The organism is Telluria sp. ZB4P36 (assembly GCF_059685865.1).
This window is the reverse complement of the sequence record NZ_JCASIE010000008.1, coordinates 114,914-170,318: the sequence shown is the minus strand read 5'-3', so window position 1 is coordinate 170,318 and position 55,405 is coordinate 114,914. Positions and strand designations below refer to the sequence as shown.

The 55,405-nt window shown below is 65.9% G+C and carries 55 protein-coding genes, 1 tRNA gene and 1 pseudogene (1 of these 57 only partly in view); 30 read left to right on the top strand and 27 right to left on the bottom strand.

Features of this window, described 5'->3' with window-relative positions:
- Positions 1–561 precede the first annotated feature (561 nt).
- Both AC56LK_RS13270 and AC56LK_RS13265 read left to right on the top strand, forming a co-directional pair.
- Positions 562–1,653 (top strand): NAD/NADP octopine/nopaline dehydrogenase family protein, encoded by a 1,092-nt coding sequence (locus tag AC56LK_RS13270; protein ID WP_497184972.1) that lies wholly within the window; start codon positions 562–564, stop codon positions 1,651–1,653.
- Between the two features lie 4 nt (positions 1,654–1,657).
- A complete protein-coding gene (locus AC56LK_RS13265; RefSeq protein WP_497184971.1) occupies positions 1,658–2,965 on the top strand; it encodes a hypothetical protein in 1,308 nt (435 codons plus the stop codon).
- Between the two features lie 10 nt (positions 2,966–2,975).
- Here the strand turns inward: AC56LK_RS13265 and AC56LK_RS13260 are convergent, their stop codons facing one another.
- Genes AC56LK_RS13260 through tssK form a run of 6 tightly spaced genes read right to left on the bottom strand, consistent with a single transcriptional unit; the run spans position 2,976 to position 11,234 of the window.
- Complete coding sequence (locus AC56LK_RS13260; protein WP_497184970.1) at positions 2,976–4,379, bottom strand: hypothetical protein; 1,404 nt, start codon at positions 4,377–4,379, stop codon at positions 2,976–2,978.
- A gap of 6 nt (positions 4,380–4,385) precedes the next feature.
- Positions 4,386–4,649, bottom strand: a complete 264-nt coding sequence (locus AC56LK_RS13255; protein WP_497184969.1) for a PAAR domain-containing protein — start codon at positions 4,647–4,649, stop codon at positions 4,386–4,388.
- A gap of 54 nt (positions 4,650–4,703) precedes the next feature.
- Positions 4,704–5,651, bottom strand: a complete 948-nt coding sequence (locus AC56LK_RS13250; RefSeq protein WP_497184968.1) for a hypothetical protein — start codon at positions 5,649–5,651, stop codon at positions 4,704–4,706.
- A gap of 13 nt (positions 5,652–5,664) precedes the next feature.
- Positions 5,665–7,047: a hypothetical protein gene (locus AC56LK_RS13245; protein ID WP_497184967.1), complete on the bottom strand. Its 1,383-nt coding sequence runs from the start codon at positions 7,045–7,047 to the stop codon at positions 5,665–5,667.
- A 21-nt stretch (positions 7,048–7,068) separates the two neighbouring features.
- A complete protein-coding gene (locus tag AC56LK_RS13240) occupies positions 7,069–9,897 on the bottom strand; it encodes a type VI secretion system Vgr family protein (RefSeq protein ID WP_497184966.1) in 2,829 nt (942 codons plus the stop codon).
- Positions 9,894–11,234: a type VI secretion system baseplate subunit TssK gene (gene tssK, locus AC56LK_RS13235; RefSeq protein ID WP_497184965.1), complete on the bottom strand. Its 1,341-nt coding sequence runs from the start codon at positions 11,232–11,234 to the stop codon at positions 9,894–9,896. Before tssK ends, AC56LK_RS13240 begins: the two co-directional genes overlap by 4 nt.
- 137 nt (positions 11,235–11,371) lie before the next feature.
- Here tssK and tssE point away from each other — a divergent pair, with 137 nt between their 5' ends.
- Genes tssE through tssG form a run of 3 tightly spaced genes read left to right on the top strand, consistent with a single transcriptional unit; the run spans position 11,372 to position 14,777 of the window.
- Positions 11,372–11,878 (top strand): type VI secretion system baseplate subunit TssE, encoded by a 507-nt coding sequence (gene tssE, locus AC56LK_RS13230; protein WP_497184964.1) that lies wholly within the window; start codon positions 11,372–11,374, stop codon positions 11,876–11,878.
- A 2-nt stretch (positions 11,879–11,880) separates the two neighbouring features.
- Positions 11,881–13,716: a type VI secretion system baseplate subunit TssF gene (gene tssF, locus AC56LK_RS13225; protein ID WP_497184963.1), complete on the top strand. Its 1,836-nt coding sequence runs from the start codon at positions 11,881–11,883 to the stop codon at positions 13,714–13,716.
- The gene (gene tssG, locus AC56LK_RS13220) at positions 13,680–14,777 is read left to right on the top strand and encodes a type VI secretion system baseplate subunit TssG (protein ID WP_497184962.1); all 1,098 of its coding nucleotides are present in this window, start codon (positions 13,680–13,682) and stop codon (positions 14,775–14,777) included. Before tssF ends, tssG begins: the two co-directional genes overlap by 37 nt.
- 3 nt (positions 14,778–14,780) lie before the next feature.
- Here the strand turns inward: tssG and AC56LK_RS13215 are convergent, their stop codons facing one another.
- Positions 14,781–15,188, bottom strand: a complete 408-nt coding sequence (locus AC56LK_RS13215) for a DUF2750 domain-containing protein (protein ID WP_497184961.1) — start codon at positions 15,186–15,188, stop codon at positions 14,781–14,783.
- 144 nt (positions 15,189–15,332) lie between these two features.
- On the opposite strand from AC56LK_RS13215, the gene AC56LK_RS13210 reads away from it, so the two are divergent.
- Both AC56LK_RS13210 and AC56LK_RS13205 read left to right on the top strand, forming a co-directional pair.
- Positions 15,333–16,175, top strand: coding sequence for a helix-turn-helix domain-containing protein (locus AC56LK_RS13210; RefSeq protein ID WP_497184960.1), 843 nt, complete (start codon positions 15,333–15,335; stop codon positions 16,173–16,175).
- Positions 16,176–16,211: 36 nt separating this feature from the next.
- A complete protein-coding gene (locus tag AC56LK_RS13205) occupies positions 16,212–16,559 on the top strand; it encodes a YnfA family protein (protein ID WP_497184959.1) in 348 nt (115 codons plus the stop codon).
- 7 nt (positions 16,560–16,566) lie between these two features.
- Here the strand turns inward: AC56LK_RS13205 and AC56LK_RS13200 are convergent, their stop codons facing one another.
- On the bottom strand, positions 16,567–19,269 hold the full coding sequence (locus AC56LK_RS13200) for a PAS domain-containing hybrid sensor histidine kinase/response regulator (RefSeq protein WP_497184958.1): 2,703 nt from the start codon (positions 19,267–19,269) through the stop codon (positions 16,567–16,569).
- 156 nt (positions 19,270–19,425) lie between these two features.
- Between AC56LK_RS13200 and AC56LK_RS13195 the strand changes: the two genes are divergently transcribed.
- Positions 19,426–21,672 carry a PhoX family protein gene (locus AC56LK_RS13195; RefSeq protein ID WP_497184957.1) on the top strand — a complete coding sequence of 749 codons (2,247 nt, stop codon included), beginning with the start codon at positions 19,426–19,428 and terminating at the stop codon, positions 21,670–21,672.
- Between the two features lie 131 nt (positions 21,673–21,803).
- Positions 21,804–22,256, top strand: a complete 453-nt coding sequence (locus AC56LK_RS13190) for a hypothetical protein (protein ID WP_497184956.1) — start codon at positions 21,804–21,806, stop codon at positions 22,254–22,256.
- Here AC56LK_RS13190 and AC56LK_RS13185 read toward each other — a convergent pair.
- Positions 22,253–23,149 carry a LysR family transcriptional regulator ArgP gene (locus AC56LK_RS13185; protein ID WP_497184955.1) on the bottom strand — a complete coding sequence of 299 codons (897 nt, stop codon included), beginning with the start codon at positions 23,147–23,149 and terminating at the stop codon, positions 22,253–22,255. The two genes, AC56LK_RS13190 and AC56LK_RS13185, sit on opposite strands and share 4 nt — an antisense overlap.
- A gap of 95 nt (positions 23,150–23,244) precedes the next feature.
- Between AC56LK_RS13185 and AC56LK_RS13180 the strand changes: the two genes are divergently transcribed.
- Entirely contained in the window at positions 23,245–23,862 is a 618-nt protein-coding gene (locus tag AC56LK_RS13180; RefSeq protein ID WP_497184954.1) for a LysE/ArgO family amino acid transporter, read from the top strand.
- A 54-nt stretch (positions 23,863–23,916) separates the two neighbouring features.
- Complete coding sequence (locus tag AC56LK_RS13175) at positions 23,917–24,978, top strand: NAD(P)H-dependent flavin oxidoreductase (protein ID WP_497184953.1); 1,062 nt, start codon at positions 23,917–23,919, stop codon at positions 24,976–24,978.
- Here AC56LK_RS13175 and AC56LK_RS13170 read toward each other — a convergent pair.
- Positions 24,975–25,880 (bottom strand): annotated as a pseudogene (locus tag AC56LK_RS13170) (LysR family transcriptional regulator). The gene AC56LK_RS13175 and the pseudogene AC56LK_RS13170 overlap by 4 nt on opposite strands.
- A 100-nt stretch (positions 25,881–25,980) precedes the next feature.
- On the opposite strand from AC56LK_RS13170, the gene AC56LK_RS13165 reads away from it, so the two are divergent.
- Positions 25,981–26,988 (top strand): zinc-binding alcohol dehydrogenase family protein, encoded by a 1,008-nt coding sequence (locus AC56LK_RS13165; RefSeq protein ID WP_497184952.1) that lies wholly within the window; start codon positions 25,981–25,983, stop codon positions 26,986–26,988.
- Between the two features lie 25 nt (positions 26,989–27,013).
- Positions 27,014–27,667 carry an oxygen-insensitive NAD(P)H nitroreductase gene (gene nfsB, locus AC56LK_RS13160; RefSeq protein ID WP_497184951.1) on the top strand — a complete coding sequence of 218 codons (654 nt, stop codon included), beginning with the start codon at positions 27,014–27,016 and terminating at the stop codon, positions 27,665–27,667.
- Positions 27,668–27,679: 12 nt separating this feature from the next.
- Here the strand turns inward: nfsB and AC56LK_RS13155 are convergent, their stop codons facing one another.
- Positions 27,680–28,150, bottom strand: coding sequence for a GNAT family N-acetyltransferase (locus AC56LK_RS13155; protein ID WP_497184950.1), 471 nt, complete (start codon positions 28,148–28,150; stop codon positions 27,680–27,682).
- Between the two features lie 86 nt (positions 28,151–28,236).
- On the opposite strand from AC56LK_RS13155, the gene AC56LK_RS13150 reads away from it, so the two are divergent.
- The 4 genes from AC56LK_RS13150 to AC56LK_RS13135 are packed head-to-tail and all read left to right on the top strand — an operon-like array spanning position 28,237 to position 30,570.
- Positions 28,237–28,575 (top strand): DUF6152 family protein, encoded by a 339-nt coding sequence (locus AC56LK_RS13150; RefSeq protein ID WP_497184949.1) that lies wholly within the window; start codon positions 28,237–28,239, stop codon positions 28,573–28,575.
- On the top strand, positions 28,575–29,054 hold the full coding sequence (locus tag AC56LK_RS13145) for a DUF6644 family protein (RefSeq protein ID WP_497184948.1): 480 nt from the start codon (positions 28,575–28,577) through the stop codon (positions 29,052–29,054). Before AC56LK_RS13150 ends, AC56LK_RS13145 begins: the two co-directional genes overlap by 1 nt.
- A gap of 24 nt (positions 29,055–29,078) precedes the next feature.
- The gene (locus tag AC56LK_RS13140) at positions 29,079–29,762 is read left to right on the top strand and encodes an SOS response-associated peptidase (RefSeq protein ID WP_497184947.1); all 684 of its coding nucleotides are present in this window, start codon (positions 29,079–29,081) and stop codon (positions 29,760–29,762) included.
- A gap of 25 nt (positions 29,763–29,787) precedes the next feature.
- Positions 29,788–30,570: a glutaminyl-peptide cyclotransferase gene (locus AC56LK_RS13135; protein WP_497184946.1), complete on the top strand. Its 783-nt coding sequence runs from the start codon at positions 29,788–29,790 to the stop codon at positions 30,568–30,570.
- On the opposite strand, the gene AC56LK_RS13130 is transcribed toward AC56LK_RS13135, so the two are convergent.
- The gene (locus tag AC56LK_RS13130; protein ID WP_497184945.1) at positions 30,571–31,596 is read right to left on the bottom strand and encodes a zinc-dependent alcohol dehydrogenase family protein; all 1,026 of its coding nucleotides are present in this window, start codon (positions 31,594–31,596) and stop codon (positions 30,571–30,573) included. It abuts the gene before it with no gap.
- Positions 31,597–31,777: 181 nt separating this feature from the next.
- On the opposite strand from AC56LK_RS13130, the gene AC56LK_RS13125 reads away from it, so the two are divergent.
- Positions 31,778–32,245 (top strand): hypothetical protein, encoded by a 468-nt coding sequence (locus tag AC56LK_RS13125; protein ID WP_497184944.1) that lies wholly within the window; start codon positions 31,778–31,780, stop codon positions 32,243–32,245.
- Between the two features lie 86 nt (positions 32,246–32,331).
- Here the strand turns inward: AC56LK_RS13125 and AC56LK_RS13120 are convergent, their stop codons facing one another.
- Positions 32,332–33,264 (bottom strand): DUF808 domain-containing protein, encoded by a 933-nt coding sequence (locus AC56LK_RS13120; protein ID WP_497184943.1) that lies wholly within the window; start codon positions 33,262–33,264, stop codon positions 32,332–32,334.
- 196 nt (positions 33,265–33,460) lie between these two features.
- On the opposite strand from AC56LK_RS13120, the gene AC56LK_RS13115 reads away from it, so the two are divergent.
- The 7 genes from AC56LK_RS13115 to lipA all read left to right on the top strand — a co-directional run bounded on the left by AC56LK_RS13115 (position 33,461) and on the right by lipA (position 39,195).
- A complete protein-coding gene (locus AC56LK_RS13115; protein WP_497184942.1) occupies positions 33,461–33,682 on the top strand; it encodes a BrnA antitoxin family protein in 222 nt (73 codons plus the stop codon).
- A gap of 77 nt (positions 33,683–33,759) precedes the next feature.
- Positions 33,760–34,044, top strand: a complete 285-nt coding sequence (locus tag AC56LK_RS13110) for an HU family DNA-binding protein (protein WP_027864703.1) — start codon at positions 33,760–33,762, stop codon at positions 34,042–34,044.
- Positions 34,045–34,125: 81 nt separating this feature from the next.
- The gene (locus AC56LK_RS13105) at positions 34,126–34,776 is read left to right on the top strand and encodes a LysE family transporter (protein ID WP_497184941.1); all 651 of its coding nucleotides are present in this window, start codon (positions 34,126–34,128) and stop codon (positions 34,774–34,776) included.
- A 119-nt stretch (positions 34,777–34,895) separates the two neighbouring features.
- Positions 34,896–36,800: a DUF6600 domain-containing protein gene (locus AC56LK_RS13100; protein ID WP_497184940.1), complete on the top strand. Its 1,905-nt coding sequence runs from the start codon at positions 34,896–34,898 to the stop codon at positions 36,798–36,800.
- Between the two features lie 312 nt (positions 36,801–37,112).
- Positions 37,113–37,379 (top strand): DUF493 family protein, encoded by a 267-nt coding sequence (locus AC56LK_RS13095; protein WP_436103718.1) that lies wholly within the window; start codon positions 37,113–37,115, stop codon positions 37,377–37,379.
- Between the two features lie 91 nt (positions 37,380–37,470).
- A complete protein-coding gene (gene lipB, locus AC56LK_RS13090) occupies positions 37,471–38,181 on the top strand; it encodes a lipoyl(octanoyl) transferase LipB (protein ID WP_497184939.1) in 711 nt (236 codons plus the stop codon).
- Positions 38,182–38,208: 27 nt separating this feature from the next.
- A complete protein-coding gene (lipA, locus tag AC56LK_RS13085; protein ID WP_497184938.1) occupies positions 38,209–39,195 on the top strand; it encodes a lipoyl synthase in 987 nt (328 codons plus the stop codon).
- 40 nt (positions 39,196–39,235) lie between these two features.
- On the opposite strand, the gene ftrA is transcribed toward lipA, so the two are convergent.
- Positions 39,236–40,198: a transcriptional regulator FtrA gene (gene ftrA / locus AC56LK_RS13080; RefSeq protein ID WP_497184937.1), complete on the bottom strand. Its 963-nt coding sequence runs from the start codon at positions 40,196–40,198 to the stop codon at positions 39,236–39,238.
- Positions 40,199–40,291: 93 nt separating this feature from the next.
- Here ftrA and AC56LK_RS13075 point away from each other — a divergent pair, with 93 nt between their 5' ends.
- From AC56LK_RS13075 to AC56LK_RS13065, 3 genes are all read left to right on the top strand, one after another.
- Entirely contained in the window at positions 40,292–40,696 is a 405-nt protein-coding gene (locus AC56LK_RS13075; protein WP_497184936.1) for a rhodanese-like domain-containing protein, read from the top strand.
- Positions 40,697–40,761: 65 nt separating this feature from the next.
- A complete protein-coding gene (locus AC56LK_RS13070; protein ID WP_497184935.1) occupies positions 40,762–42,741 on the top strand; it encodes a helicase-related protein in 1,980 nt (659 codons plus the stop codon).
- Between the two features lie 62 nt (positions 42,742–42,803).
- A complete protein-coding gene (locus AC56LK_RS13065) occupies positions 42,804–43,223 on the top strand; it encodes a PaaI family thioesterase (RefSeq protein WP_497184934.1) in 420 nt (139 codons plus the stop codon).
- A 3-nt stretch (positions 43,224–43,226) separates the two neighbouring features.
- On the opposite strand, the gene AC56LK_RS13060 is transcribed toward AC56LK_RS13065, so the two are convergent.
- The 5 genes from AC56LK_RS13060 to AC56LK_RS13040 all read right to left on the bottom strand — a co-directional run bounded on the left by AC56LK_RS13060 (position 43,227) and on the right by AC56LK_RS13040 (position 46,706).
- Complete coding sequence (locus tag AC56LK_RS13060) at positions 43,227–43,745, bottom strand: TlpA disulfide reductase family protein (RefSeq protein WP_497184933.1); 519 nt, start codon at positions 43,743–43,745, stop codon at positions 43,227–43,229.
- Positions 43,746–43,795: 50 nt separating this feature from the next.
- Positions 43,796–44,428, bottom strand: coding sequence for a BON domain-containing protein (locus AC56LK_RS13055; RefSeq protein WP_497184932.1), 633 nt, complete (start codon positions 44,426–44,428; stop codon positions 43,796–43,798).
- Positions 44,425–45,018 carry a phosphoheptose isomerase gene (locus tag AC56LK_RS13050; RefSeq protein WP_497184931.1) on the bottom strand — a complete coding sequence of 198 codons (594 nt, stop codon included), beginning with the start codon at positions 45,016–45,018 and terminating at the stop codon, positions 44,425–44,427. Before AC56LK_RS13050 ends, AC56LK_RS13055 begins: the two co-directional genes overlap by 4 nt.
- Before the next feature lie 72 nt (positions 45,019–45,090).
- Entirely contained in the window at positions 45,091–45,444 is a 354-nt protein-coding gene (locus tag AC56LK_RS13045; protein WP_497184930.1) for a YraN family protein, read from the bottom strand.
- Between the two features lie 2 nt (positions 45,445–45,446).
- The gene (locus AC56LK_RS13040; RefSeq protein WP_497184929.1) at positions 45,447–46,706 is read right to left on the bottom strand and encodes a penicillin-binding protein activator; all 1,260 of its coding nucleotides are present in this window, start codon (positions 46,704–46,706) and stop codon (positions 45,447–45,449) included.
- Between the two features lie 11 nt (positions 46,707–46,717).
- On the opposite strand from AC56LK_RS13040, the gene rsmI reads away from it, so the two are divergent.
- Positions 46,718–47,623 carry a 16S rRNA (cytidine(1402)-2'-O)-methyltransferase gene (rsmI, locus tag AC56LK_RS13035; RefSeq protein WP_497184928.1) on the top strand — a complete coding sequence of 302 codons (906 nt, stop codon included), beginning with the start codon at positions 46,718–46,720 and terminating at the stop codon, positions 47,621–47,623.
- Here the strand turns inward: rsmI and AC56LK_RS13030 are convergent.
- Together AC56LK_RS13030 and AC56LK_RS13025 are read right to left on the bottom strand one after the other, a co-directional pair.
- Complete coding sequence (locus AC56LK_RS13030; protein WP_497184927.1) at positions 47,610–48,101, bottom strand: hypothetical protein; 492 nt, start codon at positions 48,099–48,101, stop codon at positions 47,610–47,612. The two genes, rsmI and AC56LK_RS13030, sit on opposite strands and share 14 nt — an antisense overlap.
- Positions 48,102–48,180: 79 nt before the next feature.
- Positions 48,181–48,786 (bottom strand): hypothetical protein, encoded by a 606-nt coding sequence (locus tag AC56LK_RS13025; RefSeq protein WP_497184926.1) that lies wholly within the window; start codon positions 48,784–48,786, stop codon positions 48,181–48,183.
- A gap of 113 nt (positions 48,787–48,899) precedes the next feature.
- On the opposite strand from AC56LK_RS13025, the gene AC56LK_RS13020 reads away from it, so the two are divergent.
- Positions 48,900–48,976: transfer RNA gene (locus AC56LK_RS13020), tRNA-Pro, on the top strand.
- A 59-nt stretch (positions 48,977–49,035) separates the two neighbouring features.
- Here AC56LK_RS13020 and AC56LK_RS13015 read toward each other — a convergent pair.
- From AC56LK_RS13015 to bioF, 6 genes are all read right to left on the bottom strand, one after another.
- Positions 49,036–49,956, bottom strand: a complete 921-nt coding sequence (locus tag AC56LK_RS13015) for a hydroxymethylglutaryl-CoA lyase (RefSeq protein ID WP_497184925.1) — start codon at positions 49,954–49,956, stop codon at positions 49,036–49,038.
- Positions 49,957–49,961: 5 nt separating this feature from the next.
- Positions 49,962–50,891 (bottom strand): 2-hydroxyacid dehydrogenase, encoded by a 930-nt coding sequence (locus AC56LK_RS13010; RefSeq protein WP_497184924.1) that lies wholly within the window; start codon positions 50,889–50,891, stop codon positions 49,962–49,964.
- Between the two features lie 30 nt (positions 50,892–50,921).
- Positions 50,922–52,943 carry an acetyl/propionyl/methylcrotonyl-CoA carboxylase subunit alpha gene (locus AC56LK_RS13005; protein ID WP_497184923.1) on the bottom strand — a complete coding sequence of 674 codons (2,022 nt, stop codon included), beginning with the start codon at positions 52,941–52,943 and terminating at the stop codon, positions 50,922–50,924.
- 68 nt (positions 52,944–53,011) lie between these two features.
- Positions 53,012–54,043 (bottom strand): biotin synthase BioB, encoded by a 1,032-nt coding sequence (gene bioB / locus AC56LK_RS13000; RefSeq protein WP_497184922.1) that lies wholly within the window; start codon positions 54,041–54,043, stop codon positions 53,012–53,014.
- 12 nt (positions 54,044–54,055) lie between these two features.
- Complete coding sequence (bioD, locus tag AC56LK_RS12995) at positions 54,056–54,889, bottom strand: dethiobiotin synthase (RefSeq protein ID WP_497184921.1); 834 nt, start codon at positions 54,887–54,889, stop codon at positions 54,056–54,058.
- Positions 54,886–55,405 carry the final stretch of an 8-amino-7-oxononanoate synthase gene (bioF, locus tag AC56LK_RS12990; RefSeq protein WP_497184999.1) on the bottom strand. 668 nt of this gene lie beyond the right edge of the window, so the window shows 520 of its 1,188 coding nt (coding positions 669–1,188); its start codon lies off the right edge, out of view; its stop codon occupies positions 54,886–54,888. The genes bioD and bioF overlap by 4 nt, the downstream gene beginning before the upstream one ends.

Here is a 55,405-nt window from a genome sequence, read left to right as displayed (position 1 = left end):
GCGCAGGGAAGCATGCCACCAGCCAGAGTAGTGTGGGGCTGGGGTCAGGGTACTGATGCAATCCTCTTGCATCGAGGCCCTTGGCTTCGCTCAAGGGTTTGATCTTGCGCAAGCCAAGAATGACAAATTGTTATAGTTGTAACAATATGTATATCGGCTAAAGGGCGCCATGCTGGTTTTCCGGAGCGATTGTCACGGCACAATCGGCTCATTTTTGCTTCGTATAACGTGCCGGCATCGGCAAGCAAAACCGTGGTTTCTCCGCCTTGTCTAGTCAGCTTCCACCCTCCAGCATCGGGCGGAATTCGGTTGACTTCCCAATTGAACAAACTTATCTTAATTTCATCGATGAGTGGCCTAACTCGCTGCTTCTTTGATAATTTTCAATTCGTGCGGTGACGTGGAGAGGCACTGTTGCTCCTCCCGGGAAGCGTTTGCGCGACGTTCAATAACACCCTGTTGCCGCCTTTGATGAACCTACTGACCGGGCCGCCGCCTTCTGGCGGAACCTGGCACTGACGCTCGCCGCGTCGTGCCCTTCGCCGGTCCAATGGAGGACGCATGAATGTGTTAATGGTAGGTGCAGGCAATGCGGGATGCGCGCTCGGCGCCATCCTCGCACAGGACGGGCACCGGGTCGCCTTGCTGAAAACCTCGCACTCGCTGCACGACCAGAACTTCGATACCGTGCGCGAGACCCGCACGATCAAGCTCATCAGCAATCCCAAAGGCGGCGAGACCAGCACGGCGTCGATTGCCCTGGCCACCCGTGACGTCGGCGAAGCATTCGCCGAGACGCCGGACGCCATCATCATCACCACCCAGACCCAGTGCCATGCCGAGATCGCCGAGCTGATCGGTCCCTACCTGAAGGCCCACCAGCTGGTGCTGCTGGCGCCCGGCTACATGGGCTCCTGCTATTTCCTGCCCTACCAGCAGAAGGAAGGCTTCCTGCTGGCGGAAGGCGAAAGCCTCCCCTACGACGCCCGCATCCTCGAGCCGGGCGTGATCAATGTCCTGTTCCGCAACACGCGCAACGCGCTGGCCTTCCTGCCGCGCGAGCGCGCCGACGAAGGGCTGGAGCGTGCCGCGCGCCTGTTCCCGACCTATGTCGCGACGCGCAGCAATGTGGTCGAGTCCGCGATGCACAATCCGAACCTGATCGTGCACACCATCGGCACCCTGCTGTCGGCCAGCCGCATCGAACATTCGGAAGGCGAATTCTGGATGTACCGCGAAGCCTTTACCCCGTCGGTGCTGAACCTGCTGTACAAGCTCGACGCGGAGAAGAATGCCGTCATCGCGGCCACCGGCGGCAAGCCATCGCCTTATTTTGACGAATGCAAATTCCGTAACGAAGAAGACCTGTCGCAGCCCTCGATCTCCGTGTTCCGCCGCTACGCCCGCGAAGGCGGGCCGAAGGGGCCGGCCACGCTGCAAACGCGCTTCATCACCGAAGACGTGCCGATGGGCCTGGCGCTGCTGTCCTCGATCGGCCGCCTGATGGGCGTGCCGACCCCGACGGCCGACGCGCTGATCGTGATCGCCAGCGGCCTGCTCGACCGCGACTTCGCGGCCGAGGCGCGCACGCTGGACAGGCTGGGGCTGGGCGACAAGTCGCCGGCGGAGTTCAACCGCGTACTGAACGGGTGACGCAGTGACCATCCACGACCTGCTGGCCAAACCCTATTACGCCTGGCGCCGTTACATCCCGAGCCGCGTTCTCTACCACCCCGACTTCTTCAGCGTGCTCGACATGCTGGCGCAGGACAAGGCCAGCGTCGCCGAACAGGCCCAGGCGCGCCTGCGCAAGATCCTCGTCCATGCCCTGCAACACGTGCCCTACTACCAGCGCAGCGTCAAACTGAGTGTCGACGAAGCGCGGAACGAACCCGTGCACGAGGTGCTGGCCGCCTTCCCTTACCTGGCCAAGGAAGAAGTCATGTCGCAGCAGCGCGACTTCCTCGACCGCCGGCTCGATCCCGAAAAGCTGATGTACGCGACCAGTGGCGGCTCGTCCGGGCAGGGCATCGGCCTGTGGCGCACCAAGCGCCTGGCCGATATCGAGAAAGCCTTTTTCACGCACGAATGGGGCAAGCTCGGCTTTTCCTTCGACAAGTCGCGCATCCTGCGCATCGGCGCCGACGCACGCCGCCTGGCGCACGAAGAACCGGCGCGCGTGGTGGGCAACCGCCTGATGCTGTCGCCCTATCACATCCACGGGCAGCACAAGGCGGCCATCGTCGACGCGATCAGGCGCTTCCGCCCCGAGTATGTGCACGGTTACCCGAGTTCGGTGACGGCGCTGGCCGAGCTGGTCGAGTCGCGCGAGCTCGACGTGCAGGTCAAGGCGGTGCTGCTGGCCTCCGAACCGGCAACACCGGCGCAGCTTGCGGCGATCCGCCGGCTGTTCGGTTCGCCCATATCCTTGAATTACGGCCTGTCGGAACGCACCAACCTGGCCTTCCTCAAGGTCGATGATCGCGGCACCTCGGATTACCAGTTCCAGCCGCTCTACGGCTGGAACGAAAACCGCATGGACGGCGACCGACCCGAGATCGTCGGCACCTCCCTGTGGAACGATGTGATGCCGCTGATCCGCTACCGGACCAATGATTACGGGCTGATCGATGCGGATGGCCGCTGCCAGGGCATCGACGGCCGCGGCCATGAATTCCTGGTCGACCGCAGCGGCAAGCGCATTCCGGGACTGTCGATCGTCATCGATGAAGTCACCTGGGACTTCGTGCGCCTGTACCAGGTGCGGCAGAAGAAGGCGGGCGAGATCACGCTGGCGGTGGTGCCGCGCCATGGCAGCCTGAACGACGAACAGCGCGCCTTCGTGCTGGACGCCCAGCAGCGCCGCTGGGGCGGTTTCTTCGACATCTCGCTGCAGGAAGAGAAGGACATCCCGCTGGCGCCGAACGGCAAGCGCAAGCTGGTGGTGAATTCGCTGAACGTCTGACTCCGGCGGCTTATGCCGGCGGACGCACCAGCGCCGCACTGCGCAGAATCGGGTCCTCGTTGCCGATACAGAGGACCGGAGCATTACGCTCGAGCGCGTAGTGCCGCGCCAGCGCGAGCACCGTCACGAAGGGCACGGCCCCGCAGCTTCCACTGCCGGGGCCGATGCGGATGATGTCGTCGCCGGCATCGACCTGCGCTAGCGCGGGCGCGCTCATGCCCATCAGCTCGAGCACACGGTTGGCGCGGTGCGCGGTGTCGGCCACGACCATCGCGATCTGCGACAGCTCGACGGCGCAGGCCTTGCCGATCTGCGTCGCCATCTCCAGCAGCAGTGTCGAATCGGCGCGGCGGGCGTCATCGGCGGAGCTGTCGCGGCGCTGCTCGTCGATGGGGCCCAGCAAGGCGAACTCTGCGCCGCATGCCTGCGCCTGCCGCAGGTCGGTCAACAGCAGGCCCGCAGCACCCTCCCCGGGAATCTGGCCCCGCGCTTGTGATGATGAGGTGAACAGCTGGGAGCTTGCTGCGAGGCGGTCGACGCTTTCCTGTCCGATCTGGGAGGCGCAGGCGATGACCATCGTGACCAGGGGCGTGTCCTGTGACGGTGTTGGCAGCAGTCCAGCGAGTATGGCGGTGGGCGAGATTGCAGGGTCTTGCTCCAGGGGTTCTGGCATGGCGATCCGGGCTTCCGGCCAGCCGAACTGGCAGACAGTGTGCTTGAGCCACATCGTTGCCGCACGCCGGATGTCGGCTGCCCAGTCATCGGGTAGCATCAGCCTGAGCTGAAGTGTCGGCGGCTTTCCTTCGGTGGGCATCAAGTCGCCGGCAGCGAGGCTGGCCAGTTCGCCTGTCACGCCGGTTGCCAGCGTTAGTGCACGCCATTGTTCTTCGCTAAAGGTGGTTTGTATCCCCTGGCTGGTCAGCCATTCCGCTATCTCGTCCTGCAGCGCTTCATCCAGCGCATCCTCACTGCGCGCGGCCATGACGGGAAACCCATTGTCATCGACCAGTTCCTTGTCGAGGTCGGCACGGGCCTCGTTATCGGCGATGGCGCCGGCGAGCTCTTCTGCCGACGCGCCGTGCGGGGAACGCAGTGCGGTTCCGACGATGGCCAGCACAGGTGTGGTCGTTACCGCATCAATCCTTGATGAGGAGGAAGCGGGTCTCGAGGTACTGACGGGAATGGACGCGGCACGGGCCGTGATCGCTTTCTGCCCGCCCCAGAAGGCGAACAGAACACCCATGGGCATAAAGAGCAGCCCCAGTGCCAGGTCGCCCGTCCCAGGGTTATGGTCGGTGACATGCCAGTAGCCTACTGCGAGCGTCCAGCAGACGAAAAAGGTAATCACGACGATCGCGCCGATCTTGAGCCATTCGGCAGTCAGGCGCGCTGGTGCTGTTGTAGTGGTTGTCATGGTCGCTTAGAGGTTGTCGATGCTTGCCTGTTGTCCTGCAATGAGGGTGGCGCCGCATGCCGTTTTGTCTCCATGCCGCGCTGCCGGCTTGCCGTCGATGATGAGTGTCGAATCGCCGCTGACGATGGGGTTGGATCCGTGTTTAGGGCAAATGGTCTTGTCGCCTACTCGGGCAATTCCTTTGCCGCCGGTGTCGCTGTGGGGAGAGGCTTCAATGACTGAACCTCCGTGAGACGTCTTGTCGCCGAGCGTGATGAATGGACCAGCCATGGTGTACCTCGCAGTGATCGCTACATTTTTACCGCATACTAGAATCGATATGCCTTACTGGACTTCATCCCATTGCCAAATTGTTTGGCCATACGTTGAGTCCAAAGATGGCATTACTTGACCTTCAATGAAGCGTTTGCGTGAGTCTGGAAGTGCAGGAGTGAAATAGAAGCCCGTTTGTGGACATGTTTTACCTGCTGCGACCCTGAGCGATTCGTTGGTTTGGGCAGGAACCGCTTCCGATATTTGATGCTCGTCGCAGCGTTCTATCAAATACCAAGTGCATTCCACCTCTTTATAGATGTTCTGCTCGTCATATTTTTCTCCTGTTCGTGGATCGAGGAGATCTTCCGTTCCGATACAGACGCTAGTTAAGGGCGCGCTCTTGCGATGAGTACTCAAAAACTGTGGGCACGTGTGCTCCACGTCTGAAGCATATACTCCATTGACAATCGTTTTTTCGCCAGAACGAACAAATACGCTGCTGTTGATCCGATAGCTATGAAATAATAATGATGCCGAATATCGTGCTAACTCTTCCTGAAGCCGTGGTGAGTCAAGCGATTGCCATTCAGCTTCATCTGTCAGCAAAATGTTATGCGCTATTTCCACAGCAGAATAAATGTTATCTTCATAGGTTTTCCTGTCATTCTCACTCATCCAATCAGCAAGGTAATCCAGTTGACCTTTGAAGTCGTTCCTTACACTATTTGCATATCCAAGTGCGCTCATTTCACCATGCGTTAGCATAATATATGCTCCGTTGAGCTTTTCTAGTGTATGGCGAAAGTTAGGCAGCACACGGTGACCCCACGCAATATCCGGCTGATCAGGATGGGGCTTGGACCGGTAGTGCAGTGGTAGCCTAGTCATATATTCTTCTAGGCAGCATTCCGCATGTATGATCATTTCTTCCCATTTATCTCGCATAATTGCGAAGTAGAGGGTAGACGAGAACAGTTCTAGCAGTCTTACCTGTTGATCTTGAAATTTGATCAGCATATTATTTCCATTCTTATACAAAATTGTTTTTTAAAACAGGAACACCAATCATATTGTTCTGCGTGCCAAGTTCATCATATTTCCATTTTGTAAGCTGGCGCTCCCCAATGTAGGCCTTATCCAGATGGGAAGGATCGATTACAAGCTGTGTCGCTCCGCCATTCGCGATATAGTCAGTCGTGTCAAGTCTTTGAGACGCAGTAATTCCTTCCCAAACATTCAGCCCCGGCCCATCAGGTACAGTGTATGTTACATATTCTCCATTAGCGTTCCAGTGCGCCCAGACACCAAATTTCTCTCTCCATTCTGACTTGGATTTTAGTTGCTTGAATTCTTCTTCGCGCATCCAGCAGATACTGTTATCCTTTGATGTGGGGTCAACGATTCGATATAGTTTGGTTCCAGGCGGGATAGTCGCCGCTTTCATCGAATGAAAGGTTTTGAATGACTCTGTACTCGGCCATCCCTTCTTGGCAGTCGGCGGCGCACCCAAAGGTCGATAAGGTTTAATTCCCGTGTCGTTCACCCAATCAGGTTTGCCATGTTTTTTGAAGGCTTCTATTTCATCCGTTGGAGAAGATAGTTTTTTGAACGCGTGCGGATTAACATTGTTGAGGTACGCACGATGCGCCATGTCAGCATCGACTTCCAATTTCCTTGCCGTGCAAAGCAAATATTCTTTGATGGGTTTAAGCGCATTCGCAAGATGGCGATCTGCCCCACGTCTTACCGAATCTACACTGTCAATCAACTCCTGAGCTTTCTTCGCAATCCCCGCGCTACCCCATCTTTGCACGAGGCCCAGCATGCTTTGCGCTGCATCCACAGCTTCGTTCAGCGCAGATTTGAGGGCCGTGACATTGAGCTTTCCTGCGATCCGCTCGATCTCCTTTGCCAAGGTGCGATACGGGTTGTCCCACTTGAGCGCGACGAGTACCTTTGCCACTTCTGGCCGTGCGAGAAATTTGTTCAGTTGCGATATCGATGTGCCGACATAGATGTCCAGGCGAGGTGCCACGCCACTTGCCGACGCTCCCTTCCTCAATGCCGCAAACATCACTTTCAGACATCCTTTTACGAGCGAGCCGATCGCTGGAAACAGTCCAATAAGGGTAAGGACGAGAGATATCCAGGGCCAGGAACTGTTCGGCTCATCGTTGATCTTCCTGCAGTTCGCGACCAGGTCCCGTATGTCGCAGATCTGATCTACGAACGGAATCATCGAAATGATCGTTCCCGTAGCGACTTGCGCGGTGCTCGCGTTCTCGTTGAAGTCGCCCTGAAGCACCTCCCAGATCCACTGAGCCGCGGCCTCGAGGTTTTTTCTACCGCTTTCGAGCCATCCGCTTGGAGCGGACGCAAACCAGGCGAGCGCATTTTCGAAGTCGTCGTTCATTTATCGCTAGTCCTTGATTGACTACGAACGGTTGAAGAACTCTTCTGCTTTTCCGACCATCTCTGTCAGCGTTTGCCAGGGCTTGTCTTTCAAGGACTGACGTTCTTCGTACTCCACGCTGACCGGTTTGGGCGGCACATTCTCGTGCCGTGCGTTGCCGTCCTGATCAAGCTTCCCGCTGATGACCACGCCGTCTTCGAACTTGATTTTGTAACCGACATCGGCCATTGGATTGCCGCTGGCATCACGGTAGTTCAGCGCGATGAAATTGGTGATGCTGGTGACGGAGTCAGGAAGATGTGGCAGTTCAGCCGGCTTGCTCTCACCCTTGTCGAAGATGTGCTGCCCACCCTTCACCGAGAACGTCCCCGGACACGCAAACGTGATATCCCCCCCTTCCAGCGTGATCGACGACTCCCCCGCCTGCAGCACGATCTTTTCCTTCGCCTTGATCTCGATGCAGTCATTCACCGAGATCACGGTGATCTCCTTGTCCGCCAAGATCTCCAGCCCATCCATATGCGCCTGCAGCGACACCGGCCCATTCGCCGCAATCGCCTGAATACCGCCCGAATGGGTAAACAAGCTGGTCGCCCCGCCCGACACCGACGAAAACGTATGCCCCGCCGTCATATGCATGTCCGACTGCGTCGTCCAGTGCAAATGCTTCCCCGCGTACAGCACCGTCGACGCCGGCGTCGCCCAGTTGATGCTGGCCGCCGAATCCATCAGCACGATCGGCGAAGCGAACTTCTCCACGGGCTGCGACGAATCCAGCTCGCGTGACCCCGGCTTGGCCTTGAACGCCGCCTGCCCGTTCACCGGCCCCTCGTACTTTCCCTTGGCCTGAGGATCGATCTGCTCGATGAACTCCGCCTGTGCCTTCAGGGCATCCTTGCTGAACAGCGCCTGCTGCGCTGCCGCCGCATCCCCCAGCGTGGTCGACAGCTCCTGCGCACTCTTGAACTGCGCCACCGCCTCCGCCACATCCATCTGCGTCGACGACACGCTGCTCCCCAGCGCAGGCCGGGCACGCGTCGACAGCAGTACACCTTCGCCGCCGCGAATCACCGCCCAGGCATCGGTACGCAATTCAAAGCCGCTGCCGCGGTAAGCGCCCCGCTGCGCCGTACCCGGCTCCTGGTGGATCAGGTACCCGAGATTGAGCTGCGTCGCCCCGACACTGGTCGCCAGCCGCATGCGCAGCTGTCCGGTCGTGTCGTCGATCTGCCACTGGTTGTAGCCGCTTCCATCTATATTCCGGGTATGGATCCCGGACAGGACTCCCGCATGGTTGACGCCCGAGTCCACGCCGGCCGAAAATGGCGGCAGGTCCGCCCCGTTGTACAGCTGCGCCACGATTACCGGCCGATCGATATCGCTTTCGATGAAATCGACCAGCACTTCCGTCCCGATACGCGGCGTGAACACCGTCCCCCAGTTGGGACCTGCAAGCGCCTCGGCCACCCGCACCCAGGTCCCAGAGGTCTCGTTTCCCGGCGCGCAGCCTTTCTCGTCCGTGCTATGCGCCATGCCTCCCGCATTCGGACGCGCGCCCCGCTGCCACGCGAACTGCACGCGCACCTGGTGATCGCGGTTGGTGGTCGACACGGCATCCGCTGGCCCGACAACCAGGGCGCACTGAGGACCCGGCGCCGTGACCTGGTGCGGCGACGCGCCCAAGCGCGGCACGAGTGGCACCACTTCGCGCACGCAGCCGAATACATTGCGATAGGTCCCATTCTCGACACCCGACGAGGAAGCGCCCGCAATCCCGGTCTCGAAGTTGTTACGCGCCTCGTGCCGCACCCACAGCAGCTTGAAGGCATTGGCACCCTCGGGATACCGGTCGTGCTGGGTCAGCTGGAAGGCATGGCCGGCCGCCAGCCTGCGCACCGCCCCGGTCCCCTCGAATACCTTGTTCTCCAGCTCGAGCGCCTGCAGCATCAACTCGCTGTGCGCATCCGCCGCACCACGCTCGGCAACGATGCGTTCCCCGCTGCCGTCGTACAGCGGCAGCAGGGACAGCTCGCCCGCATCCAGCACGGACTCGTGCTCGTAACCCGGTGCCAGCAACTGCGCAGGATCCCAGCTGCTGATCGTCACCGCATTGGCCTGCACGCGCCGGCGTGCCCGGAAGCCGTCGATCGCATCGTCATGCTCCGTAGCGCGCACGCCGTGAAAGCGGATCACGTCTCCGCCCGGCATGGAAGGCGCCAGCGCCCTGCTGTCGAACACGACCAGCCTGTGCTTCGCCTGTCCATGCGCGCCGCCTTCCGCATCCTCCCCCTGCTCATGTTCGAAGCGCCAGTTCAAGCCCTCCGACGCCAGCAGCCGGGTGAAGAAGGCCAGGTCGCTCTCGCGGTACTGGGTGCAGACCGCGCGCGGTAGCAGCTCCTGCGTGATGTCGAAATCAAGACGGATCTGTGGATAATCCGCGAGTAATTCACAGACGATCTCGCGAACGTTCTTGTCCTGGAAGAGGTAGCTGTCGCGGCGCAGCGCCAGCATGGCCAGGGCAGGTTCCAGCCGCAGCCGGTAGCGCGCCACCCCGCCGTCCGCTCCCAGCCACGACGCTGCCGTGCACAGGCCGTGCCACATACGCCGCGAACCATCCGGCTGCAGCAGCCCGACGGTGAGTTCTTCGCCAATGAACAGCGCCAGGTCGAGATCCGTCGAGGTGCTGAGCGCATCGACGTCGAAGGCGAACAGTTCGTTGACGGCTTCACGGCCGCTGAAGCTTTCCGCCACCAGCGATTCGGGCAGGGAGCTAGCCTGGGCGCTGGCAAGGGTAATGAGGCGCGCGTGCTGGCTCAGCCCCGTGCCGAAGATGCTCGGGGGCCCCTTCATGCGGCGACGGCCAGCAGCTCCAGCCGCAATTCCTTCATGCCGGCCGGGACGTAGATCGAGATCGATTGCGCCTTGAGCATGCGCTCGTACATCGGCCCTTTGGCTTCAAGGACGAAATAGCAGGTCTCGGGACGCACCGGCACCGCCGCCGGCAGTTGCGGCGCGTACTGCAGCCGCACACCCGGCAGCGCCGACAGCACGAACTTCTCGACGTCGTCCGGCGCGCCGACCTTGAAGCGCAGCGGCACCACGTCCACCAGTTCCACCGCCGGGATGGCCGCCGATACCGCGATGTAGAAGGTGGTCCGCTCGTCGATCTTGCCCGAGTCGAGCGCGCCGATGTGGTAGGAGGGCCGCACTTCGCTGAGCGCGATCGCGAAGTACTTCGAGGAGATCACCGTATCGAGCAGCTCGCGGATGATGGCGTGCAGTTTGGTGAACGACGGTCCCGGGTCATTGTGCTGGTAGGGCGGCAGGTCGCCCAGGGTCCAGCTCTTGGAGAAGGTCATCAGGCCCCCCGCCACGTCGAGCAGCTGCTCGTACAGGCGCTCCGGGTGCAGCGCCGGATGGTTGAAATGGTGGGTCAGCGTCGCATAGGCGGAACTGGCCGTGTGCAGGAGCCAGAACGAGGACATGTCGCCCGAGCGGAACTCCACCACGTTGCGGCTCGGCTCGCGCTGGTGCCCGTACAGCGCGGCGGTCTTGGCCTGCAGCGCATCGAGCAGGCGGCGCAACTGCTGGAACAGCAGTGGTGCCGCGCCCACCGACAGCGTCGGCGGCACGAAGCTCTCGTCCATCTCGAAGCCGCCGGTGGAGGCGCGCCGCAGCCGCAGCAGCGGGAAGTGGATGTAAGAGTCGCGCGGCTCCGCTTCCGACACCAGCCGCACCAGCTTTTTCAGGTAGGCCAGCTGCACCGGCGCGGCCTTGGTGTACAGGTCGGGTGTGTCCTGGTTCGCCTGCACGAAGCGCGCCGTGTTGTTCGTCTGCCCGGGCGGCGTGAAGTTGCCGCTGAAGGGCTTCATGCCGGGCAGGGCGACGTAATAGGTGATGGTCTGCGTGGATGGCGGCAGCAGGCTCAGGTCCACCGCCTCGGGCAGCGCGTCGATCTCGGGTGCGTCGACCAGTTCCCCATCCTGGAAGCGCACCGAGAGCGCCAGCAGCCGCAGCACGCTGTTGGCCAGTGCCTCGCGGTCGACCTGCAAGGCCTCGACACCCCAGGCATAGGGATGCACGGCCTTGATGCTCTTGTAGAGGCATTGCTCGTGGTAGTGGTCTTGCCGCTGGAAGTGTTGTGGACGCAATAACAGGCCCTCACCCCATAAGACTTTGCTGGTCATCTTTGCCTTCCCTCAAGATTTGGTGGAACGACGCACCGGAAACCATAACAACTGGAAAGGGTTACCCATGTGAAGTTGATCAAACGTTGGCACTGCGCGGCATGGCAACATCGAATTTCGTTTTTCAGGGGAAGCCCATGAAGGGATACACGCCAGGCTTGTTCGACCGCCTGCTGGGTGTGCAGGAACGCGGCAGGCCCGCAGCGCAGCGCATGACGATCGAGGAGCTGAAGGACACGGTGGCGCGCGACCTCGAGGCCCTGCTCAACACGCGCGCCAGCATCCCGGAAGGCGCGCTCAAGGCCTACCCCGAGTGCAGCCGCTCGATGGTCACCTATGGCCTGAGCGATTTCGCCGAGCTGTGCCTCTCGAGCCCCACCGACCGCGCGGCCATCTGCGCCAGCATCGAGAAGACCATCGGCTGCCACGAGCCGCGCCTGCGCAATGTGCGCGCCAGCCTGGATGTGCAGGGTGATTCGGTGAACCGCCTGAATTTTTCGATCACAGCCGTGCTGGTGGCGAGCGTGTCACAGGAAGCGGTCAACTTCGACGCCGTCCTGACCCCGTCGACCCTGCAGTACAGCATCAGCAAGGCCGGCAAGGCAGCACGTGCCGCGCCGCTGGTGCAGGCAGGTGGAGCCTAAACATGGAACAGATGCTCCCCTATTACGAAAGCGAACTCGCTTACCTGCGCCGCAACCTGCGCGAGTTCGCCGAGCGCTATCCGCGCATCGCCGGACGCCTCTTGATCAGCGGCGAGGTCTGCGAAGATCCGCACACCGAGCGCATGATCGAATCCTTCGCGCTGCTCAATGCACGCATCGCCAAGCGCCTCGACGACGACTACCCGGAATTCACCGAAGCGCTGTTCGAGGTGCTGTATCCGCACTACCTGCGCCCCTTCCCCTCGTGCTCGATCGCGCGCATGGATGTCGGCGGCGCGGCCACGCAGGCCAGCGTGATCGCGCGCGGCACCCAGCTGAACACGCGCCCGGTGCGCGGCGCGGCCTGCACCTTTCGCACCGTGTATCCGGTCACCGTGGCGCCGCTGGCGCTCACCAGGGCGGCCTTCTCGGCCATCATCGACGCCCCCGAGGCGGTGCGGCTGCCGGGCACCGCCTCCTCCAGCATCGGCCTGACGATCGCCTGCACCGCCGAACAGGGTTCGATCGCCCAGCTCGCGCCGCCGCTGCTGCGCGTCTTCCTCGACGGCGAACCCTCGTTCTGCGCCGCCCTGCGCGACGCGCTGTTCATGCGCGGCGTCGCGTCCTGGGTGGAGGCCGACGGCAGCGGCGTTTGGCGCGCGCTGCCGGCAATCCCGGTGCGGCCGGCCGGCTTCGACGACGACGAATCCCTGATCGACTTCCCGGCGCGTTCGCATGCCGCCTACCGCCTGCTGACCGAATACTTCTGCTTCCCCGAGAAGTTCAATTTCGTCGACATCGATGTGCAGGCGCTGGCTGCCCACGCGCCGCCCGGCGCGCGCACCCTGACCCTGCACCTGGCCCTGTCCGGAGTGCGCTCCGACTCGAACCTGGCGCGCATGCTCGGCACCCTGTCGACCAACAACGTGCTGCTGGGCTGCACCCCGGTGATCAACCTGTTCCGCCAGCGCGGCGAACCGATCCGCGTCACCCACACCACGGCCAGCTATCCGGTGCTGGCCGACGCGCGTCGCGCCTACGCCTACGAGGTCTATGCGATCGAATCGCTGAGCCTCATCCGCCAGACCCCGCAGGGCGAAACCCTGGTGCAGTTCCGCCCCTTCTATGCGCTCAAGCATGCGCAGACGCCGGAAGACGCCGGCCACTACTACGCGGTGCGGCGCGACGAGGCGCTGGCCGACCGGAGCCCCGGCTTCGAAACCCAGGTATCGATCGTCGACATCGACTTCGATCCGGCCGAGGTGGAAACCGACACCCTGAACATCGAACTCACCTGCACCAACCGCGACCTGCCGGCGCTGCTTCCGTATGGCCAACAGGGCGGCGACCTGTTCCTCGAAGGCGGATCGAGCGTGCGTGCGATCGCCTTCCTGCGCAAGCCGAGCGCCTCCTGCCGCTTTGCCAGCGGGCGCGGGGCGCACTGGCGCCTGATCTCGCACCTGGCGCTGAACCACCTGTCGCTGGCCGACGGCGGCGTCGATGCCTTCCGCGAAATACTGGCGCTGTACGACCTGCCGCGTTCTCCATCCACGCAGCGCCAGATCGGCGGCATCAAGGCGATCGTCCAGCGTGCCACCACCGCCTGGCTGTCCGGTAACCCGTTTACCTGCCTGGTGCGCGGCGTCGAGGTGCGCCTCAGCATCGACGAAGAGGCCTTCGTCGGCAGCGGCATCCATGCCTTCGCCCAGATCGTCGAGCGTTTCCTGGCCCTGTACGTGCATGCCAACAGCTTCATCCAGCTGGTGATCGTATCGAGCAAAACCGGAGAGGACTTATTGACATGCCAGCCACGCAGCGGCGATGTGAGCCTGCTGTAATCGACCGCCTGTTTCGCGAGCCTTACCGCTTCGACTATGTGCAGGCGGTACGCATGCTCGAGCTATGGCTGCGCCGCCGCGGCGAGCCTTCGCGCGACCTGGTGGCGCAGTTCCTGCGCTTCCAGAATTCGGTGTCGCTCGGTTTCCCGCCCAGCCAGCTCGAAGCCATCCAGGCCGAACCGCGCGACATCGGCACCCAGCCGGCGGCGCTCGCCGCCGCGCTGCATGCGGGGACGCTCAAGCACGTGCGCCTGACGCCTTCCTTCATGGGCCTGCTGGGCAGCCACGGCGTGCTGCCCCTGCACTACACCGAGCGCATTGCCGAGCACCAGTCGCAGGCCAAGGGAGAAGACGAAGCGGAAGGCGCCCGCGCCTTCCTCGACACCTTCTCGAACCGCTCGCTGGCCTTGTTCTACGCGGCCTGGCGCAAGTACCGGCTGGCCTTGCAATACCAGCTGGACGGCCACGACGCCTTCCTGCCCCTGCTCCTGAGCCTTGCCGGCCTGGGCAATGGCGCGCTGCGGCGGCGCCTGGCCGGCAGCGAGGATGGCGCGGTGCTGGACGAGTCGATCGCCTATTTCGCCGGCTCGATGCGCCAGCGCCCGGCCTCGAGCGTGCAGCTGGCGCGGGTGCTGTCGGAATACTTCGGACAGCAGGTCGTCGCCGAGCAGTTCGTCGGCTGCTGGTATGCGGTGCCCCCCGGCCAGCAGACCATGCTGGGCAGCGACAAGGCGGTGCTCGGCGCGAGCGCCATCGCCGGTGCACGGGTCTGGCAGCGCGACCTGCGGCTGCGGCTGGTGGTGGGGCCGCTGGACCGGGCCGGCTTCAACGACTTCCTGCCGGGCGGACTGGCCGCACGGGCGCTGCGCAGCATGCTGGCGATGTTTACCGGCCTGTCGCTCGAATACGAAGTGGAGCTGGTGCTGCTGGCCGCGGACGTGCGCAACGTGCGGCTGGAGGGCAAGGAGGTCGAGGGGGGCCGCCTGGGCTGGGATGCCTACCTGGTCGAGGGCCTGCAGACGGAAGACCGGCGCGACGTGCGCTACGAGCTGAATGTGTAAGGATCAGCGCTTGTCCAGCTCGCGCTCCAGGTCGACCCGCAGCATATACGCGGTCGGGGTCAGCCCGCGGTCGCCCGGCGTATAAAAAATGCCCGGCAGCACGCTGTCTTCTTCGAGCTGGGGCAGCAAGTCGCTCATCAGGTCGTCCAGCGGGAAGGCTTGCGGCTCGTAGCCGTCCCATTCGTATTCCGCGCACAGGTCGGCGAATTCGCTGGCCGGCCACATGGCGAACACCAGGGTGCCGTCGTCGGTCTTGGCCAGCGCCCAGCCGTCGCGGTACAGCCCCCACACCTCGCCCGTTTGTGCTACCTGCTGCACGAAGCGCGCATAGCGCTGCTGCGCGGGCAGGGTGACCACGTCCGCCAGCTGCTGCGCGCCGAGCTTGATTGCTGAAAGTGTCTGCTCGCTCAAGATGTCCACCGCCGAAAATTGCTCTCCTTGTGAGGATACGCCGGATCGCGAATCGGTGGCGCAGGCACGCATGATGCGCAGAACAAGGCTTGAGTTCACGGACAGCTTGGGCCACAATCGGCCGCAAACTGACAGGGAGGCTGCATGGACACCGTCGCAGGCGGGGTGGAACACCGGTACTTCAGCGATTTCGCCGCCGCGCTGCGCTACTGGCGCGGCAAGCGCGGGCTCAGCCAGCTGAAACTGTCGGCCGACGCCGGCATCTCGCAGCGCCACCTGAGTTTTCTCGAAACGGGCAGGGCGGCCCCCAGCCGCGACCTGATCCTCAAGCTGGGCCTGGTGCTCGACATCCCGCTGCGCCAGCGTAACGCCATGCTGCTGGCGGCCGGCTTCGCACCGGCCTACCGCGAACGCAGCCTGCAGGATCCGGAACTGGCCGCCGTGATGCAGGCGCTCGACTTCATGCTGGCCCAGCAGGCGCCCTATCCGGCCCTCGTGGTCGACCGGCTATGGAACCTGGTGATGGCGAACGAGCCGGCGGCGCGCATGATGCGCTGGTTCCTCGGCATGCCGGCCCACGCGCCGATCCCGCGCGACGGCTCGGTCAACGTCATCAAGCTGACCCTCGACCCGAACGGTCTGCGGCGCCACCTGGTGAACTGGGAAGACGTCTGCACCGACCTGCTGCAGTGGGTGCAGCGCGAAGCCATGGGCGACGGTCCCGGCAGCGAAGCGACCCGCTTGCTGGACGAGCTGATGGCGCTGCCCGGCATCGCGCAGGCGGCCAGCCAGCCCAACCTCGACCGCCGCGCCCTGCCCTTCCTGCCGGTCCAGCTGCGCAAGGACGCCGTCACGCTGAACCTGTTCACCACCATCACCACCCTGGGTACGCCGCACGACGTCACCGTGCATGAACTGCGGCTGGAATCCTTCTTCCCGGCGGACGTGGCGAGCCGCCAGTGGTTCGAGGCGCAGGCGGCGGGCTGAGGATAACATTGGCGTTTTCCACAAGCGCGTCCACCGATGTCCTTCGATTTCCTGCCCTTCGGCCGCATGGCCGGCCTGTTCTTCGTCACCGCCATCGCCGAGCTGCTCGGCTGCTACCTGCCGCTGCTGTGGCTGACCGGGAAGGGTTCCGCATGGCTGCTGCTGCCGGCAGCCCTCAGCCTGGCGGCCTTCGTATGGCTGCTGACCCTGCACCCGGCCGCCAGCGGCCGCGTCTACGCCAGTTACGGCGCGGTCTACATCGCCACCGCGCTGGCCTGGCTGTGGGTGGTGGACGGCATCAAGCCGGTGTGGAGCGACTATGCCGGCGTGGCGCTGGCGCTGGCCGGGGCGGCCTGCATCGCGCTGGGCCACCGCCAGGCCTGATGCGGCATCAGGCAGCCAGTTTCGCCAATAGGTCCTGCACCACGTCCAGCTGCACCGGCTTGGTCAGGTGCTGGTCGAAGCCGGCCTCGCTCGACTTCTGGCGGTCGCTGTCCGCGCCCCATCCGGTCAGGGCGATCAGCGTCATGTGTTCCAGCCCGGCGATCCGCCGCATCGCGCGGGCGGTGTCGTAGCCGTCCATGCCGGGCATGCCGATGTCGAGGAAGGCGACCTGCGGCCGGAACGCCTTGGCTGTCTCCAGTGCCTCCACGCCGCCGTGGGCCACGCGGGTGAGGTAACCGCAGGCCTCGAGGATCATCGACAGGGTCAGCGCGGCATCGACGTTGTCGTCCACCACCAGGATCTTCATGCCTTCCGCGGCGCCGCCTTCGCTGTCTTCCGGGGAGACTTCGGGAGCCGGCGCCGGCCTTGCCTGCGCCAGCGGCAGGCGCACGGTGAACACGCTGCCGCTTCCCGGTCCCGCGCTGGATGCCGATACCGTCCCGCCATGCATGTCCACCAGCCGGCGTACCAGCGACAGGCCGATCCCGAGGCCGCCCTGGGCGCGCGCGAGGTGGTGCCCGACCTGGCTGAACATATCGAACACCGAGGACAGCGCCTCCGGCGGAATGCCGATGCCGTTGTCCGATACTGCAATGATCGCTTCCCCGTTTTCGACCCGCATCGACAGGCCGATGCGTCCGCCGGCCGGGGTGTACTTGGCCGCATTGTTCAGCAGGTTGGCCACCACCTGGGCGATGCGGGTGACGTCGACCTCGGCGACGACCTCGCCTTCCGGCACGTCGATCGACAGCTCGTGGTGCGCCGCTTCGACCAGCGGCAGGCTGGTTTCGACGGCGCTCGACAGCACCGTGCGCAGGTCGGCGTGCTCCTTCTTGAGTTCCAGCTTGCCGCCGCTGATGCGGGCGATGTCGAGCAGGTCGTCGATCAAGTGCACCATGTGGCTCACTTGGCGTTCCATCATCTCGCGCACCCGCGCCACCGAGGCGGCGTTGTCGCCGTTCAGGCGCATCACGGACAGGCCGCTGCGGATCGGCGCCAGCGGATTGCGCAGTTCATGCGCCAGCGTGGCCAGGAATTCGGTCTTGCGCTGGTCCGCTTCGGCCAGGTCCCTGGCCAGCTTGACCAGGGTATCCTCGGAGCGCTTGCGGTCCGTGATGTCGCTGAACAGCAGCGCCACCCGCTTGCTGCCCGGCCCGCCGAGGCGGGTGGCATACACGTCGAACCAGCGTTCCATGGCCGGCGCCTCGCTCTCGAAGCGCACCGGCTCGCCGGTCTGCGCGACCCGCCCGTAGGTCTCGAACCATAGGCCGTCGAGGTCCGGGACCAGCTCTTTCGCGGTCCGGCCCACCGCGTTGTGCAGGCCGGTGTGGGCTTCGAACATCTGGTTCATCTCGAGGAAGCGGTAGTCCACCGGCCGGTCCTGCTCGTCGAAGATCATCTCGAAGATGCAGAAGCCCTGGTCGACCGATTCGAACAGGGTGCGGTAGCGCTCCTCGCTGGCGCGCAGCTTCTCGGCGGCGCGCCGGCTTTCGGTGGTGTCGACCACGATCGCCACCAGTCCCTGGAACGCGCCGCCCGGTCCGCGCAGCGCATTGACGCTGCTGGTGGCCGGCATGCAGCTGCCGTCGGGGCGCAGGTTTTCCTTGTCGACGATGACGCCGGCCTCGCCCTCGCGCAGCCGGCGTACCGCTTCCAGCGTCACCGGCACCGAGTCCGGGGCAGTTACGTCGAGCACGCTGGTGCCCAGCAATTCGGCTTCGCTGCGCTGGACCATGTCGCAGTACTTCTGGTTGACCAGGGTGATGCGGCCATCGGTGTCCATCTGGACCACGCCGGTGGCGGCCTGGCTGACGATCTTCTGAAAGCGTTCGCGGCTCTCGTACAGCTCGATCTCGGCAAGCTTGCGGTCGGTGACGTCGATGCCGTGCACCAGGATGCCCGTCACCCGGCCGTCGGGTTCGCGCAGCGGCATGTAGACCTGGTCGACGAAGCGCCGCTCCAGCGGAGCGCCCGGAGAGCGCTGCAGCATCACCGGCACGTCGGTGCCGAATACCGGTTCACCGCTGCGGTACACCCCGTCCAGCAGTTCGATGAAACCCTGCCCGGCGAGCTCCGGCAGCGCTTTCAGCAGCGGTACGCCGATCGACTCGCGTCCGCCGACCAGCTGCAGGTAGCGCGCATTCACCATCTCGAACACATGGTCCGGCCCCGTGAATACGCACATGAAGGCCGGCGCCTGCCGGAACACGTCGTCCATGCGCTGCTTGGCGCTGCGCAGCTGGGCCAGCAGGCCTTCGCGTTCGGCGTCGGCGCGCACCTGGTCGGTGACCTCGCGCGAGGTCGCCAGCAGGCCTTCCTGCCCGACCCGGCTGATGGTGACGTCCCACCATTTGAGGGTGCCGCGCGCGGTCGGGCAGGGTGCGCGCAGGCGTGCGATGCCGGTCTCGCGTGCCGCGGCCATGGCGGCCCGGAGATCGGCCTGGTTTGCCTCCGGCCAGAATGCCAGCCAGGGCTGCCCGCGCACGGCGTCCTTACCGTCGAGTTCCATGGCGCACACGCCATTCTGGTTGATCGCGACGATATGACCCGCCGCGTCGAGCAGCTTGACGCAGTCGGGGCTGGCTTCGAAAAGCTGGTAGCCGAGGGTGGCCGGGTCGAGCGCCATGATGGTGCTGCTGCTGTCCTGCATGGGAGGTCCTTGTTGGATGCCGGCAGTATATCTGCATACATTACTGCCCGTCGCCGGGTTTGCGAATGTCACACAACTGTTATCGAATGGTCACAAAGCCGTCATGTTCGCTGCCTACCATGCACGGACTTTTCCTAACAACCAACAGGATTACCCGTGAACAAGCCGACCGACCTCGCCCGCATCCCTGTCGACCATGACGACATCGATACGAACGTTTCGTCGAACGAACACTTCAGCACCGTCCTCGAAGCCCGCCTGAGCCGCCGCAGCCTGCTGCGCGGCGGCGCAGCGACCGCTGCCTCAGCGCTGCTGGGCGCGATCGGCTTGAGCGGTTGCGGCGGCTCGGACAACGACACCGTCACCACCCCGCCGGTGACCACCAACCCGCCGGAGAAGCTGCTCGGTTTCAGTGCCGTCTCCAAGAGCCTGGCCGATGCTGTCGTCGTCCCGGCCGGCTACACCGCCAGCGTGCTGTACGCGCTGGGCGATCCGCTGACCGCCAATACCGCCGCGTTCAAGAACGACGGCACCGACACCGACATGGAAAACCGCGCCGGCGACCATCACGACGGCATGGAATTCTTCCCGCTGTCCGCCACCGGGACCGCATCCACCAGTGCCAACGATCGCGGCCTGCTGGCGATGAACCACGAAGCCACCACCGACGAAAAGCTGTCGTCCCACTTCGTGCACGCGAACGGCGGTACCCAGAGCCTGCCGCGCCCGGCCGCGGAAGTGGACAAGGAAATGGCGTTGCACGGCCTGTCGGTGGTCGAAGTGCGCCGCAACGCCGGCAAGTGGGAATACCTGAAGGAGTCCAGCTTCAACCGCCGCGTCCACCAGCAGACCGACATCGAGATCTCGGGCCCGGTGCGCGGCAATGCGCTGGTGGTCACCAGGTACTCGACCAATGGCAGCAAGATCCGCGGCACCCTGAACAACTGCGGTACCGGCAAGACCCCGTGGAACACCTACCTGTCGGGCGAAGAGAACTGGTCGGGCTATTTCACCCGCGCTGCGGCCGATGATGCCGCGCGTGGCGACAAGAGCGTGGCCGCGCTCAAGCGCTACGGCCGCGACCAGGGCGCGGCCTCGCGCCACGGCTGGGAAACCGGCGGGTCGGAAGATAAATACCAGCGCTGGAACATCAGCAAGAAGGGCGCCTCGATCGACGGCAGCGACGACTACCGCAACGAGATGAACGGCATGGGCTACATCGTCGAGATGGATGCCTACGACAAGACCAAGGCCATCAAGAAGCGCACCGCGCTGGGCCGCTACGCCCACGAGAGCGCCGCCTTCGGCAAGGTGGTGGCGGGCCAGCCGCTGGCCGTCTACATGGGCGACGACTCGCGCAATGAATACATCTTCAAGTACGTGTCGAACGCGGTCTGGGCCGCCGCCGACGCGACCGCCGCCGACCGCATCGCCACTGGCGACAAATACCTCGACAGCGGCAAGCTGTACGTGGCCAAGTTCGCTGCCGATGGCAGCGGCCAGTGGATCGAACTGTCGATCACGAATACCGCGATTGCGTCCTATGCCGGCTACAAGTTCGCCGACCAGGCCGACGTGCTGGTGAATGCCCGCCTGGCCGGCGATGCCGTCGGCGCGACCAAGATGGACCGCCCGGAATGGTGCTCGGTGCACCCGACCACCGGCGAGATCTACTTCACGCTGACCAACAACAGCAACCGCCGCGTCGAGCCGAGCGGTTCGAGCCAGTCGGCGCCGGACGCCGCCAACCCGCGCGTCTACACCGACATGAAGGGCAGCACCGCGCAGGTGGGCAACCCGAACGGCCACATCATCCGCGTCAAGGAAGGCGCGGCGGGTTCGGCCGCCACCAGCTTCACCTGGGACGTCTACCTGTTCGGCGCTGAAGCCGCCGCTGCCGCGGCCTCGGTTAACCTCTCGGGCCTGACTGCGGACCAGGACTTCTCGAGCCCGGACGGCCTGGCCTTCAGCGCCGCCACCGGCATCTGCTGGTTCCAGACCGACGACGGCGCCTACACCGACGTCACCAACTGCATGATGCTGGCCGGCGTGCCGGGCCAGGTGGGCGACGGCAAGAAAATCACCCTGAGCCATACGCGCGCCAACGGCACGACCCTGGCGGTGGACACCTACGTCGGCAAGGCCGCCACCGCGGACACGCTCAAGCGCTTCCTGGTCGGCCCGGTAGGTTCGGAGATCACCGGCATCGCCGAGACCCCGGACGGCAAGGCGCTGTTCGTAAACATCCAGCACCCGGGCGAGAACACCGTATCGAGCAACCTCGCCGATCCGGCCAAGTACACCAGCCAGTGGCCGTCGAATGCCGGCTACGGCGCCGGCAAGCGTCCGCGTTCGGCAACCATCGTGATCACCAAGAACGACGGCGGCCGCATCGGTACCTGACCGGACTTCACTTCTCCCATCTTTGGGGCTGGCGTGCAGGCGTCCAGCCCTTTTTTTCGTCCATCGCAAGGCTCGGTTCTTCAAGGCATGCCAGCATCGGGAATGCACCATTCCCGCCGCAGGAGCACATCATGCTGACCGTATCGCTGCCTACGTACCACCGCATCACCCGCGCCAGCGCCCTGTACGACATCGTCGTCACCGCGCCCTTCGCCACGCCCTGGACCTTCGCCCTGATCTATCCGCAGCTGTCGGAGACGAATGTCTGGCTGGGCGGGGCGCCGTTGCCGGCCTTCGCGCTGGTTCACATCCTGATCACCTGCCTGATGGGCAGCCTGGCGATGCTGTGGTCCTTCATGCGCCTGGGCGAACCGAGCCTGGTGCTCGGCCACTACGACGGCATCGGACGCTTCATGTTCTCGGCCTGGATGGCCTGGGCCCTGCTGCAGGGCGGCTTGCCGCTGGTCTGGCTGTTCCTGGTCCCCGAGCTGCTGTGGGGCGTGGCGCAGTGGATGCCGGTGACCCCCGCCCAGGTGCCGGAGCGCCGCCAGCGCGCCAGCCTGAGCCTGGTGCGCGCTTCCTAGACCGGCAGCGGCAGCAGCACCTCGCGCGCAGCCGCCACCAGGGCCGCGCCCATGCGTTCAAGCCGCGGCGGCTGGATGCGCCAGGCGTGCCAGTACAGCGGCACGTCCACGTACAGCGCGGGCGCCAGATCCACCAGGCTTCCCTCCTCGAGCATGGCGCCGCACTGCTCCAGCGGCAGCATGCCGTAGCCCATGCCGGTCCGGATCGCCGCCACGTAGGGGTCGCTGGCCGGCACGTAGTGGAAGGGGTAGGCGCCTTCGGGCAGGCCGAAGTGCCGCAGCAGGAAGGCCGACTGCAGCGAGTCCTTGCGGTCGAAGACCACCACCGGCGCCCGGCGCGCGTTCTCGCGCGTGAAACCGTCGGCGAAATACTGCTGGGCGAAGGCCCTGGAGGCCACCATCCGGTAGCGCATCAGGCCCAGCGGGCTCACGCTGCAGCCGTGCATCGGCGTCGCCTCGCCCGCCACGCAGGCCACCGCGCGGCCTTGCTCAAGCAGGGCGAAAGTGTGGCCCTGGTTGTCGAGCACGAATTCCACCAGCAAGCCTTCCCGGGCCAGGATCGGCGCCAGGGCCGGCAACAGCCAGGTGGCGAGGGTGTCGTTGTTGACCGCCAGCGCGACCCGTCCCAGGCCCTCGTCGGTTCCCATCTCCGCCAGGAACTCGGATTCCAGCAGGCTCGAACGGCGCAGGTATTGCAGCAGGCGCGTGCCGGGTCCGGTCGGGCGGCAGGGACGGCTGCGCACCAGCAGCGGGGTGCCCAAGTCCTGCTCCAGCGCCGAGATGCGCTGCGAGACGGCCGAGGGGCTGAGGGCCAGCTGGGCGGCGGCCGCTTCCAGGCTGCCGGTGTCGACGGCGGCGATGAAGGCGGCGCTGCGGCGAGGATCGATCTGCATAGATTCAGTTTTTCTTAACTAAGTTTAGAAATCATGAATATATTTGAATTAAAGACGCGGGTGGATGAGCATGGTGACTTTCGTGAAGGAGCATCATGTTTTCGCAACAGGTTTTTTTGCAGGGGCTGGGCCTGGGGGCGAGCCTGATCATGGCGATCGGCGCGCAGAACGCCCACGTGATCCGCACCGGCGTGCGAGGCGAGCACGTGCTGGCGACGGTTGCCACCTGCATCGTGGTCGACGTGACGCTGATCGCGCTCGGTATCGCCGGCCTGGGCGCGCTGGTGCAGGGCTCGGCCACCCTGATGGCGGTGGCCCGCTACGGCGGGGCCGCCTTCCTCGTATGGTATGGCTGGCGCTGCTGGAAGAGCAGCCTGCGCGGCGGCGCCTCGCTCGCACCGTCGGCGGACGCCAGCAGCCAGACCCTGGGCCGGGCGCTGGCCACCGTGCTGGCGCTGTCGCTGCTCAACCCCCACGTCTACCTCGACACCGTGGTGCTGCTCGGCGCCGTCGGCAGCAGCCTGGCCGGCGACGCCCGTCCCTCGTTTGCCCTGGGGGCGATGACGGCCTCGGTGCTGTGGTTCTCCGCGCTCGGCCTCGGTGCGCAGCGCTTCGCATCCGTGCTTGGCCGTCCGGCGGTATGGCGTGCGATCGAAGCCTGTACCGGCTCGCTGATGCTGGTGCTGGCCATCCTGCTGGTGCGCGGCGCGTGATCCTGCGGGTCTGGCTATACTGATGGCCTGACCAGACCCTGCCGGAGCCGCACCATGAGCCACGACCTGCTGTCGAAGCTGGACATCCGCTACCCCATCATCCAGGCCCCAATGGCCGGCATCTCGACCCCGGCGCTGGCCGCCGCCGTCTCGCAGGCGGGCGGGCTGGGCTCGATCGCCGTCGGCACCTCGACGCCCGAGCAGGCGCGCGCGGCCATCGCGGCGGTGCGTGAGAAGACCGACCGTCCCTTCAACGTCAACGTGTTCACCCATGCGCCCGCGCAGGCCGATCCGGCGCGCGAGGCCGCCTGGCTGGCATGGCTGCGGCCGCATTTCGCACGTTTCGGCGCCGAGCCGCCTGCGAAGCTCAGCGAGATCTACCGCAGCTTCCTGGCGGACGAAGCGATGTTCGCGCTGCTGCTTGAACAGCGCCCGGCCGTGGTCAGCTTCCATTTCGGCCTGCCGCCGCAGGAGAAAATCGACGCGCTGAAGGCTGCCGGCATCATCCTGTTCACCACCGCGACCTCGCTCGACGAAGCGCGGCGCATCGAGGCGGCCGGCATCGACGTGATCGTCGCCCAGGGCATCGAGGCCGGTGGCCACCGCGGCATCTTCGATCCGTCCGCGCCCGACCCGGCCCTGTCCACGGTCGAACTGCTGGAGCAGTTGCACGGCAAGGTCTCGCTGCCGCTGGTCGCCGCCGGCGGCATCATGGACGGAAAACACATCCGCACCGCGCTCTACCACGGCGCCAGCGCGGTCCAGATGGGCAGCGCCTTCATCGCCTGTCCGGAATCGATGGCGCCGCCGCACCACCGCGCCCTGATCGCGGCAGGCAGCGGCCTGCAGACCGAAATGACGGCGGTCATCTCGGGACGGCCGGCGCGCGGCATCGTCAACGCCCTGTTCACCGAAGTCGGCGCCGCCGGCCATCCGCCGCTGCCGGACTACCCCATCACCTACGATGCCGCCAAGGCCCTCCATGCGGCGGCATCGGGCAAGGGCAGCCAGGACTATTCGGTCAACTGGGGCGGGACCAACTTCGCCCAGGCGCGCGCCATGCCGGCGGCCGAACTGGTCGCCTTGCTGGCAGCGCAGATCAACGAAACCGCCTAGATGCTACGCGCCAGCCGGCGGCAGCGCTCCTCGACCAGCGCATGCAGCAGCTTCACCGCCGGCGAGAACTGCCTGCGGTGCGGGCAGACCAGGTTCAGGGGCGTGGGCTCGCCCTGCACCTCCGGCAACAGCACTTCCAGCCGCCCCCGCGCGACGTCCTCGCTGACGTCGAGCCAGGATTTATAGGCGACGCCCTCGCCGGCCAGCGCCTAGCGCCGCACCACTTCCGCATCGTCGCTCACCAGCCGTCCCGCCACCTGCACCAGCCGCGCGCCTTCCGCCGCAGGGAAGGACCAGCGGTCGTAGGCGCGGCCGCGCAGCCGGTATTGCAGGCAGTTGTGGGCGGACAGCGCGTCCAGGCTGGCGGGCCGTCCGTGGCGCGCAATGTAATCGGCTGAGGCCACCAGCACGCGGCGGTTGCCGGGGGCGACCGGCAGCGCCACGTAGCTGGCATCGTCGATCTGCCCGTAGCGCAGGGCGATGTCGACCGGATCGCGGAACACGTCCGCCACCTGGTCCGAGACCAGCAGCTGGATGTCGAGCCCCGGATGGTCGCGGCGGAATTCCGAGATCCAGGGCAGCAGCAGGTTGCGCCCGAAGTCCGAGGGCGCGGCGATCTGCAGCGTACCGGTGAGCACGCCGGCATCGCCGCGCATGCCCTCGACACCGTCGCGCAGGGCCTGCAGCGCATCCTGGGCGAAGGGCAGGTAGCGCTTGCCCTCTTCCGTCAGGCGCAGGCTGCGCGTCGAGCGCGCGAACAGGCGGATGTCGAGTTCGCGCTCGAGGCGCCCGATCGCCGCGCTGGCCTGCCCGGGCAGCAGGTTGACCTCGCGCGCGGCCTTCGAAAAGCTGCCCAGGGCGGCGGTGCGGACGAACAGCGCCAGGTCGTCGAGCCGGATCATCTTCTCTCTAGCTGTGAAAGTGAAATCGCTCCAGGACGGTTTTTCCCCACCTGAGCCCTTACTAGAATGCTCGGCAAGCCAAACTTACCGGAGATTCAACATGAAAGCAGTAGTGTATACCCAGCACGGCCTGCCCATCGGCGACCCGCGCTCGCTGATCGACACCGAGCTGCCGATGCCCCTGGCCGGCCCGCATGACCTGCTGGTCGAAGTGCGCGCCGTGTCGGTCAACCCGGTCGATACCAAGATCCGCCTGGGCGCACCCGTTACGGAGCCGCGCGTGCTGGGCTGGGACGCGAGCGGCATCGTGCGCGCCGTGGGTTCCGGGGTGACGCTGTTCAAAGAAGGCGACGAAGTGTTCTATGCCGGCTCGCTGCTGCGTCCCGGCTCGAACAGCCAGTTCCAGACGGTGGACGAGCGCATCGTCGGCCGCAAGCCGGCCAGCCTGGACTTCGCCCAGTCGGCCGCCCTGCCCCTGACCGCGATCACGGCCTGGGAACTGCTGTTCGACCGCCTCAAGGTGGCGGAGGGGGGCGGCGCCGGCAAGTCGCTGCTGGTGATCGGCGCGGCCGGCGGTGTCGGCTCGATCCTGGTCCAGCTGGCGCGCACGCTCACCAAACTGACCGTCATCGGTACCGCCTCGCGCGAGGAAAGCCGCAACTGGGTGCGCGCGCTCGGCGCCCACCACGTCATCGACCACGGCCAGTCTCTGCAGGAACAGCTGGAAGCGATTACCATCCCGGAGGTGGACATCGTCATCAGCCTGACCCACACCGACCGGCACTATCCCGCCATCGTCGACGTGCTGGCGCCGCAGGGCCAGTTCGCGCTGATCGACGACCCGGCCACGCTCGATGCCGTACCGCTCAAGCGCAAGTCGATTTCGCTGCACTGGGAGCTGATGTTCACCCGCTCCATGTTCGCCACTCCGGACATGGTCAAGCAGCACGAACTCCTGAACCGCGTCGCGCAGATGGTCGACAACGGCCTGCTGCGCACCACGCTGGGCCAGCATGCCGGCCGCATCTCGGCGGAGAACCTGCGCCGCGCGCATGCCCTGATCGAGAGCGGCCGCGCGGTCGGCAAGATCGTGCTCGAAGATTTTTAAAGACTCACCGTAAAAAGGAAACAAGATGGATATTCTCGCAGCAGCCCGCAAGCGCCATACCGCCAAGGCCTACGACAGCGCACGCCGCGTCCCCGAAGAACTGATGCAGCAGGTGTACAGCCTGCTGCGCCACAGCCCCTCGTCGGTGAACTCCCAGCCCTGGCACTTCATCGTCGCCAGTACGCCGGAAGGCAAGGCGCGCGTGGCGAAGGCGGCCCAGGGCGGCTACGGCTACAACGCCGCCAAGATCCTCGACGCCTCGCACGTGATCGTGTTCTGCTCACGCATCGACATGGACGACGCCCACCTGGAGCGCCTGCTGGCGCAGGAAGCGCGCGACGGCCGCTTCCGCGACGATGCCGCCCGCGCCGGGCAGGATGCGGGCCGGCGCGGCTATGTGCGCACCCACCGCTACACCACGCGCGACATGCCGCAGTGGCTGGAAAAGCAGGTCTACCTGGCCCTGGGCACCGCCCTGCTGGGCGCGGCCTCGCTCGGCATCGACGCCACCCCGATGGAAGGCTTCGACCAGAAGATCCTGGACGAGGAATTCGGCCTGCACGCACAGGGCCTGGCCAGCGTGGTGCTGGCGAGCTTCGGCTACAGCTCGGAGGCGGACTTCAATGCCGGGCTGCCGAAATCGCGCCTGGCCCAAGAGCTGACGTTTACCTTCGTCTGAGCCCGCCGGTGATCATGGAAGGGTTTTTTCCATGAACACCGACTCCAGCCCGAGGCCGCTGCGGTGCGGGTAAATTTCGCGGCGCACGGCCACGTAGCCGACTCGCTCGTAGAAGGGCACCGCGTTGAGCGAGGCGGATAAAAAGAGCCGGTGCAGGCCGCGTTCCAGCGCCATCGCGTCGAGCGCCGCCAGCAGCCGGCCTGCGATGCCGCGGCCCTGCGCTGCCGGGTCGACGAAGGCGGCATCGAGTTCGCCCGTTTCCAGGTCGAGAATGGCATAGCCCAGCATCCGGCTCGCTTCTTCCATCACCAGCCCGCCGCCCGCTTCCAGCAGCCGCGGCAGCCTGTCGGGCGGCGCGGCGGCGCACCAGGCCGCGATCACCTCGGGCGCATAATGCGAGGCGCAGCTGGCCCTGACTGCGCGGGTGCGCAGCTCCCATAGTGCGGCGAGGTCGGCCACGCGGGCCCGGCGCTGGATCGGCATGTTCCAAGCATAGCCGCTGGCAGGCGGCTGCGTGCATAAAAATTGGGCGTAGAATGAATTCCCCTTTCCTTGACAGGAGTGTCTCCATGAAACGCTGGTTTTTGCTGGCCGCACTGGTGGCCACCACCGCTTCCGCCCATCACGGCTGGAGCGAATACAACGCCGACAAGCCGCTGACCTTGTCCGGCACGATCGAGGAGTCGGGCTATATGCAGCCGCACGGCTTCGTACGCCTCAAGACCGCCGACAAGACCTGGCTGGTGGTGCTGGCGCCGCCGGGACGCATGGAGAACCGCGGCCTGCCGAAGGAAAACCTGGCGGTGGGCGGCCAGGCCACGGTCCAGGGTTATCCACACCGCAGCAACCCGACCGAACTGCGCGCCGAACGCATCACCATCAAGGACAAGACCACGGAGCTGCGCTGATGCGGCCAAGCGACGCGGCGACATTTGCCGCGTCTTTGCCGCTGGCGCAGGCCATGCGCGAGCACGCATGGCTGTACCCGATCGTCGAAACCCTCCACATCATCGGTTTCGCCGTGCTGGTGGGCGCGGTGGCGATGTTCGACCTGCGCGTGCTCGGTTTCGGCCGCCAGCTGCCGGTCAAGGCGCTGGCGCGCCACCTGCTGCCCTGGTCGGCCGGCTGCATGCTGCTGGTGCTGCCCACCGGGCTGCTGCTGTTCGTGGCCGATCCGCTGGCGCTGCTGGCCAACCGCGTATTCCTGCTCAAGCTCGCCCTGATCGCCGTCGCCGGCCTGAACGCGCTTGCCTTCCATGCGGGTCCTTATCGCCGGGCCGATGCCTGGCCGGAACGGGCGCCCGGGCGCGCCGTCCTGCACGCCCTGCTCTCGCTCGGCCTGTGGATCGCGGTGATCGCCTGCGGGCGCCTGCTGGCCTATTTCTAGCAGTTGCACTATGCTGGACGGATCATGTGCGTCAACTACCATTCCCCTACCCGCGAGCAGTTCGGCACCCTGGGCGCCTTCAGCGAACTGCCGGCCGACTGGCGCTGGCCCGATGAAGTCTGGAAGGATTACAGCGCGCCGATCATCCGCCGCGGCAGCGACGGCAGCCCCGCGGCCTGCCTGGCCAGCTACGGCATGGTGCCGCGCCGTCACATCCCGCCCGGCGTCAAACCCTTCGACACCATGAACGCGCGCGCCGAATCGCTGGGCGAGCGGCGCTCCTTTGCTCCAAGCTGGCGCCGGCTGCAGCTGTGCGCGGTGCCGATGGCCTGGTTCTACGAACCCTGCTACGAAAGCGGCCGCGCGGTGCGGCACGCGATCGGCATGCAGGACGACAGCCTGTTCTTCGTGGCCGGCCTGTGGCGCGAGTGGACCGAAGCCGATGGCCGGGTCGAGTCCTCGTTCACCCAGATCACGATCAACGCCGACGAGCACCCCCTGATGTCGCGCATGCACAAGCCGGACGACGAAAAGCGCTCGCTGGTCGTGATCGCCCCCGACGAACTCGAAGACTGGCTGGCCTGCCGCGACGTCGAGACGGCGCGCAGCTTCCTGCGCCACTATCCGGCAGCGGGCATGAAGACCTGGGCGGCGCCGCAGACGGTGAAGAAGAGCGCGGAGCCGTCGCCGAATTTGTCCTTGTTTTAGGCGATCGTGCTAGAGTTCCAGCACCATGCTGAAACCAATCGCCACCTTCGCTCTTGCTGCCACCGCAGTTGCCATCACCGCCAGCGCAGCCCAGGCAGCCGTCCCCATTTACGGCTTCGTCGTCAAGAACAGCTACCCGCATGACCCCAAGGCCTTTACCCAGGGCCTGTTCTTCCGCGACGGCCACCTGTACGAAACCACGGGCCGCAACGGGACTTCCTCGCTGCGCAAGGTGGAGCTCGCGAGCGGCAAGGTGCTGCAGAAGGCCGACATGCCGGCCGACGTGTTCGGCGAAGGCTCGGCCGCGGTCGGGAACGACATCCTCGCCCTCACCTGGACCTCGCAGGTCGGCTATGTGTTCGACAAGAAGACCTTCAAGCTGAAGCAGACCTTCAAGTACGTCGGCGAAGGCTGGGGCCTGGCCAGCGATGAGAAGCAGGTCTACATGAGCGATGGCAGTTCCTTCATCCGCATCCTGGAGCCGAAGACCATGAAGGAGCTGCGCCGCATCCAGGTGACGCACCAGGGCACGCCGATTCCCAAGCTGAACGAACTCGAGATGGTCGAGGGCGAGCTGTTCTCGAACATCTGGGGCACCGAGCTGATCCTGCGCATCGATCCTGCCAGCGGCGAGGTGAAGGGCGTGATCAACCTCGAAGGCCTGCTGCCGCCGGCGCAGCGCGGCACCCTCGACCCCGACGCGGTCCTGAACGGCATCGCCTGGGACAGCAAGGGCAAGCGCCTGTTCGTCACCGGCAAGCTGTGGCCCAGGCTGTACGAGATCGAGCTGGTGCCGCAGAAGCGCTAGTCATCCGCGCGCGGTCACGTCGATGACCACCTTGCCGAAGTGCGAGCCCGATTCCATGTAGCGGTAGGCGTCCTGGGCCTGCCCGAACGGGAACACGCGGTCGATCACCGGCTTCAGGCCGACCGTGTCGGCAAAGCGCATCACGTCTTCCAGCATGCTGCGGCTGCCCACGAAAATGCCGACCATGCGCTTGGCCGTGGCCAGCAGCGAGGCCGGGTTGACTTCGCCGCCGAAGCCGCTGACGCCGCCGATGATCGCCACCGTGCCGCCCATCGCCGCCGCCGACACCGAGCGGTTCACGGTGCCCTTGCCGCCGACTTCCAGCACCACGTTCGCGCCCCTGCCCTGCGTCACGGCCAGCACTTCCTCGTGCCACTCCGGGATCGTGCCGTAGTTGATGGTGTGGTGGGCGCCCAGCTCGCGGGCGCGCGCCAGCTTCTCGTCGCTCGAGGAGGTGATGATGGTGCGCAGGCCGGCCGCTTTCGCCAGCTGCATGCCCAATACCGAGACCCCGCCGGTCCCCAGCAGCAGCGCGGTGTCGCCCGGCTTGATCCCGTTGCTCGACACGAAGATCGCATTCCAGGCGGTGACGCCCGCGCAGGGCATGGTGGAGGCCTCGACGAAGCTCAGCGAGGCCGGCATCTTCGCCAGCGCGTCCTCGTGCAGCACCACTTCCTCGGCCAGCATGCCGTCGATGTCGCCGCCCAGCGAATGGCGGATCTTGTCCGGCGCGGTCGGCCCATCCTGCCAGTAGGGGAAGAAGGAGCCCGCCACGCGGTCGCCGACCTGCACCCGGGAAACGCCCGGACCGACTTCCAGCACTTCGCCGGCGCCGTCCGAGCAGGGGATGATGGGATCGTCGACAGTGACCAGGTAGTTGCCGCTGGCGACCATCAGGTCGCGGTAGTTCAGCGATACGGCGTGCACGCGGATGCGCACTTCGCCATGGCCCAGGTTGCGGTCCGGGTAATCGATGCATTGCAGCCCGTCGATGTCGGCGCCGGGAAGGATCTGGTAAGCCCGCATGGGTGGTTCTCCTCGTTTGATCGGTTGTGGGTCGGGGGACGGTCGCTCGATTCATGCGCGCCGGGCAGACCGATTTATCGGTATCGTGGATGCAATGCCCGCGGCAGGTGTCGACCGATGAAACCGCCGGCGCCTGCAAGAATCGCATCCATCTTCTTTTCACTTATTCAAGAGGAATCTCATGCAAAACTGGACGACGACCATCGAGCGCGGCCTGGTGTCGGGCGCGGCCTCCAGCATTCTCTCGACCGTGGCGCTGGCCATCGTCGGCAAGCAGGAAACCGGCAGTGCCCTCGCGCCGACCAATGCCATCAGCCATTACGTGCATGGCGACAAGGCGACCCGCAAGAGCGGGCTTTCCCTGCGTTATACCGCGCCCGGCTACCTGATCCACCATGCCAGCGCCACCTTCTGGTCGATCCTGTTCGAGCGTGTTGCCGGCCGCTACCTGGACCGCAAGACGCCGGCGGGCATCCTGACCGCATCCGCAGCAACCTCGGCCTTTGCCGCTTTTGCCGACTACAAGCTGACGCCGAAGCGCTTCCATCCTGGCTATGAAAAACACTTGTCGACGCCGTCGCTGGCGCTCGTCTATGCCAGCCTGGCGCTCGGCCTCGCCGCCGGAGCGGCGATGACGCGCCGTCCCTAGTCTAGAACAGAAGGAAAACCGGCGGCGTTTGATCCCGGAGAATGGGACCGCCCCGGACGGGGCGGTGGAAGGGAACAGCTGGCGCCTTAGTGCGCCGCCTTCTTGCCGCGCATGCGCTGCACGACCGTCACGACCGCCAGCACGATGGCGCCGACGATGACGCCGGCGAGCGCATCCACCACCGTTGGGGTGATGGCCGCCAGCACGCCGCCGACGCCCGGCACGCCTGCCGTCATGTGGGCCGCTTGTTCCGCGAAGTGGTGCAGCGGGGCCCAGGCATGGCCGATGATGCCGCCACCGACCATGAACATGGCCGCGGTGCCGACCACCGACAGGAATTTCATCAGGCGCGGCGCGGTGGCCAGCAGCAGCTTGCCGGTGCCGCGCGCCAGGCCGCTGGCCTTCCGGCTCAGGTGGACGCCGGCGTCGTCCATCTTGACGATGGCGGCCACCAGGCCGTACACGCCGACCGTCATCGCCAGCGCGATGGTCACCAGCACCATGACCTGCTGGCTGAAAGGCGCATTCTCGACGGTGCCGAGGGCGATCACGATGATCTCTGCCGAAAGGATGAAGTCGGTGCGGATGGCGCCCTTGATCTTTTCCTGCTCGAGCGCCTGCATGTCGATCGCGGGATTGGCGACCGCTTCGGCCAGCTTGGCCTTGTGCTCCGCGTCTTCCTTGCCGTGCAAGAATTTGTGCGCGAGCTTCTCGGCCCCTTCGAAGCACAGGAAGGCGCCGCCGATCACCAGCAGCGGCGTGATCAGCCAGGGAACGAAAGCGGAAATGGCCAGCGCGGCCGGCACCAGAATCGCCTTGTTCTTGAAGGAGCCCTTCGCCACCGACCAGACCACGGGGATTTCGCGCTCCGCGTTGACACCGGTTACCTGCTGGGCGTTGAGCGCCAGGTCGTCGCCCAGCACGCCGGCGGTCTTCTTCGCCGCCACCTTGCTCATCACCGCCACATCGTCGAGGACGCTTGCGATATCGTCCAGTAATAACAGCAGACTGCCAGCCATCGTTGCTCCCATCATGTCAAGTTCGCATCATCTTACCCGACGGCGGATTTGCAGTCACACGGTTCAGCGCGGCTTTTTGCATTTCAGTCCCGTAAATCTGCATCTCGTCGCTTTTGCCGGGCATTCGAAAATGCACGTACGTATAGTGCAAGGCTGTTGGCTGCGGTACTGCAGCCTCGCCACCGAAGGAGATGCCATGAATACCGAATCGACCCTGCAAGCCGTCCACGTTGCTCCAGCTGTACGCCGTGCCCGCCCGCCGAAGCGCAAGACCCGCATCACGATCTACCTCGACGACGAAGTCCTGAACGAATTCCGCAACCTGTCGGAGCGCTGCGGCACCGGTTACCAGACCCTGATCAACGCCGCGTTGCGCCACCGTTTGGCGGCCCCGAGCGTCGAAAGCAGCCTCGCCTGAGCGTTCGCCTCCGGGGCGAGATTACATAGAGCAATAATTATGCTAATCTTCCCGCTCTTTTAACCCCGGAGGGACTTATGAAAAAAGGCGAACTGATCGCGGAATTCGCGAAGCGCACCGAGATGTCGGGCGCGGCTGCCAACACCGCCGTCAATACGATCATCGAGATCATCACCGAGCGCCTGAAAAAGGGCGACACGGTCGGCATCACCGGCTTCGGCACCTTCTCGGTCACCAAGCGCGCTGCGCGCAAGGGCCGCAACCCGGCAACCGGCGATGTCATCAAGATCGCAGCATCGAAGACCCCGCGCTTCGCTGCCGGCGCGACGCTGAAAGCAGCCGTCAACCCGAAGAAGAAGTAAGCAGTACCCAGGCCCCGCGCCGCGCTCCGGTATATCCGGACGCGCGCGCTGGCCCCCTCTTTCCCCACTTCCCGCCGCAGCATGAGCTTCGCCACCTGGATCGCCTTCGTCATCGCCGGTTCGCTGATCGCCATTTCGCCCGGTTCCGGCGCGGTGCTGTCGATGTCGCACGGCCTCGCCTATGGACTCAGGAAGGCCAGCGCCACCGTGCTGGGCCTGCAGTTCGGCCTGATCCTGGTGCTGGTCATCGCCGGCGCCGGCGTCGGTTCGCTGCTGCTCGCGTCCGCGCTGGCCTTCACCGTGGTGAAGATCGTCGGCGCGCTGTACCTGATCTATCTCGGCATCGCGCAGTGGCGCGCACCGGTCAAGCCGGCGGCCGACGCTGGCGCCCTGAACACCGCCGGCCTGCCCGCGCACCCGAGCTTCGGCAAGCGCGTGATGACCGGCTTCCTCACCAACGCCACCAACCCCAAGGGCATCATCTTCATGGTCGCGGTGCTGCCGCAGTTCATCACCAAAGAAGCGCCGCTGCTGCCGCAGCTGGCGATCCTGGGCGTGACCATGGTGACCATCGACTCGATCGTCATGCACGGCTATGCCGCACTGGCCTCGTCGATGCAGCGCTTCTTCCGCGACGCGCGCGCCGTGAAGCTCCAGAACCGCATCTTCGGCGCGGTGCTGGTCCTCATGGGCTCCTTGCTTTTCCTGGTCGAACCCGGCCGCCGCGCCTGAGGCCACTCCTGTATCTGTCACTCGGCAGTTGAAACTTTCTGTAAGTTGCGTAGTCCCGAGCGCCGCTCGCGCGTTTAATCTGCTAGCAGCCCATCGTCCACGTTCCTCCGGAGCCCGCCATGCCCAAGCAATTCGCCAAGACCGCCGTGATGCTCGCGCTCGCGGCCCTATCCACTGTCGCCATGGCGCAGAACACCCTGGATACCGAGCCGCCGGGCCGCGTGGGCCGTGTCTCGCTCGCCCAGGGCAAGGTCAGCATCAGCGGCGAGGTGGGCGACACCACGACCGATGCCCTGGTCAACTGGCCGATCACGACGCGCAACCTGATCACCACCCAGCCGAACGGACGCACCGAGCTGCGCATTGGGTCGACGGCGATCCGCATCGACGGCGACAGCTCGCTCGAGGTGACCGAACTGGATGACGACAGCCTGCGCCTGCGCCTGCACTACGGCAGCGCCAGCATCCGCATCCTGAGCGAGGACGTACTGCCCGAGTTCGAACTGACCACGCCCCAGGGCCGCGTGCGCATGACCCGCCCGGGCCGCCTGCGCGTGGACGCCGAGCGCGTGCGCGACACCAGCATGGTCAGCGTGTTCGACGGCGAAGCCCGGGTCGACGGCGGCGGCGCCAGCCTGACCATCCGCGCCGGCCGCAGCGCCGAACTGCGCGACGACGACGTGCGCACCCTGCAGGCGCAGCGCGACGCCTTCGACGACTGGGCCCTGGCGCGCGACCGCACGCTGGACGGTTCGCGCTCGGCGCAATACGTGACCACCGAGATGACCGGCTACGAAGAACTGGACCGCCACGGCACCTGGCAGGAAGACATCGAGTACGGTCCGCTGTGGATCCCATCGGTGGCCTCGAGCTGGGTGCCCTACCGCGACGGCCGCTGGACCTGGATCGCCCCCTGGGGCTGGACCTGGGTCGACAACGCGTCCTGGGGCTATGCGCCCTTCCATTACGGCCGCTGGGTGCAGGTGCGCAACCGCTGGGCCTGGGCGCCCGGCCACAGGCAACACCACGGCCGCCGTCCGATCTGGGCGCCGGCGCTGGTCGGCTGGGTTGGCGGCGGCAACTGGAGCGTGAACTTCCACTCGCACGGTTCGCGTCCGGCCACCGGCTGGTACCCCCTCGGCCCACGCGACCACTACGTGCCGCACTACCGTCTGTCGGACGAGCGCCTGCGCCGCCTGAACAGCTGGAGCGCGCGTGACCGCAACGGAGATGGACGCCGCGACCGTGACCGCAACAACGACGGCGTGCCCGACTACCGCCAGCGCGGCCTGACCGTGGTGCCGCATGCGAACTTCGGCCAGCGCGGCCCCGTCGAGGTGTCGAACCTGCCGCGGGCGAACCCGACCCAGGCCCTGCCGACCATCCCGGGCGCCGCACCGGCGGCGCCGCAGGGATGGCGCGACCGGCCGAATGCACGCCGCGACGGCGACCGTGACGGCATCCCGGACCGCGTCGACCGTGACCGCGATGGCGACGGCGTTCCGAACCGGGTCGACCGTGACGGCGACGGCATCCGCAACCGCGCCGACCGTGACAACGACGGTATCCGCAACCGCTTCGACCGCGACCGTGACGGCGATGGCATCCCGAACCGGGTCGACAACGACAACCGGGGCCGCGAGCGCTTCAACGCCGGCCAGCGTCCGCCGGTGCTGACGACCAACCCGGCACCGGCGCCCGCGGTGGTGCAGGAGCCGGCCCGACCGCAGCCCTGGGGACGTGGCGGACGCGACAACGAGCGTCCCGAGCGTGCCGACCGCTGGGAGCGCGCCGACCGCGGCGACCGTGGCGAGCGTTTCGAAGGCCGCCGCGAACGTCCGCAGCAGGTGATGGCGGCGCCGCAGCCGGCAGCCCCGAGCGCGCCACCGCCCCAGATGATCGCGCCGCCGCCACCACCGCCGCGTGCGATGGCCCCGGCGCCCGCGCCGGAACCGCCGCGCGCCCGCCTCGAGCGCCGCGCCGAAACCCTGGACAGCAACCGTCCCAACGAGCGCGAACGCTGACATGAAGAGCCGGATGATCCATCCGGCTCTTTTTACATGCGCGTGCCGGCGGCACCGATTACTCCGCCGTTTGCGTCGTCTGTCGGCCAAAACTACCGTTCGTCACATTCCGCTCGCGACCTGGACGGCATCCCGATACAGTGGCATCACTCGCTCGCAGGCAGCAGCGCTGCTCCGAGCGACTCGAATGTCCCGCTATTTCTCCCATTCAAAGAAATAGTTCAGGCCGGCCACAGCGCCGGCCTCTTTTTTTCCGGCAGTGCAGCTCCATATGGGATTGGCTACAATGCCGCTTTGCACAGGACAAATACCATGGACCCCAAAGAATCCCTCATCGAATACCCGAGCGACTTCCCGATCAAGGTGATGGGCGCTACGCACGTCGACTTCGCGCCGACGATCGTCGAGGTCATCATGAAGCTGGATCCGACTTTCCATGCTGGCAAGATGCAGAGCCGTCCTTCGGCCAAGGGTAACTACACCGGCCTGACCGTGACCGTGCGCGCCACCAGCCGCGAGATGCTGGACGACGTCTACCGCGCCCTGTCGTCCCACGAAATGGTGAAAATGGTCCTGTAAGGGCTTGGCGGAAAAGGGACAGCCGGCAGGCGCAATGCATCGCGCTGGCTTATAATGACAGGGCTGTCCATACTTCCGCCCTATATCCTTCATGTCCTCGACCCGTCCCGCCCTGCCGCTGATCCGCGCGCTCGGCCGCGCCGACTACGAACCGACCTTCGCCGCGATGCGTGCCTTTACCGACGCGCGCATGCCCGAGACGCAGGACGAGCTGTGGATCGTCGAACATCCCCCCGTGTTTACGCTGGGCCTGGGCGCCGACCCGGCCCACGTGCTGGCACAGGCACAAAATTCGGGTGTCCCCGTGGTCCAGACCGACCGCGGTGGCGAAGTAACCTACCACGGTCCCGGCCAGGTCGTGATCTACCTGCTGATGGACCTGCGCCGCAACAAGCCGGGCGGCAAGCTGTACGCCCGCCAGTTTGTGGAAAAAATCGAACAGGCGGTCATCGAGGTGCTGGCGGCGTATAATCTCGCGGGCGAACGCGTTGCCGGGGCGCCCGGCATCTATATCGCGGAAGGCCCGCGCAAGGGCGCGAAGATCGCCGCCCTCGGCCTCAAGGTGCGCGGCAACGGCTGCACCTACCATGGCGTGTCGCTGAACGTGGCGATGGACCTGGCCCCGTTCACGTGGATCAACCCGTGCGGATACTCGGGCCTGGCCACCGTCGACATGCGCACCATGGGTGTGGAAGCCCCGCTGGCGGATGTCCAGCAGGCGCTGGCGCTTCAGTTGATACATCAATTGGTGCCCCAACCGGCATCGGCCGAAGCGGTCGAGCCGGCAACGAACAACCTCTGAATGGAAGCCCGCCAGGGCACGAGCCAAATGACCACCGATACCAACACCGGTACTGCACAAGCCTACGACGCCACCGAAAAGCAGAAGGGCGCCAGCAAGACTTCGCGCATCCCGATCAAGATCGTCCCGATCTCCGACACCGAGCGCCTGAAGAAGCCGGACTGGATCCGCGTCAAGGCCGCGACCGCGTCCTCGCGCTTCTACGAGATCAAGGACATCCTGCGCGCCAATAACCTGGTGACGGTGTGCGAAGAGGCGAGCTGCCCGAACATCGGCGAATGCTTCGGCAAGGGCACCGCGACCTTCATGATCATGGGCGACAAGTGCACCCGGCGCTGCCCGTTCTGCGACGTCGGCCACGGCCGTCCGGACCCGCTCGACGTGAACGAGCCGGGCAACCTGGCCAAGACCATCGCCGACCTGCGCCTGTCCTACGTCGTGATCACCTCGGTCGACCGCGACGACCTGCGTGACGGCGGCGCCGCCCACTTCGTCGAGTGCATCACCAAGACCCGTGCCCTGTCGCCGAACACCAAGATCGAAGTGCTGGTGCCGGACTTCCGCGGCCGCCTGGAAAAGGCCCTGAACATCTTCGCCGACGGCCTGCCCGACGTCATGAACCACAACCTGGAAACCGTGCCGCGCCTGTACAAGGAAGCGCGTCCGGGCGCCGACTACCAGCACTCGCTGGTGCTGCTGCGCGACTTCAAGAAGATGTACCCGAGCGCGGTCACCAAGTCGGGCCTGATGGTGGGCCTGGGCGAGACCGACGAAGAGATCCTCGAAGTGATGCGCGACATGCGCGCGCACGACATCGACATGCTGACCATCGGCCAGTACCTGGCGCCGTCGAACTCGCACCTGCCGGTGCGCCGCTACGTGCATCCGGACACCTTCAAGATGTTCGAAGAGAAGGCCTACGAGATGGGCTTCGTGCATGCCGCCGTGGGTGCGATGGTGCGTTCGTCCTACCACGCCGACCAGCAGGCGCACGAAGCGGGCGTCGCAGCCTGATTCGTCCCTCGCGGATGTGAAAGAAGGGCCGGCCGGCCGCTCACGCGGCGGCGCCGGCCCTTTCCATTTTGCGATAGCGCGCGGGTGGCGGCAGGCCATGGCTGCGGAAATGGCGGCGCAGCGATTCCGGCGAACCGAGTCCGGCCAGGTCGGCGATGGCCTCGATACCGAGCCCGGGCCGCGTTTCCAGCAGCCGCGCCGCGAGTTCGACGCGCTCCCGCACCAGCCAGGCCAGCGGCGTCACGCCGGTCGCCTCCTTGAAGCGGCGCTGGAAGGTGCGCATGCCCATGCGCGCCTGCGCCGCCATCGATTCCACCGTATGCCCGGCGCGCAGGTTCTCGCGCACCCAGTCCATCAGGGGCGCAATGACATTGCCTTGTTCCGACGGCAGCGGACGCGCCACCAACTGGGCCTGGCTGCCGTCGCGGTGCGCCGGGATCACGAGGCGCTGGGCGACCCGATTGGCGACCTCCACGCCGAAATCGCTGCGCACCAGGTGCAGCAGCATGTCCAGGCCGGCCGCCGAGCCGGCCGAGGTCACGACCTGGCCATCTTCGACATACAGCACCCCGTCTTCGACACGGACCGCCGGGAACCCGCTCGCCAGCCGGTCCAGGTAGCGCCAGTGGGTCGTCGCGCGCCGCTCATCCAGCAGGCCTGCATGCGCCAGCACGAAGCTGCCTGAGCAGATCGAGCACAGTCGCGCGCCGCGTGCATGGGCGCGGCGCAGGGCGTCGAGCAGCGCCGGTGGCGGCGCTTCGCCGGCGTCGCGCCAGCCGGGAATGACGATGGTGTCGGCGGATTCGAGCGCGTCCAGGCCGTGCGGTGCGACGACCGTCAGGCCGCCTGCGGCACGCAGGGGCCCCGCTTCCGCCGCGCACACGGCATACGAATACCAGGAAAGGTTCAACTCCGGCCGCTCCAGCGCGAACAGCTCGATGGCGCAGCCGAACTCGAAGGTGCACAGGCCGTCGTAGGCGAGGATGGCGACGTGATGGGGCATGGCGCGATGTTACCAGTTTCTGTCGCTTCGACACCTGCCCTCCCTGGCGGCTGCCTGCCAGACTGGAAGCTCGTTCAACAAGGAGAGATAGCGATGGCTTCAGCCGTTTCCGCAGTACCCGCAGCACCCAGCGACCAGGCCCTGGCCCACTTCAGCGCGGCCTTCGCCTACGAGACCGACTGCGCCGACGTGCACGGCGCCATGGCCGCCGGCCAGCAGGATTTCGTCCTGCTCGACACCCGCAGTCCCGAACTGTACGCGCAGGGCCATGTGCCCGGCGCCCTCAACCTGCCGCACGGGAAGATCGTCGACGTCAAGCTGCGCGAGTACCCGATGGACACGCTGTTCGTGGTGTACTGCGCCGGCCCGCATTGCAATGGCGCGCAGCGCGGCGCCGAGCGCCTGGCCCGGCTGGGACGGCCGGTCAAGCTGATGATCGGCGGCATCACCGGCTGGTTGGATGAGGGTTTTCTGCTGGAGACTGGCAAGAACAGCTGATACGAGCCGTGCGGTTTCGCTTGCTGCGATATAGTGATGTCAACCAGACATCACGCAAGCGACCCATGACTCAATCCCATCCTCCTTCCGACGACACCGAACACGACGACGCCTTCCTCGAACGCGAACTCGACTTCGCCGAACGCGGCATCGAACTGGTCAAGATGGAAGGCCGCGTCTTCCTGCGCTTCTCGGGCGAGGTGCGCTACGAAGGCCTGCGCGTGCCCTACCGCCTGGTGCCCTCGCGCGGCGTGCTGGCCAAGCCGAGCAAGTGGCGCAAGATGGACATGCTGGCGCGCCGCGACCTGCTGGAACAACGCGCCACCCCGGACGCCATCGAGGAGCTACAGAGCCAGGTCGAAGCCTTCGTGCGCGACATCGCCGAAGAGGCCGACGACTTCGGCTGGGACCCGCTGCTGTTCCTGCACGTGCTCGACGAACTGGAAACCTCGGAGCCGGCCGACTACGTGTTCCAGCGCATCTCGCAGCGTCTCACCCACGCGATCGAGCGCGAGCAGGAAGAGCGCCACGCCGCGCGCACCAAGGAAAGCATCAACCTGGCCGAGTACCCGGAATCTTTCGAGGTGGCCAGCCGCATGGGGCGCAAGTTCATCGCCCTGCTCGGGCCCACCAATTCGGGCAAGACCCACCGCGCGATGGAAGCGCTGGCCAAGGCCGAGAGCGGGGTCTACCTCGCGCCGCTGCGCCTGCTGGCGCTGGAAAACTACGAGCGCCTGCAGAACGCGCGCCCGCACGGCAAGGAGATCAAGGTCAGCCTGATCACCGGCGAGGAGCGCCGCATCGCCGAAGGCGGGACCCATGTCGCCAGCACCGTCGAAATGCTGGACACGAAGACGCCGGTCGAGGTGGCCGTGATCGACGAGATCCAGATGCTGGCCGACCGCGACCGCGGCCCCGCCTGGACCGCGGCCGTGTGCGGCGCACCCGCAGCCACCGTGTTCCTGGTCGGCGCACCGGAAGCGCGCCGTGCCATCGAGGCGCTGGCCGAACGCCTCGAGGTGCCGCTCGAGGTCCACGTACTGAAACGCATGGCGCCGCTGGCGATGGAGCCCTCGCCGGTGCGCAAGCTCGGCAACCTGCGCCGCGGCGACGCCGTCATCGCCTTCTCGCGCCGCGACGTCCTGATGTGGCGCGACATGATCACCGAGAAGGGCTTGTCGGTGGCCACCGTGTACGGCAACCTGTCGCCGGAAGTGCGGCGCGCGCAGGCCGAGCGCTTCCGCGAGGGGCAGGCCGACATCGTGGTCGGCACCGACGCGCTGGCGATGGGCCTGAACATGCCGATCGCGCGCATCGTGATGACCACCGCGGTCAAGTACAACGGCTACGAGGAAGAAGAAATCTCGGCGGCGCTGGCCAGGCAGATCGCCGGCCGGGCAGGGCGCTACGGCGTGCATGAAGAGGGGTTCGTCGCCGGCTACGACGACGAGACCCACACCGTGATGCGCGCGCTGATGAAGGAAAAGATACCGCCGGTGCCGGCCACCGGCTTCGCGGTGGCGCCCTCGCTCGAGCAGCTGCACCGCATCTCCTCGGTGACCGGCGAAACCTCGCTGGTCAAGCTCCTGAAGCGCTTCGTGCACAACATCGACGTGCCGGACGGCTTCTTCTACCCGCGCATCACCGAGGAGCAGAACGAACGCGCCGAGTGGCTCGATACGCTGCCCTTGTCGGTGGCGGAGAAGTTCATGCTGTCGCTGGTGCCGATTTCGAGCAGGGTGCCGGTGCTGCAGAGTGCATGGGAGCACTGGGCGCTGTCGCTGGCCAAGAAGAAGATCTGCAAGCTGACGCCGCCTGCGCAGGAACTGTTCTACATGAACCTGCAGGAAGTCGAGGATACCTGCCGCATGTATTCGGCCTATGCGTGGCTGGGCTACCGCGAGCCGGAGCATTTTCCGAGTATCGAGCTGGCGCAGCAGCTGGCACGCGAGGCGTCGGAACGGGTGGATGCGATCCTGCAGCAGCAGAATACGGCGGCACGACAGCGGGGTGGGTCGTCGGGTGGGGGCAAGCGCAGGCGCTAAGCCTCGGCACGAATCGGGCGCACGGTGTACGATCCCGCTTTTACCAAAGAAGCGACAGCACCGTGAACCAGAAACACACCCCAGCATCCTTCAACGAATTCGGCAAGTCCTTCCTGCCCGGCCACCTCGGCATCCAGATCACGGAAGTGGCCGAAGGCCGCGTCTGCGCCGAGCTCCCCGTCCTGCCCCACCTGCTGGCGCCGAACGGCTACCTCCACGCGGGCAGCGTCGTCACGCTGGCCGACACCGCAGCCGGCTATGCCTGCGTCGCCCACCTGCCGGAAGGCGCGCACAGCTTCACGACCATCGAACTGAAATCGAACCACCTCGGCACCGCGCGCCAGGGCACGATCGCCGTCGTGGCGACCGCTGTGCACCTCGGGCGTACGACGCAGGTGTGGGATGCAGTGGTGACGGACCAGGACAGCGGCAAGACCATTGCCTTGTTCCGCTGCACCCAGATGATCCTCTACCCCAAATAAGATCTAGGTAGCCAGTTCCTTCTCGAGCAGCTTGTGCAGGGCCGCGAAATCCGGCTCGCCCACATACTGCTTGATGATCTTGCCGTTCTTGTCGATCACGAAGGTGGTCGGCGTCAGGCTGACATCGCCGAACTGTCTGGCGATGTCGCCGGCCGAATCGATCGCCACCGTGAAGGGCAGCCGGCGCGTCTCGCTGAAGTTCAGCACGTAGTTGGGCGGGTCGTACTGCATCGCCACCGCCACGAACTCCAGGCCCTGTCCCTTGTACTTGTTGTAGGTCTCGACCATTTGCGGCATCTCCTTGACGCAGGTGACGCAGGAGGTCGCCCAGAAGTTCACCATCACCACCTTGCCGCGCAGGGACTCGGTACTGATCTTGTCGCCGGCGATGCTGATGAAGGTGACGTTCGGCGCGGGCGTGGCGCTGTTGAACGAGGCGTAGCCGATGCCGGCCAGCGCCAGCACCACCGCGCCGATGGCGGCGGGCTTGAACCAGGAGCGGGAAGAAGGGGAGGTGGTCATGGCGGTAGCGGATAAAGAAACGGCAGGACCGTCGTCCTGCCGTCGAGGCATCAACCCTGGGCCGGGGCGGCCATGGTGGCGCGCGGATCTTCTTCGGCGATGTACTCGAAGATCTTGACGACGCGGTTCACGCCGGCGACGCCCTTGGCGACATCGGCTGCGATATTGCCTTCACGCGGCGTGACAAGGCCCATCAGGTAGACGACGCCGCGCTCGGTGGTCACCTTGAAGGCGGTGGCCGAAACGGTCTTCTTGTCGACCAGGCTGGCCTTGACCTTGGTGGTGATCAGGGCGTCGTTCGAACGCGAGGTGTAGCTCGACGGGCCGGCGATTTCCAGCTCGTTGATCACCGAGACCACGTTGTCGATCGCGCGCACTTCACGCTCGGCCGCCTGCTTCATGGCTTCGTCGCGGACTTCGCCGGTCAGCAACACCTTGCGGTTGTAGCTGGTGACGTTGACGTGGCCGTTCTCGCCGGTGAGCTGCTGCATCTTGATCTCGGCCTTGACGTTGATGGACTTGTCTTCCGTCTGCATGCCGATGGTGCGGCGGTCGTTGGACGCCAGGGCAGTCGCCGCGGCGCCGCCCACCGCCAGGGCCACACAGCCCGACAGCGAGGCAGCCAGTGCGGTTCCCAGTACGATTTTCGACAGCAGGCCGGCCAGCGGGCGCTTGTTGGTCATTCTTCTTCTCCTCCGAACAGTGCGACGTCGATGCCGTCGCAGATGCAGTGAATTGCGCACAGGTGGACTTCCTGGATGCGCGCGGTACGTGCGTGCGGCACGTTGATATGGACATCGGCATCGGTCAGCAGCTTGCCGAGGGCGCCGCCGTCCTTGCCGGTGAAGGCGACGATGCGCATCTCGCGTTCCAGCGCGGCTTCCACCGCGGCCAGCACGTTGGCCGAGTTGCCCGAGGTCGAGATCGCCAGCAGGATGTCGCCGGCCTGGCCGAAGGCTTGCACCTGCTTCGAGAAGATCTCCTTGAAGCTGTAGTCATTGCCGACGGCCGTGATGATCGAGGTGTCGGTGGTCAGGGCGATCGCCGGGAGCGGGAAACGCTCGCGTTCGAAGCGTCCGACGAGCTCGGCAGCGAAATGCTGGCAGTCGGCGGCGGAACCGCCGTTACCGCAGGCCAGGATCTTGTTGCCGTTGGACAGGGCGCTGAACATGAGTTCCACGGCCTGCGAAATAGGTTGGGCCAGGGCAGCTGCCGACTTCATCTTGAGATCGGCGCTCTCCTGGAAGTGAGCGAGGATGCGTTGAGTATTCATAGCCGGAGATTATAGTGCAGTGGCAACCCGCACCGGGCAACCACGGTAAAAATTGCTTACATTTCAATGGCCTTAGTTGATCACGTCTTGTAACCATGTCAACTGTTCGCCATCGATAGCGACCACATCGAAGCGGCAGGGCGGCGTGACGGGAAAACGCAACAGGTAGAACTGGGCCGCACGTACCAGGCGGCGGATCTTGGCGGGAGTGATGCTGGCGGCGGCGCCGCCGTGTTCGTTGTTGGCGCGCTGGCGCACCTCGACGAACACCAGGGTGTCTCCTTCGCGCATGACCAGGTCGATTTCCCCGCCCTTACAGCGGAAATTCTCTTCGACCGGCGTCAAGCCATGGCGGCGCAGGTGGAGCAGGGCGGCCCGCTCCCAGTCGCGGCCCTGGGCCTGCCGCAGTGACAGGCGCAGCGGCATGCTCAGCGCCCGAAGGCCACCGCTTCGAACATGCCGTCGCGGTAGACGGTGCCGGTCTCGACGCGGCGGAATGCCGAGGCGCCGGCGCCCATATTCACCGACAGGCGGCCGGTCACGCCGTCCAGCTCGAAGGAAGTGTCCGGGCGCAGGGCCAGTTCGCGGGCGATGCGGAAGGCGTCGATGCCGAGGGCGTACAGGCGCTGCATGTCGAAGCCGTCGCTGGTGCCGCCCCAGCGCGGGTAGCTCGCCACCAGCGGGTGCTCGGGCTGCACGGTCCAGGGCAGGTCGAGGATGCGCACGCCGGCCAGTTCCGGCCCGGCGGTGGCCGTATCGCGGCCCGGGTTGATCGAGGCCGTGCCATAGGTCGGCAGCGAGGTGCCGATGGCGCTGCGCACCTGGCGCAGCTGTATCGCGTCGAGGGCGGCGAACACCAGTTGCGGCGGATCGGCCTGCAGGCGTGTGCGCAGCTCGGCCAACGCATTGCCGTCGACGTAGCCGTCGCTGCTGGGCAGCTCGACGACCGCATTGTTCAGGCCCAGCTGCGACCAGCGCGCCGTGAAGGCGCCCGACAGGCGCTGCTGCCAGGCGGCCGGGCCGGTCAGCACCAGGGCACGTGCCGCCGGCTGTTCGGCCGCGGCCCAGTCGGCGACCTGGCGCGCCTCGTCTTCGAGCGACAGGCCGACCACCAGCATCTGGCGCGGCAGCGGGCCGTTGGTTTGCGGGTGATTCAGGGCGATGGTCGGTTTGCTGACGGCGCCACTGGCGGCCAGCGCGGCCACGGCGGGGCGGGCCAGGGGACCGACCACGATGTCGTGCTGCTCGGCCGCGCGTGCATAGGCGTCGAGCGTGGATTGCGAAGAATCGCCGGTGGGAATCACGTTGACCGTCACGCCATTGCGGTCGCGCTCGTATCCGGCCATGAAGCCGGCGCGCACCGCTTCGGCCGGCTGCGCCAGCGCGCCGGACTGTAGCGGCAGCAGCAGGGCGATGCGCACGCCTGGACGGTTGAGGTCGGCGGCAAGCGGGCGGCCATTGGTGGGCGGCAGCACCTCGACCGGACTGGTTTGTACGGGGGCGGCCGGCGCGGGCGGTGTATAAGTGGACTCGGCAGGCTGCGGGCTTGCTATCGGCGCGGCGGGCGCGCAAAATCCGCCCGGTACGCCGCAACCAGTGTCGGGCGGCAAAGGTGTGCTTCCGCAGGCAGCGAGCAGGCCGAGCGCGGCCGTGGCCAGCAGCGCCTTGATATTCTTTTTCTTCAGCATCGGAACCCCTTATGACAGAACAGCAGACCATCGACATCGCCCGGCTTCCCGTCATGGGCGAAGCGGCCCAGCAGTCCTATCCTACCGCAACGCTGTATGTCGTGGCTACACCGATCGGCAACGTCACCGACATCACGCTGCGTGCATTGCACCTGCTGGCGCTGGCGGATGTCGTGGCCTGCGAGGACACGCGCAAGACCGGTGCGCTGTTGCAGCGCTTTGGATTGAGCAAGCAGACCATCGCCGCCCACATGCACAACGAGCGCGAGGTGGCGGACAAGATCGTCGAGCGCCTGCACGCCGGACAGCGCGTGGCCCTGGTGTCGGATGCGGGCACCCCGGGGGTATCGGACCCGGGCGCCCGCATCGTCGATGCGGTACGCGCGGCGGGGCTGAACGTGGTGCCGCTGCCGGGACCGTCGGCGGCGATCGCCGCCCTGTCGGCAAGCGGGCTGGTGAACGACCGCTTCCACTTCGTCGGCTTCCTGCCGGCAAAACCGAAGCAGCGCGAAGCCGCCTTGGCCGAACTGGTGCGCGAGACCTCGACCCTGGTCCTGTACGAGGCGCCGCACCGGATCGTCGAGTGCGTCGAAGGCTTGATGAGCACTTTCGAACCGACCCGCCAGGTGGTGTTCGCGCGCGAGCTGAGCAAGATGTTCGAGGAAGTGCACCGTTGCCCGCTGGGCGAGGCGCTGGCCTGGGTGAAGGCCGACCAGCACCGCGAGCGCGGGGAATTCGTCGTGCTGGTGGAAGGGGCTGTGCTGGAGACGGATGCGCAGGATGCGGAAGCCGAGCGCATCCTGCAGATCCTCTTGAGCGAATGCTCGGTGAAGCAGGCCGCCAATCTGGCTGCGCAGATCACGGGACGCAAGAAGAACGCGCTGTACGAACGCGCCCTGCAGATCAAGGGCGAGTGATCGCGCCCGCAGCGTGTTGCGGCCCCGTCGCCAGGGACACCAGCGCGGCGCCTGCGGACACGACCAGCGCATCTTCGAGCAGGCCGCTGCGGGTCTGGCCGATGCTCGCCATGGCCTGCTTGCGGGCGGCCAGCGTCAGGTAGGCGAGCGGGACGGCGGTGGCGATGGCGAGCGCTGCGCCCGTCTTCTCGCGGCCATGTGGCGCCAGGGCCGCACCGGCGATCCCGGCGCTCATCACGCGCGCCAGCAGTCCCAAAAAGACGGTGCGGTCGGGCGCGGTCTTCATCTTGTCGCCCAGCAGTTCTCCGACGCCCATGGCAAGCGCACCGTACTTGAACAAGGGGCGATCCAGGAGGAACAGATCCCCCGGCGTATCGCGGTGGGCCAGGCGTGCGGTGGCAATCGTGGCCATCGGCGTCATGGAACGCGCACTGGCGACGGCACCGATCAGGGCGGAAAAGAGCAGGCTGCGTTTCATGGTGATTATTCCTATGAGGTAAAAGACTGTGGCTCGATTCTAGTCAGCCCCTCACTGCCGCGTCGCCACTCAGGCCCACCTACCATTTGCAGCCGCTGTCCTTCTTGTCCATCATGAGGAGGAGCGGGGCCAGCAATCCTCCCGGAATGCCATCCTTGCAGTTTCGGCGCTTGGCCTTGCTGATCGCTTTGGCAAACTTCGATTCGGTTTCCAGTGGCGGATCGGGAAACTGCGCCACCGCCGTTCCTTCGCGGCCGAGCTTGGTCCGGCTCGCCAATTCCCGCGCCGTTTGCTTGGCGGCGTTCATGTCGAACTTCGGTGCATCGCTGTCGCTATCGGGCATTGGCTCAGCCGGCTGCTGCACCACGGATGGCTCCCCGGCGCTTTCCTGTGCAGGCGGCACGCCGATCACCGGCGCCGGCGCGGCCCTGCGCACGCGCCGTGGCGCCGCGGTTTCGGCAGGCACGCGTGGAGGTGCCTGTACCTTGGGCGGCGGTGGCGGCCGGATCATGACCGTGATGGAAGAGGGCGCTTCGGGCTCGAACAGCGGCGCAGATGGCCCCACATGGCGATAGGCAAACATCAGCAACAGGTGCAAGGCAAGCGACACGCCGACACCCGCCAGGAAGCGCTTGTTGCCCCGGGTAATGCCGTCCTGCATGCTGGTCTGGTCTGCCGGATTCACAATATTGTCCGCTCGATCACTATTTAAAATAATGCGACAGAGAATACGGCGATCCGCTTATTTCGCCCTTAAGCCTTGACCGAAGCTTTCCGACGCGCTATGATCGTTGTCTTCGGAGTGTAGCGCAGCCCGGTAGCGCACCTGGTTTGGGACCAGGGGGTCCAAGGTTCGAATCCTTGTACTCCGACCAGTATCAAGAGAAAAGCCGACAGTGAACACTGTCGGCTTTTTTCGTTTCCCGAGCCGGTTTCAGCCGGCGCGCTTGGCGGCGATCGCATTCCCCGCGCGGCTGGCGCCCTTGCGGCCCAGCTGCTGCGAGATGAACTGCCCCGCATCCACCACCTGGTCGAGGTCGATGCCGGTCTCGATGCCGAGGCCGTTCATCAGGTAGACCACGTCCTCGGTGGCGACGTTGCCGGTCGCACCCTTCGCATACGGGCAGCCGCCCAGTCCCGATACCGACGAGTGGAAGATCGCCACGCCGACTTCCAGCGCCGCGTAGATGTTGGCCAGGGCCTGGCCATAGGTATCGTGGAAGTGGCCGGACAGGCGCTCGAGCGGGAATTCCTGGGCCGCACGCAGCATCACGGCCTGGGTCTTGCGCGCGGTCGAGACGCCGATGGTGTCGGCGATGTCGATTTCGTCGCAGCCGAGGTCGCGCATGCGGCGCACCACATCGGCCACCGCATCCAGCGGCACCTCGCCCTGGTAGGGGCAGCCGAAGGCCGTGCTGATCGAGCCGCGCAGGCGCAGCTTATTCGCCTTGGCGGCTTTCGCCACCGGCTCGAAGCGCGCGATCGATTCGGCGATCGAGCAGTTGATGTTCTTCTGGGAGAAGGCTTCCGAGGCCGAGCCGAAGATCACGACTTCGTCGGCCTTGGCCGCCAATGCCGCCTCGAAGCCCTGCATGTTCGGCGTCAGCGCCGAGTAGATCGTGCCCGGCAGGCGTTCGATGCCGGCCATGACGTCGGCGCTGGTGGCCATCTGCGGCACCCACTTGGGCGAGACGAAGGACGCCGCCTCGACGTTGGCGAAGCCCGCGCGTGCGAGGCGGTTCACCAGCTCGATCTTGACGGCGGTGGACAGCGCTTCCTTCTCGTTCTGCAGGCCGTCGCGCGGCCCCACTTCGACAATCTTGACCTTGTTCGGCAGGCTGGCTTGCTGGTTCATGCTATTCAATATCCTAGATCGCGGTCGACGACGTCGCCGACGGGTTGGCCGCTCTCCAGCTTCGCGATCTTGTCGGCGATCTGGAGCACGGCGTCGTGGCGCACGGTGAGCGCCGAAATATGCGGGGTGATGCTGATGCGCGGCTCGTTCCAGAACGGGTGCGGCGCCGGCAGCGGTTCGTGGCGGAACACGTCGAGCGTGGCGCCGGCGATGTGGCCGGAACGGATCAGGGTCATCAGGTCGGGCTCGGCCAGGATGGCCCCGCGCGAGACGTTGATCAGATAGGCGCCCGGCTGCAGCTTGCCCATGTTGTGGCGGTCGAGCAGGTTCGCGGTTTCCGGCGTGAGCGGCAGCATGCAGACCAGCACGCGGGTGCCGCGCAGGAAGGGATCCAGTCCCTCCTCACCGTGGAAGCACTCGACACCCGGGATGTCCTTGGGCGTGCGGCTCCAGCCGCGCACCGGGAAGCCGAACAGGCGCATCGCTTCGACCACCGGCAGGCCGAGCCTGCCGAGACCCATGATCCCGACCGAGAACTCTTCCTTGGGCGTGAGCGGCAGCGGGTCCCAGACGCCGTGGCGCGCCTGCTGTTCGTAGTCGTCGAAGTGGCGGTAGTAGCGCAGCACCGCGTGCGCAACGTACTCCGCCATCTGCACGCCCATGCCGGCGTCGCCCAGGCGCACGATCGGCACCGGCGGCAGGGCCTCGCCCAGCTTGAGCAGGGCATCGACCCCGGCGCCCATCAGGAAGATCGCGCGGACGTGCGCGAGCTGGTCCAGCAGGGCCGGCGTCGGGCTCCATACGACCGCGTAGTCGCAGGGCGGCAGCGCTTCGCCCTCTTTCCATGCGACGGTTTCCACCTGCGGCATGACGGCGGCGAATTCGCGCGCCCATGGCTCGATCACGCCGTCTCCGCGGTACAGGAGTATGCGCATGTCTCCCCCTCTATAATTTTTATATTGGTGTTACGCCGCTTTAAAAGCCAGCAGCGGCGCGCCATCCGCCACCTGGTCGCCAACCTGGTACAGCACTTCTTCCACCAGACCGTCGCTCGGCGCGGAAATCGTGTGCTCCATCTTCATCGCTTCCATGATCACCAGCGGCTCGCCCTTTTTCACTTCCTTGCCGGACGAGGCCAGCACCGCCACCACTTTACCCGGCATCGGCGCGGTCAGGCGTCCGCCGCCCGATTCCTGCTCGCCGGCGTGCGCCATCGGGTCATTGTACGCCAGGGTGTAATGACGGCCACCGGTGAATATGTGGAACAGGTCGCCGTCGCGGCGCACGCTGCCGTGCAGCGAAGCTTCGCCCAGGCGGACGCTCAGTTCGGCGCCTTCGTGACGGACCAGTTCGAGCGGCTGGCGCTCGCCGTTGGCATCGATTTCCCAGCCGTGGGCGCCATAGGTCAGGCCGACCTGGTATCCCTCGACACCGCTGAACTCGTCGGCAAACGACAGGACGCGGCGGTAGGCGCTGTTCATGCGCCAGCCGCTTGCCTGGGCCCATGGGTCGGCCGGGTTGGCCGAACCGCGGACGGTTTCGCCGCTGCTCAGCGCCAGCGCGGCCAGGGCCAGGGCGCCCAGTGGCGCTGCACTCGGCGCCGGGAACAGGGCATCACCGTGGCGGTCGATCAGGCCGGTGTCCAGGTCCGCGGTCGAGAAGGCTTCGCCTTCGACCAGGCGCTTGAGGAAGGCGATGTTGGTCGCCAGGCCGACGATCCGGAATTCGGCCAGGGCCTGGGACAGGCGCGCCAGGGCTTGCGTGCGGTCGGCGCCCCAGACGATCAGCTTGGCGATCATCGGGTCGTAGAAGGGCGAAATCGCATCGCCCTCGCGCACGCCGGAATCGACGCGGACGGCGGCCGGATTCGTGCCCGAGGCGCCCAGCTCGAACGCGACCGCGTCCGGGATATCCATGTGGCGCAGCGTGCCGATCGAGGGCAGGAAGCCCTTTTCCGGGTTCTCGGCGTACACGCGCGCCTCGATCGCGTGGCCGTGGATCGCCAGTTCGCTCTGCTTCTTCGGCAGCGGCTCGCCAAAAGCGACGCGCAGCTGCCATTCGACCAGGTCGGTGCCGGTGATCATCTCGGTGACCGGGTGCTCCACCTGCAGGCGGGTGTTCATCTCCATGAAGTAGAAGGAGCCGTCCTGGTTGGCGATGAATTCCACGGTGCCGGCTCCCACGTACCCGACCGCGCGCGCGGCATTCACTGCCGCTTCGCCCATGGCGGCGCGGCGGTCCGCGCTCATGCCCGGCGCCGGCGCTTCTTCCAGCACCTTCTGGTGGCGGCGCTGCACCGAGCAGTCGCGCTCGTGCAGGTAGACGCAGTTGCCGTGGCTGTCGGCAAACACCTGGATCTCGATGTGGCGCGGGCGGATCAGGTATTTCTCGACCAGCACCTTGTCGTCGCCGAAGGAACTGATCGCTTCGCGCTTGCAGGATGCCAGTGCGGCTTCGAAGTCTTCCGAGCGCTCGACCACGCGCATGCCCTTGCCGCCGCCGCCGGCGCTGGCCTTGAGCAGCACCGGATAGCCGATGCGGTCGGCCTGCTCGCGCAAGAAGGCCGGTTCCTGGTTGTCGCCGTGGTAGCCCGGCACCAGGGGCACGTTGGCGCCTTCCATCAGCTGCTTGGCGGCCGACTTGGAACCCATGGCGCGCATCGAGGAACCCGGCGGGCCAATGAAGACCAGGCCGGCGGCCTGCACGGCTTCGGCGAATTCCGCGTTCTCCGACAGGAAGCCGTAGCCCGGGTGGATTGCCTGGGCGCCGGTGGCCTTCGCCACCTCGATGATCTTCTGGCCGCGCAGGTAGCTGTCCTTGGCGGCGGCCGGTCCGATCAGCACCGCCTCATCGCAGACCGCCACGTGTTTCGATCCCGCGTCGGCTTCCGAATACACGGCGACGGTGCGGATACCCATGCGGCGCGCGGTGGCGGCGACACGGCAGGCGATTTCGCCACGGTTGGCGATGAGGATTTTGGTGAACATGCGTTTGTCTTTCGCTTCTTGGTTATTCGTTCATCGGCGGCCGTGTCTCCCCGGCCGCCCTCACATGCTTAGCAGCCGCAAGCGGCCTTCGGTGCCGATTCCAGCGTCGCTGCGCGGGTCTTGAGGCCCAGCTTCTCGAGCAGCACGCGGTCGTCGTCCGCTTCCGGATTGCCGGTGGTGAGCAGCTTGTCGCCGTAGAAGATCGAGTTGGCGCCGGCCATGAAGCACATCGCCTGCACGGCCTCGCCCAGTTCGCGGCGGCCGGCCGAAAGGCGCACGCGCGCCTGGGGCATGGTGATGCGGGCCACGGCGATGGTCCGCACGAATTCGATCGGATCCAGCTTCTCGATGCCGTGCAGCGGCGTGCCCTCGACCTGCACCAGGTGGTTGACCGGTACCGATTCCGGGTAGGGGTTCAGGTTGGCCAGCTGGGCGATCAGGCCGGCGCGCTGTTCGCGCGTCTCGCCCATGCCCACGATGCCGCCGCAGCAGACCTTGAGGCCGGCGCTGCGCACGCGGCCCAGCGTGTCCAGGCGGTCCTGGTACTCGCGGGTCGAGATCACGTTGTTGTAGAAGTCCGGCGCGGTGTCGATGTTGTGGTTGTAGTAGTCCAGGCCGGCCTTCTTCAGCTGTTCGGCCTGGCCTTCTTCCAGCATGCCGAGCGTCGCGCAGGTTTCCATGCCGAGCGCCTTCACTTCGCGCACCATGGTTTCGACCTTCTCCATGTCGCGCTCCTTCGGGCTGCGCCAGGCGGCGCCCATGCAGAAGCGGGTGGCGCCGCTGGCCTTGGCCTGGCGCGCCGCGTCCAGCACGGTGTCGAGGTCGAGGATCTTCTTGGCTTCGACGCCGGTGTCGTAGCGGGCGGCCTGCGGGCAGTAGCCGCAATCCTCTTCGCAGCCGCCGGTCTTGATCGACAGCAGGGTGGCCAGTTCGACGTCGCCGTCCGGGAAGTTGGCGCGGTGCGCGGTGTGCGCGCGGTGCATCAGTTCATTGAAGGGCAGCTCGAACAGGGCCAGCACGTCGGCCAGCGGCCAGGTGGCGTTGTCCGCCTGCTTGATGGCGACAGGACGGTGGAGAGCGACGGTATTGGTTTGGGACATCTCGGTTTCCTTCTAGGTCTGGACGCGCGGGGAATGCCAGCCTGGCAGTCCCGCGAGATCGATATATTCGGCGGCGGCTTGCGCCGTTGCTTGCTCCAGGCGGGGCACGTGGCCCAGCAGCGGCGCCGGAATGCGTTGTTCCAGCGCGTCGATGTTTTCGCGCATGAAGCGCATGTTCGGGTCGACCGTGTTGGCGACCCAGCCGGCCAGTACCAGGCCGCGCGCCACGATCGCCTCCACGGTCAGGAGGGCATGGCTGATGCAGCCCAGGCGCAGGCCCACCACCAGGATCACCGGCAGGTTGAGTTGCATCGCCAGGTCGGCGCTGTCGAAATCCTCGTTGAAGGGCACGCGGAAACCGCCCACGCCCTCGACCACGACGGCATCCGAGGCCGCATGGACTTCGGTGTAGGCGGCCAGGATCGGCACCGCTTCGATGCGCACGCCTTCGAGTGCGGCGGCGATGTGCGGCGCGGCCGGCTCCTTCAGCATGAAGGGCGTCGTGATGCTGGACGGCAGATGCACGTTGCCGGCCGCGCGCAGCATGTCGGCGTCCTCGTTGTGCAGCTCGCCGTCAATCATCTCCGCGCCGGCCGCCACCGGCTTCATGCCGCAGGCGCGGCGCCCGCTTGCCGCCAGCTTGTGCAGGATGGCGGCCGACACCAGGGTCTTGCCGATCTCGGTATCGGTGCCGGTGACGAAGCAGCAGAAGCGCGCCGGCACGCTGTCGAGCGCCTGGGCTTCCGGCTTCGGCTCCGCGACCGCGGCCCCTGCCGTGGCAGGCATCGGGACAGTGACGACAGGCGTCAAGGCCAGCGGCTGGTCCGGTTCGTTCAAATTCTTCATGGTGCAGCCCTTTCCAATTCATTCAGCGCGCGCGCCAGCTGCGCCACCTCGTCATGGGTGTGCGCTGCCGACAAGGTCACGCGCAGGCGCGCGGTACCCGGCGCCACGGTCGGCGGACGGATCGCCGGCACCCACAAGCCCTGCTCGTGCAGGGCGGCGGCGGCGCGCAGCGCGTCCTCGTTGCTGCCGATGATGAGCGGCTGGATCGCGGTGCGCGAGGCCAGCAGCTGCCAGCGCTGCGGACGCAGCGCATCCTGCAGGTGATTTACCAGCGCGGCCAGGTGGGCGCGGCGCTGCGCACCTTCCTCGCCGCCGATGATGTCGAGGCTGGCCTGCAGCGCATGCGCCAGCGCCGGCGGTGCGGCCGTGGTGTAGATGTAAGGGCGGGCGCGCTGCACCAGCAGCTCGATCACGCTGGCATGGGCCGCGATGAAGGCCCCGCCCACGCCGGCCGCCTTGCCGAGCGTGCCGATATAGACCAGGTTCGGCGAGCGCAGTTTGAAATGTTCCAGGGCG

Coding starts and splice junctions, on each gene's coding strand:
- AC56LK_RS13270 (WP_497184972.1), top strand. CDS start 562: ATGAATGTGTTAATGGTAGGTGCAGGCAATGCGGGATGCGCGCTCGGC.
- AC56LK_RS13260 (WP_497184970.1), bottom strand. CDS start 4,379: ATGACAACCACTACAACAGCACCAGCGCGCCTGACTGCCGAATGGCTC.
- AC56LK_RS13255 (WP_497184969.1), bottom strand. CDS start 4,649: ATGGCTGGTCCATTCATCACGCTCGGCGACAAGACGTCTCACGGAGGT.
- AC56LK_RS13250 (WP_497184968.1), bottom strand. CDS start 5,651: ATGCTGATCAAATTTCAAGATCAACAGGTAAGACTGCTAGAACTGTTC.
- AC56LK_RS13245 (WP_497184967.1), bottom strand. CDS start 7,047: ATGAACGACGACTTCGAAAATGCGCTCGCCTGGTTTGCGTCCGCTCCA.
- AC56LK_RS13240 (WP_497184966.1), bottom strand. CDS start 9,897: ATGAAGGGGCCCCCGAGCATCTTCGGCACGGGGCTGAGCCAGCACGCG.
- tssK (WP_497184965.1), bottom strand. CDS start 11,234: ATGACCAGCAAAGTCTTATGGGGTGAGGGCCTGTTATTGCGTCCACAA.
- tssE (WP_497184964.1), top strand. CDS start 11,372: ATGAAGGGATACACGCCAGGCTTGTTCGACCGCCTGCTGGGTGTGCAG.
- tssF (WP_497184963.1), top strand. CDS start 11,881: ATGGAACAGATGCTCCCCTATTACGAAAGCGAACTCGCTTACCTGCGC.
- tssG (WP_497184962.1), top strand. CDS start 13,680: ATGCCAGCCACGCAGCGGCGATGTGAGCCTGCTGTAATCGACCGCCTG.
- AC56LK_RS13210 (WP_497184960.1), top strand. CDS start 15,333: ATGGACACCGTCGCAGGCGGGGTGGAACACCGGTACTTCAGCGATTTC.
- AC56LK_RS13205 (WP_497184959.1), top strand. CDS start 16,212: ATGTCCTTCGATTTCCTGCCCTTCGGCCGCATGGCCGGCCTGTTCTTC.
- AC56LK_RS13200 (WP_497184958.1), bottom strand. CDS start 19,269: ATGCAGGACAGCAGCAGCACCATCATGGCGCTCGACCCGGCCACCCTC.
- AC56LK_RS13190 (WP_497184956.1), top strand. CDS start 21,804: ATGCTGACCGTATCGCTGCCTACGTACCACCGCATCACCCGCGCCAGC.
- AC56LK_RS13185 (WP_497184955.1), bottom strand. CDS start 23,149: ATGCAGATCGATCCTCGCCGCAGCGCCGCCTTCATCGCCGCCGTCGAC.
- AC56LK_RS13180 (WP_497184954.1), top strand. CDS start 23,245: ATGTTTTCGCAACAGGTTTTTTTGCAGGGGCTGGGCCTGGGGGCGAGC.
- AC56LK_RS13175 (WP_497184953.1), top strand. CDS start 23,917: ATGAGCCACGACCTGCTGTCGAAGCTGGACATCCGCTACCCCATCATC.
- AC56LK_RS13165 (WP_497184952.1), top strand. CDS start 25,981: ATGAAAGCAGTAGTGTATACCCAGCACGGCCTGCCCATCGGCGACCCG.
- nfsB (WP_497184951.1), top strand. CDS start 27,014: ATGGATATTCTCGCAGCAGCCCGCAAGCGCCATACCGCCAAGGCCTAC.
- AC56LK_RS13155 (WP_497184950.1), bottom strand. CDS start 28,150: ATGCCGATCCAGCGCCGGGCCCGCGTGGCCGACCTCGCCGCACTATGG.
- AC56LK_RS13150 (WP_497184949.1), top strand. CDS start 28,237: ATGAAACGCTGGTTTTTGCTGGCCGCACTGGTGGCCACCACCGCTTCC.
- AC56LK_RS13145 (WP_497184948.1), top strand. CDS start 28,575: ATGCGGCCAAGCGACGCGGCGACATTTGCCGCGTCTTTGCCGCTGGCG.
- AC56LK_RS13140 (WP_497184947.1), top strand. CDS start 29,079: ATGTGCGTCAACTACCATTCCCCTACCCGCGAGCAGTTCGGCACCCTG.
- AC56LK_RS13135 (WP_497184946.1), top strand. CDS start 29,788: ATGCTGAAACCAATCGCCACCTTCGCTCTTGCTGCCACCGCAGTTGCC.
- AC56LK_RS13130 (WP_497184945.1), bottom strand. CDS start 31,596: ATGCGGGCTTACCAGATCCTTCCCGGCGCCGACATCGACGGGCTGCAA.
- AC56LK_RS13125 (WP_497184944.1), top strand. CDS start 31,778: ATGCAAAACTGGACGACGACCATCGAGCGCGGCCTGGTGTCGGGCGCG.
- AC56LK_RS13120 (WP_497184943.1), bottom strand. CDS start 33,264: ATGGCTGGCAGTCTGCTGTTATTACTGGACGATATCGCAAGCGTCCTC.
- AC56LK_RS13115 (WP_497184942.1), top strand. CDS start 33,461: ATGAATACCGAATCGACCCTGCAAGCCGTCCACGTTGCTCCAGCTGTA.
- AC56LK_RS13110 (WP_027864703.1), top strand. CDS start 33,760: ATGAAAAAAGGCGAACTGATCGCGGAATTCGCGAAGCGCACCGAGATG.
- AC56LK_RS13105 (WP_497184941.1), top strand. CDS start 34,126: ATGAGCTTCGCCACCTGGATCGCCTTCGTCATCGCCGGTTCGCTGATC.
- AC56LK_RS13100 (WP_497184940.1), top strand. CDS start 34,896: ATGCCCAAGCAATTCGCCAAGACCGCCGTGATGCTCGCGCTCGCGGCC.
- AC56LK_RS13095 (WP_436103718.1), top strand. CDS start 37,113: ATGGACCCCAAAGAATCCCTCATCGAATACCCGAGCGACTTCCCGATC.
- lipB (WP_497184939.1), top strand. CDS start 37,471: ATGTCCTCGACCCGTCCCGCCCTGCCGCTGATCCGCGCGCTCGGCCGC.
- lipA (WP_497184938.1), top strand. CDS start 38,209: ATGACCACCGATACCAACACCGGTACTGCACAAGCCTACGACGCCACC.
- ftrA (WP_497184937.1), bottom strand. CDS start 40,198: ATGCCCCATCACGTCGCCATCCTCGCCTACGACGGCCTGTGCACCTTC.
- AC56LK_RS13075 (WP_497184936.1), top strand. CDS start 40,292: ATGGCTTCAGCCGTTTCCGCAGTACCCGCAGCACCCAGCGACCAGGCC.
- AC56LK_RS13070 (WP_497184935.1), top strand. CDS start 40,762: ATGACTCAATCCCATCCTCCTTCCGACGACACCGAACACGACGACGCC.
- AC56LK_RS13060 (WP_497184933.1), bottom strand. CDS start 43,745: ATGACCACCTCCCCTTCTTCCCGCTCCTGGTTCAAGCCCGCCGCCATC.
- AC56LK_RS13055 (WP_497184932.1), bottom strand. CDS start 44,428: ATGACCAACAAGCGCCCGCTGGCCGGCCTGCTGTCGAAAATCGTACTG.
- AC56LK_RS13050 (WP_497184931.1), bottom strand. CDS start 45,018: ATGAATACTCAACGCATCCTCGCTCACTTCCAGGAGAGCGCCGATCTC.
- AC56LK_RS13045 (WP_497184930.1), bottom strand. CDS start 45,444: ATGCCGCTGCGCCTGTCACTGCGGCAGGCCCAGGGCCGCGACTGGGAG.
- AC56LK_RS13040 (WP_497184929.1), bottom strand. CDS start 46,706: ATGCTGAAGAAAAAGAATATCAAGGCGCTGCTGGCCACGGCCGCGCTC.
- rsmI (WP_497184928.1), top strand. CDS start 46,718: ATGACAGAACAGCAGACCATCGACATCGCCCGGCTTCCCGTCATGGGC.
- AC56LK_RS13030 (WP_497184927.1), bottom strand. CDS start 48,101: ATGAAACGCAGCCTGCTCTTTTCCGCCCTGATCGGTGCCGTCGCCAGT.
- AC56LK_RS13015 (WP_497184925.1), bottom strand. CDS start 49,956: ATGAACCAGCAAGCCAGCCTGCCGAACAAGGTCAAGATTGTCGAAGTG.
- AC56LK_RS13010 (WP_497184924.1), bottom strand. CDS start 50,891: ATGCGCATACTCCTGTACCGCGGAGACGGCGTGATCGAGCCATGGGCG.
- AC56LK_RS13005 (WP_497184923.1), bottom strand. CDS start 52,943: ATGTTCACCAAAATCCTCATCGCCAACCGTGGCGAAATCGCCTGCCGT.
- bioB (WP_497184922.1), bottom strand. CDS start 54,043: ATGTCCCAAACCAATACCGTCGCTCTCCACCGTCCTGTCGCCATCAAG.
- bioD (WP_497184921.1), bottom strand. CDS start 54,889: ATGAAGAATTTGAACGAACCGGACCAGCCGCTGGCCTTGACGCCTGTC.